A 55,777-nucleotide genomic window follows, 5' to 3' on the forward strand; every position below is an offset into this window, starting at 1 on the left:
CAGCAGCAGCTCGCCCTGCCCGGCCAGCCGGTCGGCGAGTGCGCGCACCGTGCCGGGATCACCCGGCAGCGGCCTCAGGATCGTCATCCCGGGCCACCGTCGAAGGCGGCGGCGCTCGTGCTCTCGACGTCGGCGTACAGCCGCCCGGCCAGCGCCGTCGCGGCCGCGAGGTCCTCGAGCGCGCGGCCGAGCACGTGACGTTGGTGCTCGAAGTCACCCAGCACCGACGCGAGGGCTCCGGCGCTGTCGCCGGGGCCCAGCGACCAGGTCTGCTCCGAGCTGCGCACCGCCTGCCACAGGAGGTCGTCGGCCACCTCCCGGAGGGAAGCGCCCAGCGCCACGATGGTGTCGGAGTTCACCTCGATCCGGGTCATGGGTCCGAGGGTAGGTCGGTCGTGGGACGCCTCCCGGAGTTGTCCACAGCCGCCTGTGCGCCGGATCGTCGGCGCCCGACAGGTCCCACCCAGCCGACCCGCCTGCTCGACCCCTCCACCCGAGATGTGCCGGTTCGTGTTGTGATGGACCCATGAGCATTGTTGGTGAGTACGTCGCCAGCCCCACCGGCTGGGTCCGAACGCAGGTCGAGCAGATCGAGGCCGCCGGGACGACCCGAGCGGTCGCCATCCAGGGTCGACGGGTCGTGATGCTGACCATGATCGGCCTCTCCGGCAAGGTGCGAAAGGTCCCGTTGATGCGCGTCGAGCACGACGGTGTGTATGCCGCGGTGGCGAGCAAGGGTGGCGCGCCGGAGCACCCCAAGTGGTACGCCAACATCCGCAAGAACCCGGTCCTCGACCTCCAGGACGACGACCGCACGTGGACGGTCCGGGCCCGGGAGCTCGAGGGCGCCGAGCGCGAGGAGTGGTGGCCGCGGTGCGTCGAGGCGTTCCCGCCCTACGCCGACTACCAGGTCAAGACCGACCGGCTGATCCCCGTGTTCGTCCTCGAGCCAGTCGACGAGCCAGTCGAAGAGCCAGTCGACGAGCCGGTGGACACAGCCACGGACTAGCGGTCGACGAAGGCCACCGACCAGCTCTCAGCTGGGACGGGTGCGCCGCAACCAGAGCAGGCCGAGCACCGGCAGCACCAGTGGCACGAAGCCGTAGCCGGACCCGAAGTGCGACCACACCGTCTTGTCGGGGAAGGCGTCCGTGGCCAGGTAGGACGCCAGACCCACGATGAGCACGCCTGCCAGCTCGACGCTGATCGCCACCAGCGCGACGCGGCGCGACGTGAGGTCGCCGCGCGCCAGCGCGACCGTCGCGACGACGTAGATGACCGCTGCGAGCGCCGACAGGACATAGGCCAGCGGCGCCCTCGAGAAGTACTCGGAGATCTGCAGCACCGAACGGCCGGTGGCCGCGAGAGCGAGCAGGCCGTAGACCGCGACGAGGACCACACCGGGTCCCGATCGGGTCGAGGGGGCGGACGGGGTCTCAGCCACGGAGGTTCCAGATCTGTTGGAGTCGGGCGGTCATGACCGCGACGCCGAACGCCCCGACGGCGACGACCCCCATCGCCCAGCGGGTCTTCTCCTTCAGCGCGAGGAACAGTGCCGCCGGCGGCACGAAGGGAAGCGTGATCGCATAGGCCGCGAACGTCGCCTGTTCGGCGCCGCCACCGGGTACCCGCCCGAGATGGACGAGGCAGACCACCAGCTGCACCAGGAGGCCCAGCTCGGTCACCCCGGCCACGAGCAGGAGGCGGTCGTCGACGAGGCGGCTGCGCGCGGCATACCAGGCGGCGACGGCCATCAGGCACACCGCCGCCACGAGCACGACGACGGTCAGCGGGAGGAGCACGGCGGGAAGCCTACGCGAGCGCCCCGTCGTGGTCCTTCGCCGGTCGGGGACCGTCAGCCGCCGGTCTTGACGCCCTTGCCGGACAACCGCGGGTTCGGCGCCTCTCTGTCGCCCGTCGTGGCCGGGTCACTCGGGGCGGACGCCGAGGTGCCGGCCTTGGCCGACTTGCCCTGGGCGGGCGGCGCCACGGACTTCGTCGAGTTGGGGGTGAGGTTGGGGGCATGCGTCGCGGGCGAGTGCGGAACCGGCGTCTTGGTGCTCGGCGCCTTGGTGGTCGACGGCTTCGACGGGTGCGTGGGCTTGGCCGAGGGGATGACGCGCGCCGTCGGTGCCGACGAACCCTTGGTGGGCTTGGCCGCGAGCACCCCTGCGCAGTACGCCTCCACCCGGTCCGCCCCACCGGCAGTGCCCGTCAGGTTGCGGAAGGCGACCGACCGGTCGCGAGCGGTGCCCTTGGCCTTGTCCGAGGCCCACGCCCTGCACAGGCCTGCGGCGGGGCTGCCCGCGGCATGGGGCCCCACGCCTGCATTCGGCGGGGTCGCCGGGTTGCTTCCGGGGTCCGGTGACGTGCCCTTGCCCGGGGCCTCGGGCGCCGGTGCCCCGACGGTGTCGTGCAGGACCTGCTGGACCGGGTCGGGCAGCACCCCGACGTAGGCGGCTGCCCCGAGACCGCCCAGCGACATCACCGACACGGACAGGGCCGTCGCGGTCAGGAGCGCGGCCCGCGACCGACCGGCTGCCGCCGCGGTCACGGCGCCCGCGGAGCCCAGGCCGATGGCGATGACCTTGACCCCCGGCGACCGGCGTGCCGAGGACGGGATCTTGCGGAAGGCACTCAACGCGATGTGTTCGTCTGCCAGTTCCGCCGGCGTGGGAGGGGCGGCCAACGACCACGCGAGCAGGTCGGCATCGGTGGCCAGCCGCTCCAGGGCCCGCGACTCGGCCCGTTCGATGTTCGCCTGGTCCACGCCGACGACGTCGGCCACCGCACTGGGCGGCAAGCCCGCCCCCAGGTGCAGCACGACGACTTCGCCCTGCCCGAGGGGCAGGGCGCGCAACGCGGTCAGGGTGTCGTTGATCCCGCGGTGCACCGGGTCGCCTCCTGCGTCGGACTCGATCAGCTCGTCGATGTCGAGCTCGCCATCGCCCTCGACCTGGAACCCCGGCAGCACGGTGACCGACCCCCAGGCCCGTCGGAGCGTGCTCTCCTCGGCGCGCTGGCGGGCACAGGCGAGCAACCACACGCGCCAGGCGAGCTCGTCCCCGACAAACCCGGGCAGACCGCGCACGACGGTGATCCAGCCCTCGCAGGCCTCGTCGTAGGGATCGTCGTGCCCGACGACCCGCAGGTAGCGGATCATGGCCGGGTTGGCATCACGCCAGAGCCGGGCGAAGGCATCCTCTTCGCCGGCTTGGGCAGCGCGCAGGGTGCGCGTGAATTCGGTCCCCAGCACGATCTCAGTATCGCGGTTCGGCCCGCGCCGTCCCCTCATCCGTTTGGCCCCAAAGTCAAGACTTGGTCAAGTCACCCGAGAGCAGTCCCGGCAGCCGCCGGCAGCCGCCGGCAGGCAGCGGGGCGGTGGTGCCGTGGCCAGGGCTTCGGTGAGCACCGAAGCCCTGGCACGGTATGCCGCCCGCCCGGGTCAGGGCGCGACTGCCAGCTCTTGGGCGGGCACCAGGACCGACTCGCGAGAAGCCGGCTCCTCACGGTGTCCGTGCCGCCCCCACCACCGCGCGAGTGGACCGGGTGCGTACCAGTTCGCCCTGCCCAGCAGTCGCATCGTGGCGGGCACCAGCAGGGCCCGAACGACGGTGGCGTCGAGCAGGACGGCCACGAGCATGCCCACCCCGATCATCTTGAGGAAGACGATCCCGCTCGTCGCGAAGCCACCGATGACGACGGCCAGCAGCAGGGCGGCGCTGGTGATGATGCGCCCGGAGCGCTGCACGCCGGCCGCGACCGCCCGGGTGTTGTCCCCGGTGCGGTCCCACTCCTCACGCACGCGGCTGAGCAGGAACACCTCGTAGTCCATCGAGAGGCCGAACAGGATCGCGAGCATCAGGATCGGCTGGGTCACGTCGAGGTAGCCGGGAGAGGTGAAGCCCAGCAGCCCCGACAGGTGACCTTCCTGGAAGATCCAGGTGACCACGCCGAAGGACGCGACGATGGACACGCCGTTCATCACGATGGCCTTGAGGGGCAGCACGACCGAACCGAAGGCGACGAACAGCAGGACGAGCATCACGGCCGCCACCATGAGCGCCATCCACGGCAGGTGGTCGCCGATCGAGTCGATCAGGTCCACGGCGTCGGCGGTCGGGCCGCCGACCAGCGCGGTGGTGCCAGTGGGCAGGTCGACGGCCCGGATGCCCTTGAGCACGTCCTGGCTGCTCGAGGTCTGGGAGTTCCCCTGCCAGGTCGCCTGCACCAGCGTCAGCTGCTGGCCGTCCACGGACCGGGTCGCCACGGCTTGCGCCTGGGTGACCCCGTCAACCGCCTTCAGGCTCGTGAGGTAAGCCGACCTGGCCACCTCATCCGCCCCGCGCACCATGATCGACGCGGTGGACGTCTCGCCACCGAACAGGTCCGCCTGCAGGTCCGCGGCCTGGCGGCTGGGCGAGCTGACCGGCAGGACACGCTCGTCGACGCTGCCCCACTGCGCCCCCAGGAACGGGCTGCCCAGCGCGAGCAGGCCGATGACGATGGCCACGAGGTAGGCGACGGGACGACGCATCACGCTGTGCGCGACCCTGGCCCAGGTGCCGTGCACCACCTCGTGGTCCGCGCCGTGCAACTCGTCCGGGGTGCGCGCGTCGGCGAGGTGGGCGCGCGAGCCGCGGCGCCACGGCATACGGCCGAACTCGATGCGGGACCCGAGCACTCCCAGCAGGGCGGGCAGCACCGTCAGGGCCGCCAGCATCGCGACCAGCACTGCGGCCATGCCGCCGTAGCCCATCGAGCGCAGGAAGTTCTGTGGGAAGAGCAGCAGCGACGCGAGCGAGGCGGCGACGATGAGGCCGGAGAACAGCACGGTGCGACCGGCGGTGGCCATCGTGCGTTCCACGGCCGCGCGGACGCTCTCGCGGGACGTGTCGGGTTGGTGCGCCAGCTCCTCGCGGAAGCGGCTCACGACGAAGAGTGCGTAGTCGATCGCCAGACCCATGCCGAGCAGGGTGATGACGTTGATCGAGAAGATCGAGACGTCGGTGACTCCCGTGATGAGGCGCACCACCGCGAACGCACCCATCACGGCGATCCCGCCGACCAGGGTGGGCATCAGGGCCGAGACGAGGCTGCCGAAGATCAGCAGGCTGAGCAGGAAGACGATCGGCAGCGAGATCGACTCGGCGCGCGCGATGTCCTTGGAGACCTGCTCGTTGACGTCGCCGAAGACCGCCCAGCGGCCACCCACACTCGTGCTCAGCCCGGGGGCGTCGAGGTCACCCTTGACGGCGTCCCAGTTGTCGCTCTTGGCGTCCTGGCTGGTGCCGGCGAGCGTGACGATGACGCGCGTGGCGTGTCCGTCGCTGCTGACCAGTCCCGGCGACCTGGTGTCGTAGTAGGTCACCGTCCCGGCCACATCGGTCCTGGGCAGTGCGGTCAGGGTGTCGGTGACCGCGCGCTGGAACGCCGGGTCCTCCACCCGCAGGGTCGGGCTGGAGTAGACGACCACGAGGTCGGTCTCCCGGCCGGGGAAGGTCGCCTGCTCGAGGACGAGCTCCTTCGCCGAGTCGGTGGCGGGGTCGTCGAACCCGCCGTTGGAGAGGTTGCCGAACACTCCTATCCCGTATGCCGCGGCGGCCAGGACCACCGCCATGCCCCCGAGCAGGACCAACCAGGACCTTCGTGCGACAAGCTGACCCCACCTGTGCATCCGAACCACTCCCTCGCAACCCTGCATCACTGATGTTTACAGCAGTAACAGTGATGGGTGTAAACTAAGTTGTCAAGGCTTCATGGTTAACTCTGCAGGACAAACCAGGGCACAGGGCATCCAGACCGTTCGCCGACGAGGAAGCAGGGCGAGATGACCGCGGTTCCGACGCGGCGAGAGCGTCAGCGGCAGGCGACGTTCGACGAGATCGTCGACGTGGCGCGACAGCTGCTCCGCGACGGCGAGGACGTCTCGGTGCGCGCCGTCGCCCAGGAGATGGGGCTGACTCCCCCGGCGCTTTACCGCTACGTCGACAGCCACGCCGAGCTGATGGTGCGCGTCGCCCGGTCGATCTTCGAGGACGTGGTGGCGGCCATGACGACCGCGAGGGACCAGCAGGAGCCGGACGACCCGGCCGCGCAGATCGTCGCGTCCGCCGCGGCCTTCCGGAAGTGGGCGCTGACCAACCGCAACGAGTTCCAGCTCGTCTTCGCCTCGGCGACCTCGGCCGCGATCGAGGAGGCCGCGGCGGCTCAGCCCGTGGTGATCACCTCCCTGGACGGATGCCTGCCCGAGGAGTCGGGCGTGAAGATGTTCGGGGCCTTCTTCAGCGAGATCTTCGGGCGGCTGTGGGTCAAGTACCACTTCCCCATCCCGGCCGACTCCGACCTCGACGCTGACCTGCTCGAGGTGCTGCGCAGCGAGATCAAGCCGGCCGAGGTGACCGACCCGCTGGGTGGACCGACCCCCGGCATGATCTGGATGTTCGAGCGGTCCTGGTCACGGCTCTACGGCACCGTGACCCTCGAGGTGTTCGGGCACGTGCACCCCGCGTTCATCTCCACGGGAGCGCTGTTCGGCGCGGCCATGCTCGACATCGGACGCGACCTCTGCATCGACGGCGAGTGGCCCCGGCTCCAGAAGGTCGCCCGCGCCCAGTACTGAGCTGCGCCTGATCGCGTCAGGTCAGGACGCCTGGCTCAGTGGCGGTGGCAGGGCTTCGACGCCGTCCGGCGACGCAAGGTAGAAGCCCAGGAGTCGGACCTTGTGGCGCGCGCAGGCCTCGATCGTCTCCTGGTGCCAGGCACGGTCGTTGTCGGTCGGCGTCACGCCACGACGGCGTCCGCGAGCGACCAGGATCGCCCCACCCGTCTCACCGACCATCGGAAGCAGCAGGTCGAGGAGGCTGCGCATGTCGGCGGTCGGCGCCTCGGGCGGCACATCGGACAGGACGACCGGCTGCACTCCCCGGTCCGCCTCGTCGCACACCAGCAGGGCCAGGGCGCCGTCTCGGCGTTCCTCGATGCCCAGGATCAGGTCGACCACGTCAGCCTGGATCGTGGTGTCAGTCAACGGAATCGTGCGCAGCTCGCGTGGAAGGTCTTCGTAGCTCATGTCCCGAATGCTGCCCGAACTCGCGACCTCCGCCCGAAGTTATCCCCAGCCCCAGCCCCGACCGCGGACGCGCGGATGGAGCTCGCGTCAGTGGCGAACCACTCGGCGCAGCAGCCGCAGGTCGTCGCGCAGCCGCGGGGGGATCGGCAGGTGGAGGGAGGTCAGCGCCTCCTCGTAGTCCGCCATCGCCGTCACGAGGCGCCCGCGCGCGATCGCGAGCACGTTGGGGTCCGACGGAGGACGTCGTTGCGCCGCGACCTCCGCCTGTGCCAAGGCCATCGCCGCGTGCAGCTCGGCGAGGAGCATGCGACCGGAGGACGACAGCCGCCCTTCGCGGAGCACTGGAAAAGCGGTCTTCGTCCCTGCCTGGATCATCACCGTGGTCATCCCCGTCGCGGACGGACTGGGCGCCACCCGGTCGGGCCACGCCACCATCGTCCCCTTCACAGTACGCCCCTTGGTTTCGCCGACTGACCCGCGGAAGGGGCGAGGGCGCACGTCAGCCTGCCCGTGGCGTACCGAAGGTCGGGGAGGTGGCGCCTCTTTCGGTCAGCTTCCCCTCGGACGAACGGAGGGGGTCGGGCTTGTTGCGTGACTTGCCGTGGCGGCCGGCTCCTAGCGTGCGGTCTCGTGAAGAACTCGCCTGTTGCCTCTGGTCGAAGCGCCACCGATGCGTATGCCGCGTGGTGCCGTTGCGGGGCAGCTGCTGCTGGCGAGGTCCACCCGTTGTGCACCGGTGCGGCGGCGGTCCACCACAGCGCACGGGTCGAGGTGCGGGCCGACCTGCTGCTCAGCCGGCTTCGGGCAATCCACCTCATGGGGACGATGGACAGCGAGCTCCGGCCGCTGTAGAGCGCGAGCTCACGCTCGGTCAGCCTCCGGTGACCGGGCCTCGTGGCGCGCCACTGGCCAGGATGGCCGACGTGAGCGCTGTGGCCGCCTCGGCGGGTGCCTGGCGGTTGGTCAGCAACATGAGGTCGAGGTGCGGCAGCTTGGGCAGCCCGCTGGAGGCCGGGAGCTCGACCAGGTCAGGCGGCATGAGCGTGCGCGCCATGACGGAGATGCCCAGGCCAGCTCGGACGGCGGCCAGCACCCCGTTGACGCCGCGGACCGTGCAGGTGATCCGGCTGCGGCGGCCGACGCGTTCGAGCGCCTGCACGCTGATGGCCCGGCTGAGGCTGGGCGCCTGGTAGACGACGAGCGGCACCGGCTGGTCGGGATCCACCCGGGTGCCGTCGACTCCGGCCCACACGAGCTGGTCGCGGCGGACGAGCTGTCCGCGCGCCAGGGTCGAGGTGCCCGCGTTGCGTTTGACGAAGGCGACGTCGAGGTGACCCGACTCGATGCGCCTGAGCAGCCCCTCGTTCTGCAGGACGGTCAGCTCGAGGTCGATCCGCGGATAGAGCTGGCGAAAGTCCCGCAGGATGCGCGGCAGGGGTGTCAGGGCGAGGTCGTCGGTCACCCCGAAGCGGAGCCGACCGGCAAGGTGGGAGCCGGTGAAGTAGCCGACGGCTCGTTCCTGTGCGGCCAGGATCTCGCGGGCGAAGCCGGCCATCGCCTCGCCGTCCGAGGTGAGCGCGACGCTGCGGGTGTCCCTGACGAACAGCGGGCGTCCGACCGCCTCCTCGAGCCTGCGCACGTGCTGGCTGACAGTGGGCTGACGGATCCCGAGGGCCTCCGCGGCCCGGGTGAAGCTCAGCGCCTGGGTCACGGCGAGGAAGGTGCGGAGCAGTTCCGGCTCGTACACGACCACTCCTTCGGGAGACGTGGCGATCATTGCGAATCGCAATGACACTTATATTACTCATTCTGTCTCAGAATGCAGCGAGGGGAACGTCGTCGCGCGCACACTGGAGGTGAACGCAACCAACCCACACGCGAAACCGTCCAGGACGACTCATGAGCTCCACCGCTGCCAACACAGTCCACCTCTCCGATCCCGCACTCCCCCAACATGTTTCACGCACCTTTCCCTCGCTCGCGAATCGCAACTTCAGGCTCTTGCTGTCCGGCCTGCTGATCTCCGGCACCGGCGGGTGGATCCAGCGAATCGCCCAGGACTGGCTGGTCCTGACGCTCACCGACAGCCCGACCGCAGTCGGGATCACGACCGCCTGCCAGTTCCTGCCGACCCTGGCGTTGGGCCTGCACGGCGGTCTGCTCGCGGACCGTTTCCCCAAGCGCGCCATCCTGCTGGCCACCCAGGTGTCGATGTCGCTGACCGCAGCCGTGCTGGCGCTGCTCACGCTGAGCGGGCACATCCGGGTCTGGCACGTCTTCCTCCTCGCGGCCGTCCTCGGAGTCGTCACAGCGGTCGACAACCCCGTGCGCCAGTCCTTCGTGCCGGAGGTCGTCGAGGGGCCGCAGCTGCGCAACGCGATCAGCCTGGTGTCCTGCACCTTCCAGATCGGCGCGATGGCAGGCCCCGTCATCGGTGGCCTCCTGATGAGCAGTGTGGGTGCGGGCTTTGCGTTCGCGGTCAACGCCCTCACGTTCGCGGCGCCGGTCACCGCGCTCCTGCTCATGCGCGGAGCAGGCCAGAGCCGTGCCGGGCTCGCCCACCCCGCTGGAGAGCCGGTCAAGGCCCCCTCCCCCGGGATCCGTGAGGGTCTGGAGTACGCCCTCCGTACGCCGACGGTCCTGTGGCCCGTCGTCATGGTCGGGGCGTTCGGCTTCTTCACCATCAGCCTGCCCGTCACGCTGGCCGCGTTCGCCAAGGACGAGTTCCACTCGGGCGCGAGCGGTCTCGGCCTGCTCAACGGGGTCGTCGCGGTCGGGGCCCTGGCCGGCGCCCTCACCACCRCACGGCGCAGCAAGCCGCTGCGCCTGCGGACAGTGGGGCTGGCCGCCTGGGCCCTGGCGATGGCCATGCTCCTCTCCGCGGCAGCGCCCGACCAGCTGTCCTTCACCCTCCTGCTCGTCCTCGTCGGCGCTGCAAACCTGGGCTTCCTCACGTCGGCCCAGTCGCTGGTCCAGCTCGCCACCGCCGACCACCTGCGCGGCCGGGTCGTCGGCCTCTACATGCTGGTGTTCATCGGCAGCGGGGCACTCGGCGGCCCCGTCGTCGGGTTGCTGGCCGAACACCTCGGTCCCCGCACCGGGCTGCTGATCTCCGGTGCGGTCCCGGCCGTGGTGACGATCCTCGTGTGCCGCCACCTGGCGCGCACCGCGTCGCTGCGGATCGGCCTCACCGCCTTCTCCGTCCGCGTCGTGCGACCCTCGGTGATGCCCCGCGGCTGAGGTGAGGCGCCCGCGTGGCGCGCACCCGGCATACCCGTCAGTGGGTGAATCGGGTCAGGGACCGCGTGGGGTGAATGGGCGTACCGCCCGACGAGGGACCTGGCCCGCGCTCCCTAGCGTCGAGGACATGAACAGCTCCCTTCCCCTGGTAGCGGGCACCATCGCCACGGTCGTCTTCGCGGCCAGCGCGCTGCCCATGCTGGGGAAGGCCGCCCGCAGCAAGGACCTCAGGTCCTACAGCCGCAGCAACCTCGTCCTGGCCAACGTCGGCAACCTCGTCTACTCGCTGTACGTCTTCCACCTGCCGCCGGGCCCGATCTGGATGCTGCACACCTTCTACATCGTCACCTCGGCCCTCATGCTCTTCTGGAGCCTGCGCTACCGAACGTCGGTGACGACCACGTCAGTGACACCCCCGGGGAGCGAGCAATGCGCACCGAACACATCGAGACCGTGATCATCGGGGCGGGGCAGGCCGGCCTCGCCACCGCCCACCACCTCCAACGGATGGGGCGCCCGTGCGTCGTCCTCGACTCGTCCGCGCGGGTGGGTGACGGCTGGCGCGAGCAGTGGGACAGCCTGCGGCTGTTCAGCCCTGCGTGGGCCGACGGCCTCCCGGGGATGGCCTTCCCCGCGCCGCGGTGGGCCTTCCCGACCAAGGACGAGTTCGCCGACTACCTCGAGGCGTATGCCGCGCGCTTCCGGCTGCCGGTGCGGCTCGGCACGCGCGTGGAGCGGGTGTCTCCGCTGCCCATCCCACCGGGCGGCTCCCGCGACGCGCAGGTCGGGTCGTCCGGCTACGTGGTCACGACCGCGGGAGGGCAGATCCACGCCGACCACGTCGTGGTGGCCACCGGTACCTTCGGGCGGACGCCCCACGTGCCGAGCTTCGCCGACCAGCTCGATCCGTCGATCCGGCAGCTGCACTCCAGCCAGTACCGCCGCGCGTCCCAGCTCCCCGAGGGTCAGGTGCTGGTCGTCGGCGCCGCTCACTCGGGGTGCGACATCGCCTTCGAGGTGGCGGCGACCCACGAGACCGTGCTGGCGGGACCGGACACGGGCCAGATCCCGGTGCCGTTCGGCTCGCCCCTGTTCAAGGTGGTCTTCCCGACGATGCTCTTCGTCTTCCGCAACGTGCTGACCCGGTCGAACCCGTTGGGCCGCAAGGCCAAGGAGCACTTCCGCCACGGAGGACCCCGCCTGCGGATCCAGCAGCGGGACCTTGCCGGGCGTGGGGTGGACTGGGTGACCGGTCGGCTGGTCGGCGCCAGGGAGGGCCTGCCCCTGCTCGACGACGGGCGCGTGGTCGACGCCCGAACCGTGGTGTGGTGCACGGGGTTCAGGCAGGCGTTCGACTGGGTCGAGCTGCCGGTCTTCGGCGAGGACGGGTGGCCGCGGGAGCTCCGCGGGGTGCCGGACGGGGTTACGGGGCTGTACTTCTGCGGCCTCCAGTTCCAGTACGCCGCCTCCTCGATGTTGATCTACGGCGCGGGGCGGGACGCCAAGCACGTCGCCACCCGGATTGCCGACCGCGCGGGCACCGTGAGCGCGCGGGACCGACGCCCCGCCCGCCCTGCGGGCCAGTCCGTGGCCTCCTGACCTGGGGCACCGTTCGCGCCGGAGGCTCAGGCAGGACGGCGCGCGTATTCTCCGAGGAGGAGGGTGCGATGGGCATCGACACAGGTGTCGTCGAGGGCCGCGAGGCCTATGCGCGCCGGGCCTGGGGCACGGCGTACGAACGGCTGCGCGCCTTCGACACCAGCCACCTCTCCCCCGCAGACCTGGGCCTCCTGGCCGTGGCCGCCTACATGGTGGGTGACCGCGACACCACCACCGCTGCCCTGGAGGGCTCGTTCCACCAGCACCTCGACGCAGGGGACTCTCTGGCCGCAGCCCGCGACGCGCACTGGCTCGGGTATGTGTTCAGCGCCAACGGCAACCCGTCGGTGGGCGGTGGCTGGGTGGCCCGGGGAGCCCGCCTGCTGGCCGACCAGCCCGACGACTGCGTGGAGCGGGGCTTCCTGCGCATCCACGACATGATTCCACTGGTCTACGCGGGTCGATTCGCCGAGGCGCTCGAGGTCGCGACCCAGCTACTGGAGATCGGGCAGCGTTGGGGTGACTCGGATCTCGTGACGTTCGGCCTGGCCAGCCGTGGTCGGTTGCTGCTCTATGCGGGACGCGTTCCCGAAGGTCTGACGCTGCTCGACGAGGCAATGCTGGGCCTCACCGGCGGGGAGGTATCGCCGATCCTCACCGGCGAGATCCTGTGCCTGATGATCGAGGCCTGCCAGGAGGTTGCCGACTACGGGAGGATCACCGAGTGGACGGGGGTGCTGTCGCGCTGGTGTGACGCGCAGCCGGACCTGGTGCCCTTCACCGGGCAGTGCGCGGTGCACCGAGCGCAGGTCCTGCGGGCAAGCGGGGACTTCCCGCTGGCGCTGACCGAGCTGGCCCGCGCGCGTGAGCGGTACGCCGCGAACGGGTCGCCGCCGGCGACCGGGCTGGCGCTGTACGAACAGGGAGAGATCCAGCGGGTCCAAGGTGAGTACGCGGCTGCCGAGGCTGCCTTCGCCCTGGCGCGCACCCATGGGCACGAGGCTCAACCGGGCCTGTCCCTGTTGTGGCTGGACCGTGGTCGCACTGCAGCAGCCGCGGCCTCGGTTCGACGCCTGTTGAACGAGGCATACGACCCCGTCACCCGCGCGCAGCTGTTGCCGTCGGCGGTCGAGGTGCTGCTCGCGGATGGCGACAAGGAGGCCGCCCGTGCGGCCGCCGAGGAGCTGCAGCAGACCGCTGACAACTTCGCGTGCGATGGCCTCTCCGCCCGTGCCGCGTACGCCGTGGGGCTCGTCGCGCTCGATGCGGGCGACGCCGCCGGGGCGCTGGCTCCGCTGCGCCGCGCCTGGAAGGTGTGGATCGACCGTGGGGGTCGGTTCGAGGCAGCACGGGCCAGGGTGAGGATCGGTCTGGCCTACCGCGCGCTGGGGGACGAGGACTCGGCACAGTCGGAGCTGACCGTGGCGCAGCGGACGTTCGTCGAGCTCGGGGCCAGGCCGTCCCAGCACGAGGTGGAGCGGCTGCTGGCCCGCGACCTGCCGGATGGGCTCACTGCTCGGGAGGTGGAGGTGCTGCGCCTGGTCGCGCGGGGGCAGAGCAACCCGCAGATCGCGTCGTCGCTGTTCCTCAGCCAGAAGACGGTGCAGCGCCACCTCAGCAACATCTTCACCAAGATCGGGGTCACGTCGCGCACGGCCGCAGGGGTGTATGCGTCGGAGCACGACCTCGCCTGAGGCCCAACGGACCTGAATCGGTGACGATCTGCCGTCTGCCGGCAACAGGTCCGGGAGTGCCGGGACTTGTTGCGTCCTGGTGGTCACGGGACCCCCGGGATCGGTTGTCGGTGACGATCTGCTGGCAACCAGTCGGGAGCGCCGGGACTTGTTGCGCCCTGGTGGTCACCGGACCCCTGAATTCGGGGACCGGTGACGATCTGCTGGCAATAAGTCGGGAGCGAGTCAGTTGGTGACGAGCCGGGCTTTGGCGGTCTTCACGGTCAAGGTCTCGGGGGTGCCCTGGATCGTCACGTCGCCGGGGATGACGATCCACTCACCGCCGTTGACCCGGTACTGACCTGCGTACGTGACGTCGGCTCGCACCCGGTAATTGCCGCTCTTGGCGTACTCATGGCGGATGTCGCCATCGGGGTAGGGGCCGCCGAGGGAGTTGGTGCGCTCGCTCGTACCGTCCCCGTAGTCGTAGCGAACCGACTTGAACCGTGGACGGATGTCGACTCGAAAGCCGGCCATCCGCGCCGGGTCGACGGCGTCCACCTCGTCCGGCTGGTAGCCCTTCGATGGCCAACGCAGCTCGAAGTAGGTCGGCAGCGTCACGAGGGTGACGTTGCCTTCGGGCTGGATGTTGACCGTTGCCAACGCAAAGTTGGTGTCATGGAACGCCGCCGTGATCTGGGCCATCGTGAGGCGAGGCCGCTCACCCGGAACCATCTCGGGCAGGCAGGTCACACCCAGTCTCTGCCATTGAGGAGCGGCGATGGGCTTGTCCTGGCCGTCGACCGGCGTGCCGTCCTTGTCGATCCGGGCTTCCCAGACGGCCAAAGGGGGTCCCTGCCCCTGGGCAGGGGTGTTCGCCTCGCAACGGGCGTCAGCGCCGCAGGCGTTGTCGGTGTCGTTGTCCGGCCGAGCGCCGCCACAAAGCCCCGTCGACGCGTACTTGAAGAACGGCCCCTTCAGCCCCGGCACGGATATTCGGGCGGCCTTCTGCTGCAGTTTGGCCATTTCAGAACGGTTCAACCCAAGGACCGAGGTTCCGGCTGAGGTATATCCACCATCGATTCCGCCGCCCTCACATGCGGGGCAGTCCGTGGCGTTGGCAGAGGGCACGCCGACACAGAGAAGGAAACCCGCCAACGCCGCCACCTTGGAACACCGCCTCATGCGCGATCGGCCCCGAAGAAACGCCAAACTCCGTCTCCCCAGACAAGGGCGATGGAGATCGGCTGGCGGACTTGCTTGTCCCTCGTCAACCTCGTGCCCGACTTGTCGACGATCCAAGCCCCGGTCTGGACCGAAGTCGCGCTGAAATACTGCTGATTCTTCGGCGCCCCCGACATGGGTGCAAGGTCGACAACGTGGATTGGGTCGGTGTCGTAGTGATCGACGCCGACCACGAGTTGTTCGACGAGCCTTTCGTTTCGCTGGCAGAAGACACACGAATCCACCGCGAGACCGGGCAGTACACCGATCTCGGGCTCGCGGAGAACCTTGTTGAGAGTCGTGTAGTAGTACTCCACGAACGCTTGGCCGCCCTCGACGGTTTGCGCTCGAGCAGCTGGTGGGTAGCCGTCGGCTGGACTGCTCGTCGTTGTCGGACTCAGGGGCGGAGAGCTTGTCGGCGAAACGCTCGACGTCGTCGAACGGCTGGCCGGAGGGTCGTCTCCCGCACCCGCGCACCCCACTAAGGCCAGCAAGGCGGCAAGGCCGCACACGGCATACGGACGCACAGAGCTCACGCTCGATCTCCCCTCAGTAGCCCCCCGCTACTCGATCGCACGCGAGTCTATGCAAACAGGCGCCAACGGGCGCAGAGCCATCCACAGCGCGGACATCCGGCGAGCCAAGCCCGCGGCAGCGCCGGCTCCAGAGGGCTCAGCCCTGGCTGGTCACCCCTCCAGCCAGCCGGCCGAGTGCGTCGTCCCAGTGCTGCAGGTCGGCACGGGGGTCACCGGCGATGCCGCGACCTTCGTGGAAGACCTCGACCCGCGTCGCGTCCCCCTCAGGTCGCAGCTGCACGTCGAGCATGCTCAACGGCCCGTCCTCATGAGGGTGCCAAGTGACCCGCACCTGCTCGACGGGATGGAAGCTGCGCACCACACCGTACGACCCGTCGGCCGCGTGCCACGGCTCGCCCTTGTTGCCGATCCGGGCGCCCTCGCCGAAGAGGGCTTCGGTGCCCGCGGCACTGATCAGGTGCTGCCAGACCTGCTCGACGGGTGCGGGGACCACAACCCCCGCGTGCACGCCTGCTTCCAGGTCGCCGGCGTCTGCGTCTGCGTCGTCCGGGACCGTTTCGACCACACTGCTCATGGAGAACCTCCGTCCGAGGGCCACTCCCCGGGTGGGCGTGACCCACGAGGTCCAGTCGACCAAGCCTTGGGCCCGCTGGCAACAGGAGCGGGCAAAATTCACTGGCGGCATCGGTGGGGACCAGCCTCGTGAAGCATGCGGTGAGGCGCGTGGTGAGGCGTGACGTGAGGTATGCCGCGTGGCGACCCGCTGCCACACCTCTCGTCGGGAGTCCCCGCGCCTAGTCCGTTCGGCTCGTGTGACGGCGGTCGAGGACATGGCGCCGCGGGGGTTGAGGACGATGGAAGCCGAGTTGTGGTGGGCGGATGTGCTGGGGGGATGCGCTGGGCGAAGGTGCCCGGCGAATGTGGGAAGGAACGGCGTGGAGCTCGACGAGGTGGAGCTGTGGCGGCTCGAGGTGTCGGCGCACTGCGGGTGCGGTGAGCCGCTGTCGCGCGGCATGCAGGCCGGCTTCGACCCGACGGCCAGGGAGCTGCTCTGCCTGCGGTGTCTGGACGACCTGCGGGCAGGACGACCGCGGACCCGTAGTGCATCCGCCGTGCCGAGCACGGACCTCAGCACCAGCGAGACTTCCACCAGCGAGACTTCCACCAGCGCCGGCAGGCCCACCAGCGCGGAGACTCCCACCAGCGTCGCGCCTCCGCCCGGTGCCGTGGCGGCGCCATCCCCCGTGGGTGACCACGAGACGGACTACGGCGTGGTCGGGTACAGCGTGACGCGACCACCGCGACGCAATGGTTCCAGCACCGCCACCAAGGTGTTGGTCGCGCTGCTCCTGGCTGCCCTGGCCGTCGTCGGGATCCCGCGCCTACTGCCGGGGAGCGCGGGAGCGGACGCCTTCGGCAAGGGCAGGGGCTCGTCGCTCGGTGACATCGCGATGGGGTCCCCGATCACGCCGGTCGCGCCGCCTGACTCAGACGGCGCGGCCCCACCCGTACCCTCCGACGCGGGCAAGTCCCGTCTGCGTCCGTCGCCCAGACAACGCTCCACGTCGACCGCCTACACGTTCCTCGCGACCACGACGTCGGGACGACCCGTCGGGTTCGACCCGTGCAGACCGATCCACCTCGTGGTGAACGGCGCCGAGTCCCCCCGGGGCGGCGACCAGCTGATCAGGGAGGCTGCCGCGCAGGTGAGCGCTGCGACCGGCCTGGTCATCACGGTCGACGGTCGCACCAGCGAGACGCCGACCATCCGTCGGCGCAGTGTCGATGTGCGGCTCTACGGGAACCGGTGGGCTCCGGTCCTCGTCGCCTGGACCCACGACAGCGCCAACTCCGAGCTGGCCGGCCGGGTCGTCGGCGTCGGGGGTCCGGTCATGGCGCCCTACCGCGACCGGGCCGACCAGCACTACGTGACCGGTGCCGTGCTGCTGGACGCCCCCGCGTTCGAACAGATCCTCGACGAGCCCGGCGGCCGGGTCGGCGCGCGCAGCATCGTCATGCACGAGCTCGGTCATCTCGTCGGCCTGGGGCACGTGACGGACCGTCGCCAGCTGATGTACGCGTCGATGGAAGGCCAGACCGGATTCGGAGCCGGCGACCTCGAAGGGCTGCGCCTGGTCGGCTCAGGCCCCTGCTTCTCCGGCTGAGGGTTCAGGCTTCTCCGGCCGAGGCTCTGACCTGTGGGAATGGCGTGTGCGAGTGCAGGGGGCCCGGCCTGCCAAGATGGCGCCATGAGATCTCCGTTCGACCCTTCCAACGCAGTCCGATACGCCGCACTCGCGCGGATGCTCGTCCGTCACGGCCGATCGGACCTGGTCAGCGGCGCGGGGTTCGACGAGTTCCTCGTCGAGGACGAGCGGCCGGCCGGCGACACGTCCGCCGCCGAGTCCCTTGCCGACGACCTCGAGGCCATGGGTCCGACGTACGTCAAGCTGGGCCAGCTGCTGTCGACGCGCGTCGACCTGCTGCCGCCGGCCTACACCGAGGCGCTGACCCGCTTGCAGGACAAGGTCGAGCCGTTCCCCTACGAGCAGGTCCAGCAGATCATCGAGGACGAGCTGGGTGTCTCGATCCGGCATGCGTTCGCCTCGTTCGACCAGGCTCCCCTGGCCGCTGCCTCCCTCGGTCAGGTGCACCGGGCGGTCCTGCCCAGCGGCAGGGAGGTCGTGGTCAAGGTGCAACGCCCAGGAGTGCGGGAGGTGGTGCGCGACGACATGGAGGCGCTCGGCAAGATCGCCGCCTTCGCCGACGACCACACCGACCTGGGACGTCGCTACGGCTTCGGTCAGCTGCTCACGCACTTCCGCCGCTCGCTCGCGGGTGAGCTGGACTACCAGCGGGAAGCGGCCAACCTGGTACGCCTGGGCGAGCTCACTGCGGACTACCCCCGGCTGGTGGTCCCTCAACCCGTGGCCGACTACACCAGCGGTCGGGTCCTGACGATGGACCTCGTGCCCGGTCGCAAGGTCACCGACATCGGCCCACTGGGCATGCTGGACATCGACGGTGAGCCGCTCGTGCGCGAGCTCTTCGCGGCATACCTGCGGATGATCCTCGTGGACGGCTTCCTGCACGCTGACCCGCACCCGGGCAACGTGCTGCTCACGCCGGACGGTCGGCTCGGCCTCATCGACCTCGGCATGGTCGCGAACGTCCCGCCGCGTGTCCAGGACAAGATCGTCAAGCTGCTGCTGGCGATTGGCGACGCCGACGGCGAAGACGTGGCAACGGTGCTCGCCTCCATGGGGGAACCGCTCGAGGGCTATGACGCGGGGCAGTTCCGCGACGAGGTGGCGGCGCTCGTGTCGCGTGCGGTGTCACTGGGCGACCAGGTGCAGGCGGGTGCCGTCCTGATGGAGCTGAGCCGGCTGTCGGGCGTCCACGGTCTGCGCCCACCACCGGAGATGACCATGGTGGCCAAGGCCCTGCTCAACCTCGACCAGGTGACCAAGCACCTCGACCCGAGCTTCGCACCCGCCGCGGCCATCCGCGAGAACGTCGCCGACATCATGGGTAGCGGCCTGAACGTCTCGGCGTCTGGGCTGATGGCTGCCGCCATCGATGCCAAGGAGTTCACGGCGAACTTTCCCAGCCGCGCCAACGCGATCATGGAGAACCTCGCCGAGGGCAAGTTCTCGCTGCGGGTGGACGCCCTCGACGAGGCCCGCTTCCTGCACGTCCTCCAGCGGCTCGCGAACCGCCTGACCATGGGCATCGTGATGGCGGCCCTCGTGGTCGGCGCGGCGCTTATGATGCAGGTGCCCACCGAGAACCGCATCCTCGGCTATCCCGCCATCGCCATGGTGTTCTTCCTGCTGGCCGCCCTGGGTGGCGCCGCGCTCGTCGTGTCGATCGTGCGCACGGACAGCCGAATCGCCAGGCAGGCGGCCACCGACCGCGACCCCAGGCCTTGAGGGGCGCTGCTCAGAACCACTGGTGCGGACGAGGGCGCGACTCGCGCCGCCCGGCCAGCAGGCCCCGGCCGAACCGGACGACGGTCCAGCACCACCAACGGTCGATGTCGCGGGTCGCGAGGTCCGCCCGCCACTCCCAGTAGTCGCACAGGTGCACGAGCTCGGCCTCGTTGAGCGAGAGGCACACGTCGACGAACGTGCCCTGGTGCCCGACGGTAGGGTCGACGAAGGGAGCCCCGTCGTACACCACCCAGGTGGTCCCCGCGTCGATCCGGTCACCATCACCCATGAGGTGATGGTGACCCCGATCGAGCGGTTGCGCCTCCGTCGATCGAGGGAGGCCGAATGGTGTAGCGAAGGGGATCTCAGGCGATGCGCTTCTGCGGCGCGGTCTCCTTCGTCTTGCCCGGGTCGCGCTCCACGATGTCACCGAGGACGTCGTCGATCTGCTTCATGACGGCCGGCTCGAGCTTCACACCGGCAGCCTTGACGTTCTCGTGCACCTGCTCCGGACGCGATGCCCCGACCAGCGCGGCCGCGACGTTGGGGTTCTGCAGCACCCAGGCCACCGCGAGCTGCGCCATCGACAGGCCGGCTTCGTCCGCGATCGGCTTGAGCCCCTGGACGCGGGTGAGGACGTCGTCGTTCATGAACCGCTTGATCATGTCGGCACCGCCCTTCTCGTCGGCGGCGCGCGAGCCCGCCGGCGGCTGCTGCCCCGGCTGGTACTTCCCGGTGAGCACGCCCTGGGCGATGGGGCTCCAGACGATCTGGCTGACGCCGAGCTCCTCGCACGTCGGCACGACCTCGCCCTCGATGACCCGCCACAGCATCGAGTACTGCGGCTGGCTCGAGATGAGCTGGAAGCCGAGCTCCTTCGACAGCGCGACGCCCTCGCGGATCTGGTCGGCCGTCCACTCGCTGACGCCGATGTAGAGCGCCTTGCCCTGGCGGACGACGTCGGCGAAGGCCTGCATCGTCTCCTCGAGCGGGGTCTCGGTGTCGTAGCGGTGCGCCTGGTACAGGTCGACGTAATCCGTCTGGAGGCGCTGCAGCGAGCCGTTGATCGACTCCATGATGTGCTTGCGCGACAGGCCGGTGTCGTTCTTCCCACCCGGGCCGGTCGGCCAGTAGACCTTCGTGAAGATCTCCAGGCTCTCGCGTCGCTCACCCTTCAGCGCCTCGCCGAGGACGGTCTCCGCCTTGGTGTTGGCGTAGACGTCCGCGGTGTCGAACGTGCTGATGCCCGCGTCGAGGGCGGCAGCCACGCATTGCGCTGCGACGTCGTTCTCGACCTGGGAGCCGTGGGTGAGCCAGTTTCCGTAGGTGATCTCGGAGATCTTGAGTCCGCTGTTGCCGAGGTATCGGTAGTCCATGCTTCAACCGTATGCCGCGGCGTGGCATCGTGCGCAATCGACCACCCCCTGCCCACGCCCCGCCCAGCCCCCTGCCCCGCCCCCTCCCCCGCCCGCAGGCAGGTATGCCGGGTGGTCACCACCCGGCGTACCCTCCTCGGCAGCCTGCGTGCCTGTTTCTGGATGTCTCAGTGCTGGGCGATGACGGTCCGCCAGCCGTAGTTGTAGGCGAACCCGGTCGGGAAGTTGTCGTCCGTCGCGCTGGAGTCGAACACGCAGAACTGCACCCACGCGGCGCCCTTGGCGAGCTCACCCGAGACGTAGCCGGTGCCGAACGGGTGGTCGACGAGCTTGACCGTGAACCGGTTGACGTGCCACTTCCCATCGCACTGGATCGTCTGACCGGCGGGGTTGTTGGCGTACTGGTAGTTCGTGTCGTACCAGGCGTCCGAGGTCATCCCCGAACCCTCAGCGGTTGGGTCGGGGCCGCCCTGCTTGATCGAGGCCCACAGGTGCGTTCCGGTCTCCCCACCAAAGCAGCGGAACTTGGCCTGGATGTAGGCGTTGCTCCCGTTGGCCACCACGTGGTCCCCCACCCAGGCGATCTCCGGGGGGGCCAGCTCCTCGGCGGAGGCGGAGCCGGCGGGCAGCGCCGTGACGGCGGCCAGCGCTGCACCAGCAGCGATGCGGGCAAGTCTCATCGGGTTCTCCTCATCCTCGTGGGAATCTCTCGCGCGGGCCGGATGTCGGCCGCAGCGCCCCTCGACGCTAGGTGGACGCATCCACGGCCGGATCCCGCCGAAGGGTGACGGAGCCCGTACGCCGGATGCGGTAGCAGCCCAGCGAGAGAGGTCGGGACCTAGGGCCCGGGTGTGGTGCGGTCGCGCACCGTACTTTCGGTATGCCGTCCACCCCGGCGGCCGGGCGACGTGCGCCTCTTCCACGCCTCACCGCGCACGCCACCCCCGAGTCCCGGCCCACCTCGAGTCCCCTGGAGAATTGCCACATGGTCTCCGTCCTGGCCCTGCCCGCGATGGTCCTTCCCACCCATGAACGCTGGTTCGTGGACTCGGCGCCCGCCGACTGGGGCTTCTTCCTGCGGCCCCTGCCGCTGGCGCTGACGGCCGCGGTGGTCGTGGTGACCGTGGTGTGGCGCAGGGTGGCGCTGCGTCTCGACCGCCCCGAGCTGCCCGTGCTGCGTGGTGTCGGACGGCTGGTGCCCTGGGTGCCGCGGCTGCTCGGGATTCACCTCGGCGTGGCCCTACTCGCTCTTGCTGCCTCGGGCGCGTTCGTCACGCCCGCCGTGGACGACCTGGACGCGACCGGCGGAGGCATCCTCCTGCTGCTCGAGTCCGCCCTCGGCATGTGGCTGATCACCGGGTTCCAGCAGCGTCCGGCAGCCGCGCTGACCCTGGCGCTCGGGCCGATCATGGCGGCATTGACCGGGCCGATGGCGCTCCTGGAGTGCGCCAACATCGCGGCCGTTGCGGCCTTCCTCGTCATCGCCCCGGCGGGGGTGAACCGTCACGGCGCCACGACACTGTCCGACGCCCAGCTGCGGTGGGCGCTGCTCGCGCTGCGGGCCGGCGTGGGTGTCGCGCTGATCGCGCTGGCGTTCACCGAGAAGTTCACCAACCCGACGATGGCGCGCGAGACCCTGGAGCACTATCCGGCGCTCAACRTGTTCAGCCTCGTCGGGCTGCACGTGCCCACTGACGTGTTCATCGTCATCGCCGGGAGCATCGAGCTGCTGTTCGGTCTGCTGGTGCTGTCCGGGGCGCTGCCACAGGTCGCTGTGCTGGTCGCGATGGTGCCGTTCAACGCCACCCTGATCCTGTTCGGCCAGACCGAGCTGGTGGGCCACCTGCCGGTCTACGGCGTCTTCCTGGCCATGCTCGCGTACGGCTCCAACCCGACGACGGCCGCCGCAGTGCGGTGGCTGCCCCGTCGGTCCGACGTGGTGCTGCCGGCGGGCCGCCCGGTCGCATCGGTCGCCCAGCGCTGACGAGCCCAGCGCTGAGGGGCCCAGCGCTGAGCGCAGTGGGGTCCCCGCCGACCGTGCGGTCGGCGGGGACAACCCGTCGCGGGTCGGAACCTCAGGCGGAGATCGCGTGCTGGCGCCGCTCGCCCGAGCTGATCTCGATCTTGCGGGGCTTGGCCTGCTCGGCGACCGGGATCGTCAGCCGGAGCACGCCGTCCCTGTAGGCCGCCTCGACGCGGTCGACATCGAGGCTGTCGCCCAGGAAGAGCTGTCGGCTGAACACGCCGCGCGGCCGCTCGGTGGCGATCGTCTCGGCTTCGTCGGAGAGCCGACCGCGCTCGGCCTTGACGGTGAGCACGTTGCGCTCCACGTCGAGGTCGATCGAGTCCGGTTCGACGCCGGGAAGGTCGAACTCCACGACGAACACGTCGCCCTGCCGCCACGCATCCATCGGCATCACCGTGGGACGAGCCATCGTCCCGAAGACTTGCTGTGCCAGCTGGTCCAGCTCGCGGAACTGGTCAGTCCGCATGAGCATCTCAACCACCTCCAGTGTTGTGAGGGTCCTGTTCTGCCGAACCCGACTTCGATCCACTAGAATCTCAGTCATGTTCTGTAGATTTTGTAAATCTCTGGCACGGGATTTGTCAAGCCCTCGATCGAGGGTCGTATGACCGCTGCGACGGGCCCTTCCGACCGCCCGGTCTACACGATCTCTGTGGCAGCCGACCTCGCCGGCGTGCCCATCCCGACGCTGCGCCTGTACGAGGAGAGAGGCCTGGTCCGCCCGGAACGCACGGCCGGCGGCACGCGCCGGTACAGCGACGCCGACCTCGCCCGGATCGCCCGCGTCAGCGAGCTGTCCGAGTCCGGGATCCCCCTCACGGCTGTGGCCATGGTGCTGGAGCTCCAGGACGACAACGCGGACCTCGCCACGCGCAACCGCAGGCTGCGGGCGCGCAACTCCGACCTCCTGCGGGACAACGAGCGCCTGCGCGGCGATGGGGACACTCCCGCCCAGGACACCTGACCAGCTGTCACAGCTCCGAAGGCTGTCCTGTCTTGATGGGTACAGCGATCGTTTTCATGGGACAAGGGAGTGAATGATGAAGGTCTTCGTCGCAGGAGCCACCGGAGCCATCGGCCGCCAGCTCGTGCCACGGCTGGTCGAGGCGGGTCACGAGGTGTACGGCATGACGCACCACGCCTCCCACCAGCAGCTGGTGCGCGAACTGGGCGCCGTCCCGGTGCTGGCCGACGCGCTCGACGCCGACCAGGTCGCCGAGGCCGTGGCCCGGGTGCAGCCGGACGTGATCGTCCACCAGCTGACCTCCATCGGCCCGATGGACCTGCGGCACTTCGACCGCGCCTTCGCGATGACCAACCGGCTGCGGACCGAGGGCACGGACCACCTGCTGTCGGCCGGCCAGGCAGTCGGCGTGAAGCGGTTCGTCGCGCAGAGCTTCTTCGCGGCATACGAACGCACGGGAAGTCTGGTGAAGACCGAGGAGGACTCCTTCGGACCGGGCCCGGCCAAGGAGATGCGCGAGACGGTTGCGGCGATCCGCCACGTCGAGGACGCCGTCCTCGCGGCCACCTGGACCGAGGGAGTCGTCCTCCGCTACGGCGGCTTCTACGGGCCGGGCACCTCGCTCGGACCGGACGGCGAACAGACCGAGGCCGTCCGCCGGCGCAAGTTCCCCGTAGTGGGCGACGGCGCGGGCGTGTGGTCGTTCATCCACATCGAGGACGCTGCCGAGGCGACGGTCGCGGCGATCAACCACGGTCGTCGGGGGGTCTACAACGTCGTCGACGACGAGCCCGCGCCGGTGGCCGAGTGGTTGCCGGTCCTGGCGCGTACGTTGGGTGCCAAGGAGCCGATGCGCGTGCCTCGTTTCGTGGGGCGGTTGCTCACCGGTGAGATCGGAGCGGTGATGATGACCGAGCTGCGCGGGGCGTCCAACGCCAAGGCGAAGCGCGAGCTCGGCTGGAGTCCGTCGCACCCGAGCTGGCGCGAAGGCTTCGGTGACCTGCGCACGGCACCGGGCACCAGGAGCCAGGTGACGACGTGAGTGCAGGAGACCCCGTGAGCGATCGGGAGGCACTGCTCGACGAGCTGCGTCCCACTGCGTTCGCCATCGCCTACCGGATGCTCGGCAGCGTGTCCGAGGCCGAGGACGTGGTCCAGGAGGCGCTGTTGCGGGTGCACCAGTCCCTCGAGGCGGGTGAGGAGATCGCCTCGCCTCGCGCCTTCGTCGCCACCATCACCACCCGGCTCGCGATCAACGAGCTGCGTTCCGCCCGGGCCCGTCGCGAGCGCTATGTCGGTGAGTGGCTCCCCGAGCCGATCGTCACCGACGCCGCAGACGACCCGGCCGCGCACGCCGAGACCGCCGACTCGTTGTCGCTGGCGATGCTGGTGCTGCTCGAGAGCCTGTCCCCCGAACAGCGGGCAGTGCTGCTGTTGCACGACGTGTTCGGCTACGGCTACCCCGAGATCACGGACATCGTGGGCAAGACCGAGGACAACGTGCGCCAGCTCGCCACGCGCGCCCGACAGCACGTCAAGGCACGCCGACCGCGGTTCGAGACCACCCGTGAACGGCAGCGCGAGCTCGCGACGAAGTTCTTCGCGGCCGCCGAACACGGTGACCTCGCCGGGCTCGAGGCGCTGCTCGCCCACGACGTCGAGCTCACCGGCGACGGCGGCGGCAAGGTCCCGGCACTGGCCCGGTCGCTGCGCGGTCGTAGCCGGGTCGCGCACACCTTGACCAACTGGCTGCGCGCGCTGGCGCGGTTCCCCCAGGTGTCGATGCGGCCCGTCGAGATCAACGGTGACCCCGGAGCCATCTACGTCGACGACCAGGAGCGGATCCTGGGTGTCTGGGCCCTCGAGATCGTCGACGGCGAGATCATCGGCATCCGCTCGATCGTCAACCCCGACAAGCTCGGCCACCTCGGCCCGGTCGGCGACGCGGTCGCCATCCTCCGCTCCGCCCGCTGACGGCCAGTCCATACATCGCCATCCCCAGCCAGTCGGAGCAACCCGGATCAAGCCGGGTATGCCGCGCGCAAAGGGCCGCGGGTCAAGGCGACCCTACGCACTTGGTAGGAGGCGTGGGCCGCCCCTGCCGGCGTACGGTCGGGGCGGCGGCAGGGCCCGAGGAACCTGCCCTCGCCGGTGTCGCCGGAGGAGGAGGCAGCCATGAAGCGTCCCACCGCCCTGGTCACCGCCAGCGCCACCTTGGGCGCCGTGCTCTGCGCCGGTCTCGGCCTGGCTGCCTCCCCCGCGGCGGCGATCGTCAACGGCACCCTCGACACCACCCATCGCAGCACCGGTGCCCTGGTCCAGGTGGACGGCCTCGGGCACCTGCAGGCGCGCTGCAGTGGCTTCCTGGCGGCTCCGACGGTGTTCGTCACCGCACAGCACTGCTTCGCGATCTTCAAGATCCCGGACGGCGACCCCGCGATGGTCAGCTTCGACCCTGTCATCACCGACGCCTCGCCGACGCTGGCGGGGATTGCCCACCACAACACCGCTGTCGGCTCGACCCCGAGCAGTGACCCGCACGACGTCGGCGTGATCGTCCTGACGAGTCCGGTGACCGACCGCTCCCCCATGAACCTGCCCAAGCTCGACGAGCTCGTCACCTTCCAGAAGGGTGGCCAGCTCGAGGCGCACGACCCCATCCGCATCGTCGGCTACGGCGCCACCACCGTGGAACGACCGCGGATCTTCACCTTCACCAACGAGCGCCGCACGACTCTCCTGGAGTTCCAGACGCTGCAGCCGGGCTTCATGGTGTCGCAGCAGAAGAACGGCGGCGCCTGCTACGGCGACTCGGGTGGGCCCAACATCGTGACCGTGGGCGGCCGTGAGGTGGTCGGCGCCATCACCCGCCACCTCAACGCCGGCTTCGACTGCGAGACGACCTTGTGGAGCTATCGGCTCGACACCCCGGCGGCACGGGCCTTCCTCAGCCAGTTCCTGACCCCTCCCTGACCCCTGCAACCCCACGGGAGAGGTATGCCGCGTGGTCGCCGCGCGGCATACCTCTCCTTCGACCGCCCGCGCAGGTTCGGGCTGTCCCAGCGGATCCCAGCCGTCACGGGCTGGACAGAATGCGTTAGTCACGACTAACGTATTGCGTGTTGTGAATGATCCTCTCTCCGCCGCCGCCGAGCCGACTCGCCGCCGCATCCTGCAGCTCCTGGCCCGCGGGCCACGGGGCGTCACGGACCTGGCCGGCGAGTTCCCGGTGACCAGGTCCGCGATCAGCCAGCACCTGCTGGTGCTCGCCGACGCTGGGCTGGTGGAGGCCGAGAAGGTCGGACGCACGCGGACCTACCGGGTCGTGCCGAGCGGGCTGCAGCGGTTGCAGGCCGAGATCGACCGGTTCTGGACGTCCGAACTCGACCTGCTCGTCGCTGACGCGCACCAGATGAAGGGAACCCCATGAGCTTCACCAAGACCGCCGTCCTGCCCGTCTCCCCCGACGAGGCGTTCGCGCTGATCACCGAGCCTGAGCGGCTGCGTCGGTGGCAGACCGTGTCGGCGACCGTCGACCTGCGCGCCGGGGGCTCCTACCGGTGGACGGTGACGCCCGGCCACATCGCCGAGGGCACCTACCACGAGGTCGATCCGGGCCGCCGGGTCGTGTTCGGCTGGGGCTGGGAGGGCAACCCCGACCTGCCCAAGGACGCGTCGACCGTCACGGTGACCATCGAGCCGGCGGCCGAGGGTTCCCTGGTCACGCTGGTGCACGAGGGACTCACCGAGGAGCAGGCCGTCATGCACGCCGAGGGCTGGAACCACTTCTTCGAGCGGCTCGAGCGGCTCACCGCGACGGGCGACGCCGGTGCGGACGAGTGGGCGTGGGCACCCGAGAACCTCACTCCCCTCGTGGCGGCCGAGGCGGCCCTGGCTGTCATCCAGCCCGTCCTGCGCAACCTCACGCCGGCCGACCGCCCCAAGCCCACGCCGTGCGCGGACTTCACTGCGCACGAGCTCGCGGATCACCTCCTCGGCTCCCTCGTGCAGCTCGGGGGAATGGCGGGCGCGAACCTGACCGTCCCCGCCGACGGCTCGCTCGAGGACAAGGTCTCGGTGCTCGCCGGTCAGGCGATCGACGCCTGGCGCGGGATCGACCTCGACGGAACCGTCGCCGGCCCCGGAGGCGCGGATGTGCCCGCGATGTTCCTGGCCAGCATCTTGCCGCTCGAGCTGCTGCTGCACGGGTGGGACCTCGCCCAGGCCTCCGGTCAGGACCTGCGCGTCTCCGACGAGGTCGCCGGTTACATCCACGACCTCACGCGGGACGTCATCGCGCAGGGCCGGGGCAGCTCGTTCGCCGACGAGATCACCCCAGCCGCGGATGCCGACGCGGTGGAGCGGTTCGCCGCCTACGCCGGCCGCACGCGCATCCCCGCCTGACGGCCTGTCACCTTCCGGCGCTTCACCAGTCCCCACAACCGCACACCGTCAGACTCGCCACCCCCCGCGGCAAGCACGCAACTCAAGGAGAACCAGTCATGAGCAAGTTCCTGTTCCTCTACCACGCACCCACCACCCCTGCCGAGAACACTCCCTCCGACCCCGCCGAGATGGAAGCCGTCATGGGCCAGTGGATGGAGTGGGCCGGCCGCGTCGGCGACGGCATGGTCGACTTCGGCACCCCGCTCGCAGGCGGCGTCCAGGTCACGCCCGAAGGCACCTCGCCCAGCACCCGCGAGGTCGTGGGCTACAGCATCATCGAAGCCGCCGACCTGGATGCCGCCCTCGCCCTCGCCCAGGGCCACCCGCACCTGAACATGCCCGGCGGTTGCACCATCGAGGTGCACGAGGCCCAGCCCGTCCCCGGTATGTGACCGATCGGGCACTCCCGCAGGCATGCTTCGCACCCCGCACGAGCCGTGCGAGGTGCGAAGCGGGTTCATGGTCGGGGCGGCGTCTCGCTCCGGCCGGGATCGAGCTCTGACGCGCGGCTGGCGCGCCATTCCTCGAGGTAGGTGTCGTAGGAGCCGGGCGTCAGGTCCCACCGCACGAACGGACCGTTCGGGCCGGAGACGACCTCGCCGGCGTAGCGGTGGTTGTGCACGACCGTGTGATGTCGCTGGCACAGCAGCGCCCCGTGCTCGACGTCGGACGGACCGCCATCTGCCCAGTGAATGAGGTGGTGAGCGTCAGACCAGGTCGGCGGCTTGGTGCAGCCGGGGAACGTGCAGTGCCGGTCTCGTAGCCACAGGTGGCGGATCTGGGCCTGGGTGAACAGCCGCACGGCCCGGCCCTGCTCGAGAGTCTCACCCTTGGAACCGAGCACCGCCGGAACGATCTCGGCGTCGCAGGCCAGCCGACGCATCGTCTCGATGGACAGGGGTTCTCCCTCCACTGTGAGGCCAGCCCCGCGGCAGGTCTGTTGCAGCTCGTCCAGGCCGATGGTCACGACCACGCTGGTCTTGGCTTGGCGGGGCACACCTTCCGGGGCGCTCACGGCCCGCTGGACCAGCTCGACCAACGCGTCCGCCCGTCGCGCGCCGGGCGTGCGCGGGTCGCGCTCCTTCGTCTCGGGGTCGGTCTGCGGCTTGGCCAGCGCATCGACCGCCGCGTCGACGATCGCGGCGCCCTCGGTGTCCAGCAGCATCGTGTAGCGCCACATCCCCATCGGGCCCTTGCCCTTCACCAGGGACCGATGCGCGCGCTTCACCTCCGCGTCGTGCTCGATCAGCCGGTCCGGTCGCATCATGTCGGCAGTCCGGCGCACCCCGATGGCGAGCGACTTCTCTGACATCCCGTCGTGGCCGCGCGACCCCGTCAGCAGGTGCTGGGTTGCGTCCTCCAGCTCGACGGGGTCGGCCATGCCGCGGACACCCTCGTGGAACCGCACCAGCATGGCCGCCTTGCCCACCGGCAGCGCATCGGTCGCCTCCGGGTCCAGTCCCTCGGCAAGGGCTTCCTGCACCCCCGCCAACCGAGGCTCACCGTAGGAGCCCGCGACAGTGTCCAGGTCGGACAGCAGCCGCGGGCTCAACCCCGGCGCCCTCAGCCGCGCCCAGTCGTGAGCCCCCCACCCCTCGCCCACCCCGAGCCCACGCGACTTCGCCTCCACCAGCACCGCCGCCAAGTGGGCCTCGGTGCTTGCATGGAGCTGCCCGAKGGTGGCCATGGCGTCCTCGACCTCGCCGTCCGACAACGCCCACAACTGACCCGCCCCGGCGCCAGCCAACGCATCGCGCGACTCCCGGGCAGCATCCAGCACCGGTCGAGCGTGGGGTGCCCGTCCTCGCGTCGTGCCATCGGGTGCGATTGCCATGACCCCAACGCTAGACCGACCTACCGACAACCCAAGCGAATCCACCCGTCGCGAATTCGCTTGCTGTTCAATACCTTTCGATCTTTCAGCCAGGCATGCCGTCACGGCGCCGATACGGCGCCGTATCTCCACAACGACGCCGATACGGCGCCGTTGTGGCGCCGTATCGGCGTTGCCCGTCCACAGGTCCGCGGCATCAAGGCTGTCGCCGGCGCCCAACCCGGCGATCTGTGGACAACCTTCCGCTCAGAGCGAACCTTCAGCGGGACCGGACAACAGCGCCGTATCGGAACCAGCCGGCTCAGCCCTTCTGGAGCTGGGCCACGTGCAGGGTCACCATCCGTCCACCGACGCTGTCGGAGTCGAGCGTGTCGGGGTCGGAGACGGCGTAGTTGCCGACGACGTCGAACGTGTAGGTCCCCGCCGAGGTGACAGGCACCTGGACGGTCGCCGTCCCAGCCCCTTCGGTGAACGACTCGGTCGACGTGCCGATGACAGCCCCGGACGGGTCCTTCAACGTGACCGTGTAGCTCGTGCCGTTGATGCCCACCGCTGCGAGCGACGGGTGCGACAGCGAGACCTTGAGCGAACTCACGCCAGAGCCGACCGGCACCGTGTAGGTGTGGCTGTCGGTGCCGCCCACGGTGGCGCGCGGGCTGTCGTACGTCCAGAAGTCACCGCGCGCGACCTTCCAGCCGTCCTCGGCCAGGACGCGGGCGTCGGCCTGGGCGCTGGCCCGGGCGAGGTCCTTGGCCCAGCTGCGACCACTCACCAGGGCGACGGCCTTGTCGAGGTTCGCATAGCCGTAGCCGATCTGCCAGAACGGCAGCGTGCCGGTGTTGTCGTCGTTCGTGACCGGGCTGGCCGTAGCCTGCAGCGCGAGCCGCACCTGGTCGGGCGTGAGGGCCGGGTTCGCCTGCTTCAGCACCGCCGCCGCGCCCGCGATGTGAGGCGAGGCCATGGACGTGCCCGAGGCGGTGGTGTTCTCCCCCGGCGGGCACGGGCCGACGACGGTGCCGGTCGTGTCGCACGTCGATGAGATGTCGACACCAGGTGCAGTCACGTCCGGGTGCACGAGACCGATGCGGTCGCCGGTGTACGTGGTGTGGCCACCGGCCGTGATCCCGGTCGGCTGCGAGTTGTCGTGCGTGAGGCCGTTCGACGAGAAGTCGCCGCGGTGCCGGTCCACCGAGCCAGCCGCGACCGAGATCACCCAGGGCGACTGGCTGAACGGGTTGAGACTCAGCTCGACGTTCTCGGAGCCCGAGTTCCCGGCGGCGAAGACGACCGTGACGCCTTGGTCCACCACGGCTTTCGTCGCCACGGCCACCGGGTCGCGCGGGTCGAACTGGCGGTAGGAGTTGCCCCAGCTGTTGTTGACGACGTCGATGCCCAGCAGGTCGGGCTGGTCGAGCATGTAGTCGTAGGCGGTCACGACGGCCGTGGTGAACAGGACCGCGCCGATCGCGAAACAGTCCAGCTCAGCCTCGGGGGCCACGCCGTAGCGTGAACCGTCCGTCACCGAGCTCGAGTCGGCAGCGATGATCCCGGCCACGTGGGTGCCGTGCCCCGACCCGAGATCCGTGTTCGAGTACGGCCCCTGGTCAGCCGGCACGACGAGCGTGGTCGACGAGTCTGCGGGGAGGTTGGCGTACTCACCACTGACCAGCGAGACGTTGTGCTTCACGCGGTGCGCGAGGTCGGGATGCGTTGCGTCGCAACCGGAGTCGACCACCCCGACAGTGACACCCTTGCCCGTGAGTCCCTTGGCCCGCAGCGCGGCGCCACCCATCGCATCAGACGACGTGGTGTCGAGCAGTTGGATGTTCTCGTCGGGATAGACGTCGTTCGCCACGCCCGTGGTCACCGCCGACCGGAACTGCGCCACCGTGCCACTCACCAGCGCGAGCGGCAGCCGCTTCATGGGCTGCACGGTGAGGCCGAGGGCCTTGAGAGCGGTCACCTGGGTGGCCGTGGGTATGCCGTCGAACGTCGCGATCGCGCGTCCGCTCGGCGTGCCGTTGTCGAGCAGCCTGGCCAAGCCCGGGGTGTCTCCCCCAACGACCCCAGCAGGGAGGGTGACGGTGGTCGCGGAAGCCGCCCCCGCGGCATACCCGCCAGTCACGATCAGGGCGAGGGCGGTCGCGCCGGTGAGCGCGGCCTTGGTGGCGCGGTGGGACGTGCGAAGCATGGTTCCTCCACGGAGCAGTAGGTGCACCGTTAACGCGACGCGCAGGCTCGGGGTTACGCGAGTCCCAGTCGCGGGTTCCTGACCTCGGCTCCCAGGCCAAGGCAGGGGTATGCCGCGGGGCCCGGCCCCGCGGCATACCTCACCTTGCTCAGTGGGTGGGCTGGAGCGTGGCCTCGGTCTCCTCCGGGGCCGTCGGCGTCGTAGCGTCGAGCGAGGCGTCACGCGAGGAGAGGCTGCTCGGCCACCACATGCGCCCGCGCACGTCGAGGTTGAGCGCCGTGACGAGGACGGACCGGACCACGAGCGTGTCGAGCAGGACGCCGAGCGCTACGGCGAACCCGATCTCCGCGAAGGTGACCACCGGCAGGGTGGCGAGCACCGCGAACGTCCCCGCGAGGACGAGACCGGCGGAAGTGATGACGCCACCGGTCGCGGCGAGCCCGACGAGGGCGCCACGTCTCGTGCCGATGTCCTTGGCCTCCTCGTGGACGCGGGTCATGAGGAAGATGTTGTAGTCGATCCCGAGCGCGACGAGGAAGACGAAGACGAACAGCGGCAACGACGAGTCCGCCCCGGCGAAGCCCAGCACGTGTCGGAAGATCAACGCCGACAAGCCCATTGCCGCGCCGTAGGACAGGACCACGGTGCCGATGAGGATGAGCGGTGCGGTGATGGCGCGCAGCAGCAGGATCAGGATCAGCAGCACGACGCCGAGGATGAGCGGGATGATCCGCAGGTTGTCGTCGGCCGACGCGCGCAGGGTGTCGGCTCGAGTGGCGGTGTCACCACCCGCGATCGCCTTGGCCCCCGGGACTTCGGCGATGGCGGTGCGGATCCGGTCGACGCTCTGGGTGGCCGCGTCGGAGTCAGGGGCGTCGGTGAGGGTCGCCTGGATCAGCGAGAGGTTGCCCTTGGTCACCGGGTCACCGACCGTGGCGACGCCCTTGACCGACTTGAGGGTGGTCACGACGGCGGCGGCCTGGTCGGCGTTGGACAGCACCATGACGGGCGACCCTGCGCCGGCCGGGAAGTGGCGGGCCAGGACCTGTTCTCCCACTACGGATTCCGGCGTGCCGTAGAAGGCGTCCTTGTTCTGCAACCCGACCGCGTTCAGCTGGAGGATGCCGAGCGAGGCGATGGCCAGGAGCAGGGACGTGACGACCCAGGTGCGCCGCGGGGCGCGGGCGATCCGGGCGCCGATCCGCGCCCAGAAGCCGTCACGGGTGTGGTCGACGGAGCCGTACGACGGACGCACCGGCCAGAAGATCCAGCGCCCGCAGACCACGAGCAGCGCCGGCAGCAGCGTCAGCATGACCAGCAGCCCGACCGCGACGCCGATGGCCGCGACCGGCCCCAGGCCCTTGGTGGAGTTCATCGTCGCGAACAGCAGGCACAGCATGCCGGCGATGACGGTGGCGCCGGAGGCGAAGATGGCGGGCCCTGCGCGGTGCAGCGCAAAGGCCATCGCCTCGTGCCGGTCCTCGTGACGACGCAGCTCTTCGCGATAGCGGGCAACGAGCAGCAGGGCGTAGTCGGTCCCCGCCCCGAACACGATGACCGTGAGGATGCCCGAGCTCTGCGCGTTCACCGTCAGGGTGTCGTCCTTGGCGAGGAAGTAGATGACGGCCTGGGCGACGAAGAGCGCGGTGCCCGCCGAGATCACCGGGATGAGCCACAGGACCGGGCTGCGGTAGGTCAGCAGCAGGATGATGATGACGACGGTCATCGCCGAGTAGAGCAGCTTGCCGTCGATGCCGGAGAACGCCTCCGACGAGTCCGCCGAGAAGCCGACCGGGCCGGTGACCAGCATCGACAGTCCGTCCGGTCGGTCCTGGGCGATGGCGCGCAGGTCCTTCACGGTCGCGCCGAGCGAGTCCCACCCGGCATCGCCGGCGTCGATCGGCACGATCACCTGCAGGGCCTTGCCGTCCTGCGAGGGGATCGGGCCCACGGAGTCGTTGCGGACCGGCTCGAGGGCGTTGAACTTCGCGACCTGGGCGGTGACCGACTGGGTGTCCGCCGGTGTCAGCCCGCCGGGCCGCTCGTAGACGATGACAGCCGGGAACTCGTTCTTGCTCTGGAACGCCTCGATCTGCTTGACCACCTGGGTCGACTGCGCATCCGCTGGCAGCCACGCGACCGCCTCGTTGTTGAGGGCGCCCTGCAGCTTTCCCGCGGGTCCGAACGCCGCGGCCAGCACCGCCAGCCAGAAGACGAGGACGAACCACTTGGTCACCTTCGATGACGGGAACCACGCCAACCGCCCGACGTCCCCGATCCGTGTCTGTGCCATCGCTGTCGCCTCTCCCCTACCCGGTGTCGCACCTCCCAGCTCGGCGCAGTTTCGCTCCACCGTAAGCCGCGTTCGTGGTGTCGTACAACGGCTTTCGCGCGCAGTGAGGTTGGTCTCAGGGAACGGTCAGGGCTGACCCTGAGACGCTTTCGGGCATTTCGGGTCGTATGCCGCGCGGCTACGACCAATGGCCGACCCGGGCGTGGGCCTGCTGCACCTACCGTGGAGGAAGCAGCACGGAGAGGGGACACCATGGCCAGCACCCTCGCCGTCGACGGGCGGTGGGACGACCAGCACCCACCGACATACCTCCACGAGCTGCTCGAGATCCTCCGGGTTGTCGGGGTGGTGGGAATCGGGTGGGGATTGGTGTGCCTGGGGCTGGGCGGCCGGCTCGCGATGTTCCTGTTGCGCTTCACCTCCCCCGACTACGTGCGGGGCGTGCTGAGCGACGACGGCTTCATCATCGGGCGGTTCACGTTGTCGGGCACCTACAACCTTGCCGTTCTCGGGGCCGCCTTCGGGGTGATCGGGACGGCCGCCTACATCGCGGTGGCGCCGTGGCTGATCGGTTCGCCGGGTTTTCGCCGGTTCACGGTCGCCCTCACCAGCGCCGCGATCGGCGGCTCGGGGACCATCCACTACGACGGCATCGACTTCCACGCGCTCAAGCCGCAGGCCTTCGCCCTCGCGCTCTTCATCGCCCTGCCGTTCCTCTTCGGCTACGGCGTCGCGCTGCTGGTCGACAAGGTCGCGGAGCGGGACTCGTGGACCCGTCGAGGCAGGACGGCGTGGGTCCTGTCGCTTGTGCTCCTGGTGCTGATCGCGGCCAACCCGCTCGTGGCCGTGGTCCCGACGGTCGCGGCGATCATCGCCGTCCTGCTCGTCGCGCGCCGACTGTTCCACCGGCCGATCGCGTCCTCGCCAGTGGGGACCTTCGCAGCCCGGACGTTCTACTTCGCGATCGCCGCCTACAGCTTCTCGCAGTTGGGGATGGACCTGGTCGACTTCGCCTGACCGACGCTGGGCGCCCCCTACTCATCCGCCAAGGACCCGGCCGACCGCGCGCGAGAGCGTTCGTGTCGACCACGACTCCCCTGACGACCCGGGTCCCGCACTGCTGACACGATTGAGGCCGCGAACAGCCCGACGAAGCCCACTGCCATCACCCAGGTCAGCGGACGGTCGGTGAAGAACTCGTCCCTCGCCCGCACGGCGGCCACCAGGATCAGGGCGAACATCACGAGCTGCACCCGTCGCATCAGCCGCACCGACTCCCAGCGGTCGTCGACCAGCACCCCCAGCCCCGCAGCACCCAGGCAGAACGTCGCGCCCACCACCCGACTCGTCAGCGGGGTGAGCGGCCACGGCCAGACGGTGATCGCCCAGGCCGGCGCGACAAAAAGCACCAGCCCGGTCACGACCGCGAGCCCTCCCATGTCGGCCACGAACCGTCGTGCCACGCGGCCGAGGCGAGGTGCGTCAGGAGCTGGCTCCGCGGCATACCTCTGGTTGGTGAGCCAGGCCGCCGCGACCAGGAAGGGAGCGGTGAAGTAGAGCCCCGCCCACAGCCAGAACGCGACCGTGTCGTGGGAGAACTTGTCCCAGTGCATGATCGTGGCGACGCCGAGCAGCGTCGCGAACAGGGCGACCGAGACGAAGCCCGCGCGCACCGCCGCCCAATGGGCCTCGAGGAGGACCACGCGGAGGAAGAAGTAGCAGCCGCCGAGGTAAGCCGATGCCAGCAACATCGAGGTCATGTGTGCCTGGATGGTCCACGACCAGAGGCGGGCGGTGTCGCCGGGGAAGCCGTAGAGCAGGATGAAAGCCACGAGCAGGAACGGCGCGATGAAGGCCGCCAGGCCCCGGGTGGTGGTGAGCACCCGGTCGTCGCGGGTCATGCCGGCACCCGTGAGACCGAGTCGAGCAGGGCTGCGTAGGAGGCCACCAGGGCGCGCCGTTCGGCGGCGAGTCGCGGGTCGGCGAGGTCGCACCCTGCGGCCACCCACGCGTCCGACAGGTCCATCGCCTCGGCCCGCCATCGAGCGGCTTCGCGCATCGTCGACCGGGGCGCCGAGTAGACGTGGGCGTACAGCTCAACCAGGGCATGCTCGAGCTCGCCCCGGGTCGCGGAGTCCGCACGCTGGTGGGCCCGGTGGATCCGCCACCACTCGACCTCCAGCTCCGATGCCCGCTGCGGGTCGAAGGTCAGGTCCGAGTGCGCGAGGACGAGCTCGTAGAACCGCCGCATCGACGCCCGCGCGGCGTCAGGATCGTTGTGGGGCACCGGTGCCCACGCCTTGTTGGCGCGCAGGACGTGCCACGCCGCGACGAACGTCAGCCGCGGTCCGAGGCCGAATCCCTGGTCGACCATGCCGACGAACGCCCGCAGGGCCGGGCCCCACTCGCGTCGGTAGTAGCTCGCCCACGCCTGGGTCTCCAGGCGCCCGAGGGCGACGGGGTCGAAGTCACGAGGACTGTGGCGACTGAGACTGTGTCGACTTGCCACGCCGCACCTGCTTCCCGGCGGGAGGCGTCCGTCCCCAGCCGCTGACGTCCCCCCACGCGAGCCGCTGACCAACCACCAACACGAGCGCTGGCGACCGCCGGCCCCACGGCTCGATAATAGTCGCGCACGCCCGTCCGGTCAGGGGGTTCAGATGCCCGAACGCGACATCGAAACAGTCGTTGCCGCCATGGATGCCCGGCTCGTCCGGATGCCTCCCGAAAGGACCGCGCAGCGACTGTTCCTCGAGACCTACCGCCGGACCACACTGGCCGTGGGCAAGGCGATCGCGGACGCGCAGTTCGAGGACCCGGAGTGGGTCGAGCGGTGGGACGTGGTGTTCGCCGACCTCTACCTGGACGCGCTCGACCTCGACCTTGCGGGGAGTCCTTCCGTGCCACGGCCCTGGCGCTTGGCCTTCTCCGCGCCTGAGTCCCTGCCTGCGCTCCGGCACGTTCTGCTCGGCATCAACGCGCACATCAACTACGACCTGCCGCAGGCGTTGCTGGCCGTGATCAGCGACGCGGAGTTCGCCGACCCGCGGGTCGTCGCGCGGCGCGCGCGTGACCACGAGCGGATCGATGGGGTGCTGTCCGGACGCGTCGCCGCCGAGGACGACGAGCTCGGGGTGGTGTCCACGCGCACTCTCGTCGACCGGGTGCTACAACCGCTGAACCGCTTGAGCTCCAAGCGATTCCTGCGCGAGGCGCGCCAGAAGGTCTGGCACAACACCGTCGAACTCCAGCACGCGCGCGTGGCCGGCCCGGAGGCGTATGCCGCGCGGCTGGCAGAGCTCGAAGTGCTGAGCGCCGCGCGCATCGCCGACTTGTTGGCGCCGGGTCAGGTGTTGCTGCGGTTGGCCGTGGCTGGGTTCGGGGTGACCCTCCCGCCGCCGTCCCTCACCTGACGTTGCGCGGGATGTGGGTCAGCGTGGGTCCTCGTCGTAGGTGATCGTGACGGTCGTGTAGCCGAGCGAGCCGAGCAGGCCGCGAAGCATCTTGCTCGTGTTCTCCTTGGCCTGGTTGGTCAGCAGGTCCTCGCCTGTGGCAGCTGCGGTCATCTGGCTGATCGCCTTGAGCTGGGCCTGCCGCTCGAGGTCCGACCCCTGGAACCGGTTGATGAGCCCCTTCTCGTGGCTGACCACATAGCTCGACTGCAGGTCGAGCACGGGCTTGCCGGCGGTGGGTGCAGGCAGCTTGATCGTTACCGACTTCGTCTCTTCGGAAACGACGACTCGGCTCTTGTCGAGCCCGCCGAAGTCCACGACCGCGTCCACGTCGCCCTTGCCGACGTAGAGCACCCGCTCGCCACTGACCCAGGCGGGCAGGTGGTTGGTGTCCTTGTCGAGGTCGACGACGGTCTCGTAGTGCCCTGTCACCGCGTGGTACTCGCTGATGTCAGTGAGCGACCTGAGCACCGGCGACCCGCTGCGGTCGGTCGTCTTGTCGCCGAACGGGTTGAGCGAGGGCCGCCAGCCGGCGAGCAGGCCCACCGCAGCGGCGACCAACGCCACGATGACGACCGCCCCCACGACTGACGTGATCACCGCAAGGGTGGGCAGCAATCGGAAGCGGCGGTCAAGGAGGGCCGACTTGTCGGACAAATCGCGCATGCTGCGAACGGTAGCCGAGCAAGGGCACCACGTCAGTGCAGCGCGACCCTCGGCCGTGTTTTGGTTCCCTAGTCGGGAGTGTTGGCGGCACGAGCGATCGCCAGGGCCATGGCCCGTCCGCGATCGTCGCTCACGCCCAGGTCAGTCCTCGCAACCGACACGTAGGTGTCGGCGCGGGCCTTGATTGCGTGCGCGCCCGTCCTGATGGGCTGCCCCGCCGCGATCCACACTGCGGTGGCCATGTCATAGCTGGCGTCATAGGCGGTGCCATACACGGCACGTCGCTGCTTGACTGACGTCTCCAGCTGAGTGTCGTAGCGCGCGTGTCCGTCGCTCATCCTGATGGTCACCAAAACCGTTGAGGCATCATCAAGCCTCGTCCCCCAAGCGCATCCAGTCGACACGACGACAGGCTTGACGGATCTCCCAATGATCTTGGCGATCTCCGCCCCAGTGGCATCAGCGCAGTCTGGCGGACCCACAGGTTTCGCGACGGCCTTGGGCACTGTCTTCGCGGGTGTTGGGCTCGGCTGCTTCTTCGAGCCGGCTGATGGTTTCGACATCGCAGTCGGCGCACCCGATCGAGTCGCAGTCGCCGAAGGCGTGCTCCCAGCCTGCGGCTCGGCCATGCGTTCGACGCCGGACGTGAGCAGCGAGGGTAAGACCTTCAGGAGGACCAGGAAGGTGCCCACCATCAGCCCGGTGACGACAATGCGACCCAACACGGAGACGACGCGTCTGCCCGAGGATTGCCTCGGCCCGGAGCCCCCGCTGATCCGTGGAACGCCCTGAGCCCCAGCCCCATTTCGCGGCCTTCGCGTGCGCATTGCACCTCGCCCTTCCTTGCTCGTGGCCAGCGTGGCGCGCCCGATCGCCGCAAGGAGCTCGGGATCGGTGGTGGTCGACGGAAACTCCGTCATGAGTCGCGTAGAGAGCTTCGAGACCGTCTCCGCATCCATGCGAGCAGTCCGCGATGTCAGCCAGCCCGCAAGTTGTCCGATGGGAACCACCCACACACCGCGAACCTGCTGTGGCTCGCCAAAGCGCTGTGCTTCGGCGCCCGCCAGACAGATAACCGGAGTGACCGGTGCCCCGAGAATCTCGGACATGCGGGCTCCCATGCCGTGCACCTTCGCCAGCTGCTCGTGCATGGACTGGTGCTGCCTCGTGCCATCAGCACCGAAGGTGTGACGGTAGAGGCCGCCCTCCCACTCGGTGACGTGTCCGGACCAGTTCTTCGCGTCAATCAGTAGCACGCCTGCAGGGCCAGCCACGAGATGGTCGAGATTCGCCTCGGACAACCCCGGACGAAGCAGCCGATCATGCAGGACAGTCCAGCCCCCACCAAGGCCAGCCAGAGCCTCGGCAACGCGTCGCTCGCCCTCAGCACCAGCCGCCCAGGCCCTTGCGGAATCGTCACCCTGTGCCGCGAGTTCGCGAGCACGACGATCCGCGCTTCCTCCCTCAAGCCCCACGCTAGTTCTCGCAGCCCACGCCATCGCCGTCGCGGTCCAGCTTCCGGCTGTAGCCAGGATCCCCAACGTGCACGGGAGCCGCTCCAGCAGCTCGGGCGGCGTCGCAGTTCTCGTAGTAGACCGAGGCCGACGCTTCGGCGGCGGCCGCAGCCTTCGCTGCCGCGGCTGCCTTGGCCGCCGCAGCCGCCTTGGCCTTCGCAAGAGCAGCAGCTTTGGCCTTCGCGATTGCCGCTGCCTTGGCCTTCGCGATCGCGTCGGCCTTGGCCTTCGCGATCGCGTCGGACTTGGCCTTCGCTATGGCGGCTGCCTTGGCCTCCGCCTCAGCCTGCGCTTTGGCCGCAGCCGCTGCCGCTAGGAGCTGTGCGTCGGGCGTCGGCGATGCCGCGGAACTCGTGCTCGGCGCGGGCGTCTTCGACGACCGTGCGTCCACCAGGGCGACCGGACGTCGATCCTCGCTCCCTGCGCCATCCTGACCTGCAGCACAGGAGCCAAGTGTGGCAGCGGCAAGCAGGGCGGCAAGCATCATCGGGGCAGTGCGGGCAAACTTCATGGGATCCCCCTCAGGAACGACCGGTTGGAGGGAAGTTAGCGCCCGGCGTAGGACATATCTGGAGATTCGGGTGTTTCCGGCCCAACGGACGATGACTGGGCCACGGGCGAACGGGACTGGTGGCACGCGGCGCGTCGCGACGACACGCCGGTGTCGGATCGTCCTAACGGACAGCTTTCCGGGAGGAATGCGACAGCACGCCGCACCGGGTGGCACTCTTCACTGTCGTCACACCAGCCTCCTGTCCCCCACGATCCCCCCGGACTCCAACGTGCGCCTTCTGCCTGCCTCCCTCGCTGTCTTGGCCATCACCCCCGTCTTCGTGACCCTCCCCACGGTGTCCTTCGCCTCCACGGACACGCCCCATCCCGTCGCGCCACATGTGCAGTCGACTGCGGTCCGCGGAATCGACGCCGCGGCGAACGGCCAGCTGCGAAACCGCCGCGTCCTTCGTGCCGGCCACGCCACCAGCACTCTCACGCCGGTGCAGGAGCGGTCCCGGTTCACCGTCGCGGGAGTGTCGTGGGCGCGCACTACAGGGCTCAGCGGCGACGACGTGATCGTGCAGGTGCGCGTGCGAGAGGACTCAGGCTGGAGCGACTGGGAGACGCCCGGGGTGACCGACGAGGGTCCGCAGGGCGGGACCACCGAGTCGAGCACGGCCCGCCTCGGCACGAACCCGCTCGTCACTGACGGAGCGACCGCGATCCAGGTGCGGGTGGACACGACGAACGGGCAGCCGCTGCCCGACGTCAGGGTCACCACCATCAACCCCGGGTCGTCGTCCGCGGATGACGACCTCGTGCCCCACACGCCCGCCGCCTCAGCCTCCGCCGCGGCGACGATGCCGACGATCATCACTCGCAAACAGTGGGGCGCCGACGAGTCGCTGCGCGGGTCGACGACCTACAACACCACCGTCAAGGCGATCACGATCCACCACACGGCCAGCTCCAACGACTACACCGAAGCCACCGCCGCCGCCCAGATCCGCGGCATCTACGCCTACGACACCAAGGGCCTCGGCTGGTCGGACATCGCCTACAACTTCCTCGTCGACAAGTTCGGCCGGATCTACGAGGGCCGCGCCGGATCCATCACGCAGGCAGTGCGGGGGGCCCACGCCATGGGCTTCAACACCAACACGATGGGCGTCGCCGCGCTCGGCAACTACGAGACCACTGCTGCGCCCGCCGTCATGGTCGACTCGATCGCGAAGGTCGCTGGTTGGAAGCTGTCGCAGTACGGCGTCGACCCGACCGCCACGACGAAGCTGACCTCGGCCGGCGGGACGGGCACCAAGTTCGCTGCCGGCGTCGTGGCGACCCTTTCGACCGTCAACGCGCACCAGAACACGTCGTACACCGCCTGCCCCGGCAAGAACCTGTACCCGATGATGGCGACCATCCGCAGCAAGGCCGCCCTCTACGCGAAGTACTCGTCAACCGCCGGTCCGGCGCCGGTCACGACGGCGAACCTGTTCGCGGCCTACGGCACGCTCACCCTTGCCACGGGTTCGACCGGATGGCCAGTCCGAGATCTCCAGCTCGAGCTCAACAAGCGCGGGTATGCCGCGGGCACGGCAGACGGCTCGTTCGGCGCCTCCTCGCTTGGTGCGGTGCAGCGCTTCCAGAAGGCTGCTCTGCTCACGGTCACTGGCAAGGTCGCGGCCAACGACTGGCGGGCGCTGTCGGGGATCAGCTACGTGAAGACAGGGGCTCCCCCGCCGCCAGCTGCCCCCGTGCCCGCGAAGGCGATCGTGGGCTTCAACGCCGACGGACGCGGCGACGTCATCGGCCGGACCACGTCCGGCGATCTGTACTTCTACCCCGCCAAGGTCGGCGGCATCGGGACGCCGGTACGGATCAGCAGCGGCTGGAACGCCTACCGCCAGGCCATCTCCCCCGGCGACCTCTCCGGCGACCGGTTCGCCGACGTGCTCGCCACCACCTCCACGGGCGCGGCCTACCTGTTCAAGGGCAACGGCAGGGGCGGCCTCCTTCCTGGGAGCACCCTGCTTTCGCGCTCCTGGTCGGCCTACACCGACATCCTGACGCCTGGCGACTGGACCGGCGACGGCAAGCCAGACCTGTTGGCGCGCAAGGCGAATGGCGAGCTGTGGATGGTCGCCGGCAACGGCAAGACCGGCTTCCCCGGCACCTGGCGGCGGATCGGCACCGGCTGGCAGATGTTCAGCCAGATGATCACCCCGGGGGACGTCACCGGCGACGGCCGCGTCGACCTCCTGGGCCGCACCCCCGCGGGCAAGCTCTACCTCTACAAGGGCACCGGAGTGGCCACCGCCACCGCGACCGGTTACTTGCCTGGAGTCCCAGTTTCGTCCGGCTGGCAGGTCTTTAACACGGTGCTCTCGACCGGTGACCTCACTGGCGACGGCAAGGCCGACCTGATCGCGCGCACCCCAGCCAACGTCGACTACGTGTATGCCGGGACCGGCAAGGGCGCCTTCGCATCACCCAAGCGCTTCACCGCCCCCTGGGGCGCCACCACCAGAATCACCGGAGTGCGCTGACCCAACACCCCCGAGGTATGCCGCGTGATCACCGCGGCGGTGAGCGCGAGGCTCTCCCCTCGAGCCAGCGCATTTCGGGATTGACCGGACATTGCCGCACCCGCCTGGCAAGCTGCCCCCGTGACGGGGAACGACGAGAGCCTGCTGGAAGGCTTGTATGAAAGCCTTATCACTCGCGGCCTCGACGCCAGACTGAGCAGCACTGACGACCGAACAGTCGACCGCGCATCGATAGACGAAGCAGATGAGCCTGAGGTCCTGGCTCGGCACGTGCGGGCGGTTGCCCTGCGCGCATTCCGGAGTGAACGAAACCCTGAACGCCGGCTGGAACTGGTCAACTCGATCATCGAACGCTTCGGCGACTCCGAGGATCTCTTGTCCGGCGGCCCTCGCCACCTGATGTCTGTCAGCCGTCATGCCAGGCCCGGCGTGCCTGCTCAGTCCTCTATGGAGCGGCCATCCACTCCGCTGTCCGATGCCGCCCTGCTGACGAACGCGCAAGGCGAACCCGGAATGGGACACGAGGTCCGCGCAGAGCTCGCGAGCGCCGACCGCGTGGACGTCATCATGGCGTTCGTCAAGTGGTACGGACTAAGGCTGTTCGACGACAGGCTCAAAGCTCTTCACGACCGCGGCGTGCCGGTTCGCATCATCACCACGACATACATGGGTGCGACGGAACGGGAGGCGCTCGATCGACTGGTGCGTGATTTCGGTGCGCAGGTCAAGGTCCAGTACGACGCTCAGCGAACCCGACTCCACGCCAAAGCGTGGCTATTCCGCCGCAACACCGGCTTCGACACGGGATACGTCGGCAGCAGCAACCTGTCCCGCGCAGCCATGCTCGACGGCGTGGAATGGAACGTTCGGCTGTCGTCGATCGCCACCCCCGCCTTGCTCCAAAAATTTGGCGCCACGTTCGACAGCTACTGGAACGACAGCACTTTCGAGACCTACGACCCGGATACCGACCGCGACCGGCTCGACGACGCATTGGCGGAGGCGTCAGGCCACAAGACCCATGACAGGGTGACGCTCACGCTGTCCGGGCTGGAGGTGCGGCCCTACCCCTACCAGCAAGAGATGCTCGACCAGCTCGAAGTCGAACGCGTCGTGCACGGGCGACACCGCAACCTGCTGGTCGCCGCCACTGGCACCGGCAAGACCGTCGTGGCAGCGCTGGACTATCGACGCCTGGCCGAGGTCGCGCCTGCCCTCCCACGGCTCCTCTTCGTCGCTCACCGACGCGAGATTCTCCAGCAGTCCATGCGGACCTATCGCGAGGTTCTCAACAACCCAGACTTCGGCGAGCTATACGTCGGCGGCGCGCGGCCAGAGCGCTGGGAACACGTCTTTGCGTCGGTCCAATCGCTGACCTCGTACGACGTCCAGAACATTCCGCCCGGTTCCTTTCAGGTCGTGGTGGTTGACGAGTTCCATCACGCCCAGACGACGACCTACCGCCGGATCCTGAACCACCTCAACCCGCGCGAGCTGCTGGGCTTGACCGCGACTCCGGAACGCGGGGATGGGCTGGATGTGCGCACCTTCTTCGATGGTCGCGTCGCTGCGGAGCTTCGGTTGTGGGACGCCCTCAAGGCTGACCTACTCACCCCCTTTCACTACTTCGCAGTCGCAGATGGCGTGGACCTCACCCGCGTCGACTGGAGGGCCGGTGCCTACGACGCGATGGAGCTCTCTAACGTCTTCACCGGAAATGACGCTCGCGCTCGCGTCGTCCTGAAGACCGTGCAGGACAAGGTCGCCGACCTGACATCCATGAAGGCCCTTGGGTTCTGTGTGTCGCGGGACCACGCCCACTACATGACCCAGGTCTTCAACGACGCCGGCATTCGGGCAGCGACAGTGCTCGGGGATACCTCGACGGATGACCGCGACGGAGCCATCGCGAATCTTCGGAATGGATCTGTCCAGGTCGTCTTCACCGTTGATGTATTCAATGAGGGCGTCGATATCCCTGCCATCAATACGGTGTTGTTCCTCCGACCGACTGAGAGCTCGACGGTCTTCCTCCAGCAGCTCGGACGCGGGCTTCGTCGGGCGAAGGACAAGGCAGTGCTGACGGCGCTGGACTTCGTAGGTCACCACCGCAAGGAGTTCAGATTCGACCAGCGCTTCCGTGCGATGACCGGCAGCACTCGAGCGCAGCTCGTCCGCGATATCGAGCATGGCTTCCCCTTCCTGCCTGCGGGGACGGAGATTGTGCTCGATCGCCAGAGCCAGGAGCTGGTTCTCGAGAACGTGCGCAGTCAAGTGGCTAAGCGTTGGACAACGCTCACCTCCGAGTTGCGCGCTCACTCCACGGACAGTTTGAGCGACTTCCTCGCGGAGTCTGGCGTTGAGCTATCTGACGTGGTCCGAGGCGACAGGTCATGGACGAGGCTGCGAAGGGACGCTGGGCTCTCCGTCGCCGCCGGCGGCCAGTGGGAGTCGGCCCTCCTCAAACGCGTTCGCGCCCTTACCCACGTCGACGACCCGGACCGTGCCTCCGCATACCTCCGATGGCTGGCTGATGACGCGCCGCAATACGAAAGCGCCGATGCGGCCCTTCAAGCCTTTGGGCGGATGCTGTTCTTTTCACTGTGGCCCGACGGTGGCGGCTTCGAGTCATACTCCGAAGGCCTAGCGGCCTTGCGCGCGGAACCTGCTGTGCGAGACGACCTGCGGGAGGTCGTTGCCCTCGGGCTAGCAAATGCGGAGCGTGTAAGCCTGCGTCCGGGAGGGGGACTCGCCCTCCGCCCACTGCGAGTCCACGCGCGGTACACCCGAGAGGAACTCGTCGCCGCCCTCGACTACGTCTCGATCGATGGTCGCAAGCCGAACAGCTTCCGCGAGGGCGTTCTGTTCGCGCCCGCCGCCAATGCGGACGCGTTCCTGGTGACGCTTCACAAGTCTGAGGCCGACTACTCCCCCACGACGATGTACCAGGACTACGCCCTCAGTCCCGAACTGTTCCACTGGGAATCGCAGTCGGGCACCACAGTCGGCTCAAAGACCGGTCAGCGCTACCTACATCATCACTCGCAGGGCAGCCATGTCCTCCTCTTCACACGGCCAAACAAGGTGACGGAGTTCGGCTCCGGAGCGCCGTACCTCTTCCTGGGCGAGGCCGACTACGTCGAGCACCGAGGCGAGCGTCCAATAGGCATCACTTGGCGCCTGCGAACTCCTATGCCCGCCGCCGACTTCGCTGCCGCCAGCGTCGTCGCATGATTCGCGACCTCACATTTAGGACCTACACATGCTTGCAGGCTCCGAGCCACGTTTAGCAGGGTCAGCTCGTCCCCACGGGGCCCTCCGGCGGCCGCTGCTTACCGCCCACAATGGGCGGGTCCCGCGCCGCTGCCTACCGCCCACAAAGACGCGCCCGCGGCAGACAGCGCTGTGCCGCAAGAATCGTCCAGCAAGGGATGCGATGCGGCCCTGACCAGTCGCGGCCCAGGGGTGGTCACTTGGTCGTAGCCCAATTGACGAGTCGTCCATCCAAGGTGTTGACGAGAGGTACATCCCAGGTGCATTCTCCTAACTATGTTAGGAGAACCGAACAGCGATAGACTGTCGCGGCGTCGTCAAGCCACGCGAAACGAGATCCTCGAGGCCGCGTGGGCGGTGGTTCGGCAGTCGGGCTGGTCCGGGCTTACGCAGCGCAGTGTTGCGGAGCGGGTGGGTATGCGCGCTCCCTCGCTGTACGGCCACTTCGACTCCAAGCTCACGATCATTGATGCGATGTTTGGCCAGGCGTGGGCGGAATTCGACGCGACCGCCGCGGCGCAGGAGCCCAATCTCCCTGATGACCCTCGAGCAGCGTTGCTGGCTGCGGCGACGACTTGGCTCGACGCGATGGCGGCGGACCCGGAGCGGAACGCGCTGATGAATCAGCGACCCGTCCCCGGCTTCACGCCGAGCGCCGAATCCTACGCGTTCGCAGTCCAGGCGATCGAGCGCTTGTACCGTCTCCTGAACCGCTTGGGCATCACCGACCCAGACGCCGCCGACCTGTGGACGGCGACCCTCGCCGGTCTGGCCAGTCAGCAGAACGCCAACGATCCCGGGGGCGAGCGTTGGCGGCGCCTTCTGCCCCGGGCTGTCGACATGTTTCTCACCGAAGTCAGACCTGGTGCACCACGGAGGAGGAAGACCCCATGAACGTGACAGACCATCAACAGGCCGGAACTGGGCCGCGTTATCCACGAATGGATCGCGATGCGGCGATGCGGCTCGCGACGACGGAGTACGAGCGTTTCCTTGACCTGCTGCGCTCACTGTCCCAAGACGACTGGACCAAGGCCACCGACTGCCCGCAATGGGATGTCAGGGCGATAGCGGGCCATACAACCGGGATGGCCCTCATGGCGACAGGCCTGAAAGAGACGCTGAGGCAGTCCCTGGTGTCCAAGCGTCGCGGCGGCCCAGCACTGGACGCCCTCACTGCCCTGCAGGTCGAGGAGCATGCCGACCTCACCACGGATGAGCTGGTTGATCGGTTTGCGGTGATCGGTCCCCGTGCCGCACGTGGGCGGCGACGAACCCCGGCCCTGGTGCGTCGAATGAAGTTGCCGGATCCCCAAGACGTCGCCGGCAAGACCGAGCGCTGGACGAACGGATACCTCATCGACACGATCTTGACCCGGGACCCATGGATGCACCGAATGGACATCTGCCGAGCGACAGGGACCGCACCGGTACTCACACCCGACCACGACGGTGTGCTGGTTGCCGACGTCGTCGAGGAGTGGGCCGACCGGCACGGCCGTCCCTACCGGCTACACCTCACGGGCCCGGCCGGTGGCAGATTCTCCAAGGGCGAGGACGGGCTCGAGCTGACTCTCGACGCCGTCGACTTCTGTCGAGTCCTGTCCGGACGCACCGCCGGGCACCTCATGACGAGCCACCTGCTCAAGGTGATGGTGCCCTTCTAGGACACCCCTGAGCGAACCAAATCAGACAACGACACACACCTGCACGGGACAGATCAACCACGGAAGTGTCCTCAACAGCATTGACGGATATTCCCAGCACGACGTCCTCCCTGCCGGTGCCCCCCCTTTTCACTGACCGCAGTTCCGCCTAATGACCAGCAAGGAGACACGAATGAGCCTCACGGAGCCTCCGGCAACACTCACGCAAGCAACTGCGGGAGGACGGGCACTGCCCCTGACCGTGCTACCCACCCCGCATGGGCCAGACCGATCCATCGGGTCCATCGGAGTCGGGTTTCGGCTGACAGGTGACCAGACGGGGGGGCAGATGGCCATCGTCGAGCACCCGTTCCCCGTCGGAGCCCTTGTCCCGCCTCACGTGCACACCAGAGAGGACGAGTTCTCGATCGTCACCGCCGGTGAGATCGGCTTCAGGTCGGGACCGGACGAGGTGGTCCTGCAAGCCGGCGGCTACATCAGCAAGCCGCGAGGTGAGGTGCACACCATGTGGAACGCCGGTACGACTGAGGCACGGATGATTGAAGTGATCACGCCAGCCGGTTTCGAACGCTTCTTCCTCGAGCTCGCCGAGATCTTCGAGACGGGCGACCCGGATCCGGCGACGCTTGCGCCCTTGGCCGCATCCTACGGACTCTTCTTTGACCCCACCTGGGTCCCGGAACTGATGGAAAGGCACCACCTGAAGTCACCCTTCGGATAGAGGCGGAGCGCGGCGGTGCAGCCACTGCGCGCAGCCGGCACAGACCCCGACTTCCATATGGGACCAGAACCGGATCAGATCCCGCTCCTAGACGCATTCCCGCAGCACCAGCAGAACAGTCGGTCGACCTGTTCATGCTCCTGCCACGTTGGTCCAAATAGACAAGCTCCTGCGAAAGTCGTTGAGCGCGGACGCCACCACCACGTGCTCGTGATCGAGGGCGACGTGCAGTGGGGCAGGTCCTCCAAGTCTTCCTCACCGACCACGGGTCCATGACCGCGTTGCCCGCACCGGCACGAAGGCCCTGGTCGTGAGCCGAGAGGCGCCGCCCGACTTGCTCGTGCTCGACCTCGGCTTCTGACGTCGGCGGGCATGAACGTCGTGGAGCAGCTGCGTCACGATCAGCGGCTGCGGTCGCTTCCGCTGGTCGTCAACGCCGGCAGGGAACTCGACGAGATTGATTGGCTCCGGCTCCGTCTGGACGAGACCCGGTTCGTCATCAACGGACGTGAGCACTGGCCGATTTCGTACGCCAAGGTGATCGGCCTCTTCGCACCCCCTCACCACGCCTGTGTGAGAGGGTGCGTGACCTCGTGACCGAGTCTGGTTGCGGCCTGGGGTCGGTGCGGACGGTCGAGAGACAGAATGCATTGGGTCAGTAGTACGCAGCGCGAGCACTCGCCGCGTCCCCTCGGATTGCTCGAAGTCGCGCGAAGTGGGAAACCAGCAGCGGCCTTCGCCGAGCAGGGCTCACAGCCTTGCGGCTCCTTCGTCGCAAGGCTGTGAGCCTGGGCGGGACACCGTCCCATGTCGCAGTTCTTCGACTCGCTTGGTCAGAGTTGCTCGAAAGCTAGCGGTCATGCTGTGAAGTGGCGCACGTTTCGTACATGCGTTTGGCGACGACGAGCCCCGATGCGGCGGTCAGGGCGGCAATCGCCCAGATCGCCGGGCGGATACCGAAGGTGTCGGCCAGTACGCCGGTCAGCAGCGCGCCGACGGCGAACCCTAGGTCCCGCCAGAGTCGGTAGACGCCAACGGCGCGTGCTCTCCAGCCGGGGTGGGCGACGTCGCCGATGCTGGCCAGCAGGGTGGGATAGACCATGGCGGTGCCGATGCCGAGCAGCACGGACGCTAGGGCCCACGGGACCGGCGAGTTGGCTGTCGCGATGGCCATCAGAGCAGCCGCTTGAAGGAGCATGCCCCCGGCGATGAAGCGCTTGCGGCCCCAACGGTCTGACAGTGCCCCGGTGACGAGCTGTCCCACCCCCCAGACAGCGGGATAGAGGGAGACGAGCAAGCCGGCCTGAGTGAGGCCGATTCCGGCTGAGATGAACAGAACGGGGAACAGGCCCCAGGCGAGCCCGTCGTTGAGGTTGTTGACCAAGCCGGCTTGGCTGGCCGAGGAGAGGGCGGGCTCACGGAAGCTGGTCAGGCCCAACACCTGCCGGTTGGTGAGGTCGCTGGTGGTGGGGTCCTCGGCGGCCTCGTAGGCGGCATGCGGACGAGTCTCCCGGACCCAGAGCGTGGAAAGGCCCAGGCCGAGCGCGGTGTAGGCGACGCCGAGCAGGAACGGCTCGGGCCGAAGTCCGTGGTGTGCCGCCATGTTGCCGGTGAGCAGGGCCGTCACGGCGACGGCGAGGTAGCCCGCCGACTCGTTGAGGCCCATGGCCAGGCCCCGGTTTCGGGGACCGACGAGGTCGATCTTCATGATCACCGTGGTGGACCAGGTCAGCCCCTGGCTGATGCCCAGCAGAACGTTTGCGCCGACAACGATCCACCACTCGGGGGCCCAGATGAGCAGCAGGGGGACGGGGAGGGCGACCAGCCACCCGGCGACCAGGACGGGCTTTCGCCCGTATCGCTCAGACCAGGTCCCGGCGAAGTAGTTGGTGCACGCCTTGGCCAGGCCGAACGCGAGGATGTAGGTCAGCGCCGCAGTGTAGGAGTCGAGCCCAAACTCCTGAGTCGCAAGGAGCGGCAGGACGGTGCGTTCCTGGCCCAGCGTTCCGCCGACCAGAGCGTTTACGGCAACCAGCAGAGCAAACTGGGCAGCGTTCGCTCGCACACCGAAGACGGGAGACGCCGACCCCCCTGCCCGTCTCACGGGCCGCTGGCCAGGTCCTCGCCGTGGGCGGTGGCCCATTGCTGAGGGCTGCCGACAAAAACGGCGACCTGGGTGAATCCCGCCCTTGACAGCAGAGACGCTGCTCCCATCGCACGTTCGCCGTGCCCGCACATGACCACGGTTGGCACGTTGGCGAGGTGGCCGAGCACAGGGGGGAGGTCGCCGAGCTCGATGTTGAGGGCACCAGGGACGTGTCCGGCTCGGTACTCGGCCTCCTGACGGATGTCCAAGACCCGCACGGTGGCCGCGGCGCTCATCCCGGCGCTTGCCTCGACCAGCGGCACTGAATGGGTCGGCAGGAATGCGGCGGACCAGGCCTCTTGGCCGCCGGCCAGTTCGCCGATGATGTTGTCGTAGCCGATCTTGGCGGCCTGCCAAAGCACCTCCTCGACGTTCTGGTCGGGTTCGCGGAGCACGACGAGTGGTGTGTCGTTGGGTGCGAGCCAGCCGAGCCAGCTCGCGAACGCGGGCCGTAGCGGGATCGAGAGGGCGCCCGAGGGGTGTCCGGCGGCGAAGGCGGTCACTGGGCGGACGTCGACGATCATGGCGCCCGCGGCCTGCGCCGCGACGGCCGCCCGTGGTGTGAGCTGCTCCAGCCCGAGCCGACGGGGCAGGATCGCTGGTCCGCGCCGGTTGATCTCGGCCAACCGCAGGAAGTAGGGCGGGAACGAGCCGAGCCCGGCGAGCAGCCGAGCGACGAACGCGTTCTCGTCTGCGGCGGACAGCAGCGGGTTGTTGGCCCGTTCGGCGCCGATGGTGCTGGTGCGGGCGGAGCCGCCGGGTGCGGCGCAGAAGGAACCAGCGCCATGAGTTGGCCACACCTCGACGTGGTCGGGAAGCTCCAGGAGTCGGTGCACCGACCGGTACTGAGCCCGGGCGAGCTCAATCGTGCGGTCAGGGTCGACAAGATCGGTTCGTGCAACTGCTCCGACCAGCAATGAGCCCCCGGTGAAGACCGCGACAGGGTGGTCGCCATCCAGCAGAAGGTAGGACAGGTGCTCGTCGGTGTGCCCTGGCGTTCCGAGGGCGCGCAGCCGCAGCCCCCCGAGGTCGAAGTCGTCACCGTCGCTCAATCCGTGGTGGTCGTACCTGCGGTTCCCGGCGGCCGAGGCCAGCACCGTCGCGCCCGTAGTCGCAGCGAGCTGACGGGAACCGGAAAGGAAGTCCGCGTGCAGATGGGTGTCCGCGGCGACGGTGACGCGAAGACCCCGGGCGTCAGCGGCCGCCTGCAACGCACGCAGGTCACGACTGGGGTCGACGGCCAGGGCGCAGCCGTCGCCGAGGTCGACCAGGTATGCCGTGTTGCCCAGTCCCTGGTCGGCCATCGGGAGCGTAAGGGTTTGCGTCATGTGCTGTCCGGCTCCATCTGCATGTCAACCCCTCAGCTGGGCTTGGCATAGGCCTTGATTCCGGTGTCGAGCAGGACACAGGGCTCGTCGCCGTCGGTCCACGCGTCGTGCCCGGGGTCAAGGTCTACGACGTCGCCGGGGCCGATGGAGACCTCGCTGCCGTCGTCGAACCGGACGGTCATCTTTCCCGAAAGGCAGATTCCCGTGTGGTGGGTCTGGCAGGAGTCGGTGCCCGCGATGGGCTTGACGTCGTTTGACCAGCGCCAACCTGGTTCGAACACGCCGCGACCGAGAGTGAAGTCGCCGAGGGTGACCACATCCAGGTGGCCGTGAGCCTTGAAGGGGCGCTGCTCGTGCGGGGTGTCGATGTTCTGCTTGTCGGACATGGGTTCCTCCGGTGGTGTGGGTTAATCGGTGGTCAGGGTGGCGAGGATGGAGATGCTCTTGACGCCGTACCTGGCGCTGGCATTGCGGGCCTGGTCGGATATGAACGCGTACGCGTTCTCGCGGTGACGGGTGATGGTGAAGCCGGCCGACTCGATGGCCTCCAGGTACCGGTCCTGCTGGGCCGCGCCGCCGATGCAGGATGCCCACAGGTCGGCGTTGCAGATGATGGAGTCCTTGAGCTGTTGCTCGCTGATGATGTCCGCGATCACGAGCCGCCCGCCAGGCTTCAGGACTCGCGCGGCTTCGGCGAACACCGCCTTCTTGTCCGGACAGAGGTTGATCACCCCGTTGGAGATCACGCAGTCCACGGTGCCATCTCCAAGTGGGATCTCCTCGATGTGGCCGTCCCGGAACTCGACCTGAGCGAAACCGGCTCGTTGGCCAGCCGGCGTGCCTTGTCCAGCTGCTCGGCGGTGAAGTCGACCCCGTACACGAGCCCGGCGGGGCCCACCAGCCGCGCTGCGTAGAAGGCGTCCATCCCGGACCCGCTACCCAGGTCGACCACGGTCTCACCGACCTTGAGGTCGGCCAAGTCGAAGAAGAAACCCACACCGGCGAATGACTCGACGGCGCCAGCCGGTAGCTCCGGGAGCCGGTCCGCGTCGTACCCAGCGCGCAGAGCGACCGGTTCGCCGAGCTCGAAGTGGAAGCGGTCGTGGGGCTGCTGCGCCACGTGCCGGTACATGTCCTTGACCTTGGCCTCGAGCGTCTTCGTGTCCACGGTGGTGATCATCGTCTCGCAACCTCCCCGGGCATTCAATGGTTATCTTGAATAGAACTCCGCTAGAGTAGCGATTGTCAAGAGGCTTGTTGAATACGCTGGTGCGCAGAAAGGGACAAGATGCCGGAGCCTGGTGCAAAGGCCGCTCTTTACGACGCCCTGGCGGAGTCAGCCAAGGCGCTGGCCAACGGGCGGCGCGCGGAGCTGGTCGATGTCCTGTCTCAGGGCGAACGGTCCGTCGAGGAGCTCGCCGAAGAGATCGACCAGAGTGTGGCGAACACCTCCCAGCACCTCCAGCGGCTGTTGCGCGCGGGACTGGTCCGGTCCCGCCGTGAAGGCACCCGGATCTACTACTCGCTGTCCACTGAGCTGGTCGGTGAGCTATGGCGCACCATGCGGCGATCCGCCGAGGAGCACGTCGCGGGCCTCGAGCAGCTGGCCGCGGACTATCTCGGCGATCGGACCAAACTCCGCACGATCAGCCGTGACGACCTGCGCGCACGGCTGCGCGACGGCGACATCATCGTGCTCGACGTGCGCCCCGAGCCCGAGTACGCCAGCGGCCATATCCGTGGCGCTATCTCAATCCCGATCCACGACCTGCGGGCACGCCTCGGGGAGATCCCCGACGGCGCCCAAGTTGTCGCTTACTGCCGTGGCCCGTACTGCGTCTATGCGGACGAGGCAGTCCGGCTGCTCAGCAGGCAGGGCTTGACCGCCGCGCGACTCGAAGACGGCTTCCCCGAGTGGAACGCGGCCCGCCTCCCGGTCGCCCGCCCCTAGGAACCACGGTTCACCGACCAGGCCGCGAAGCAGAAGTCCACGCCCAATAGGCACAAAGATTCTGAGCAACTCACACCCTCGTCACCCAGTCCACCCAATACGCGAAGCCGTCCCTGCGGACCACGGATGTGGTACATCGTCACGGCTGGAGTCGGTCAGATGCGGTTCTCGGGCTGGAATCCCGAGCACAGGAGGTCGATCGACGCGATGCGCTCGCCAGCTTGCAGGTAGGCCTGCTGCTCGATGACGTGCCAGGCATCGTCGCCCCAAGGCGTCGGATGCATGCGAAGGCGCCACGTCACGTGTGGCCTGCCAGCGACCTCGCTGACGGCACCGTCCAGCACCTCGAACTCGAGGGCGCCTCCGAACCAGATCCGAAGGTTCTCGACGATCTGGGCGGCGCCGCGAAACTCGGTGGGTCCGCTGGGAAGCATCGCTCGCATGTTTGCGCCGGCCTCGAAGCAGTCAGGCATGCGGTCGAAGTCCCGCGCGGCCAGAGCCTCCAGAAGCTGGCCGCCGGGCGACCTTCGATCCACCGGGTTCGGCATGACGCGAGTTGCCTTGGTCTCAGTCATGATCAGTACCTCCGACATATTCAAGTGATCCTTTGAATATGATCCATGAACACGGAGTTGTCAAGGAAACCCTTGAATAGCCCCCCTTGGCCATCCGGGCCAGCGGATGCCTTGCGCCGACCAGCCCCACCCGATGAATCTGGCCCGGGCGCGAGGGGCTCGCATGCTGTGCCTGCACACGCCTGGGGGCGGTGAGGGGTCGGTCCTATCGGACCGCCAGCGAGCCAGCGGCGTCCGAGGAACTGGCCCCCAGCTCCCCGAGGGCAGGCTTCGACTGAGCCCGGACACCGCGTCGACGCATACGCTACTTATCGGTTTCCGAGGTGGTTTCGTGGAGGACCCTTGGTGGCATGAACATCCTTACCATCGTGACCGCGAATGTGCACGAGGGCCGCGCCCAGGACTTGATCGCCGCCTACAAGATGTTGCTGGCAGGAAACCTGCCCGACGGACTGCTCGAGACACAGTTGCTTGGCGACGGTAAGGGACACTGGGCGATTCATTCGCGGTGGCGGGACCTCGCCGCGCTTGATGCCATGCGCGCAGCGACCGACCCGCCTGCCGCTCCGATGCTGTTCCGCCGATTCTCGGCCCAGCCGTCCCTGGCAATCATGAATGTCCTGGTCGACAGCCGTCGACTGTCCTGACCAACGCCGTCAGGTCCCGGTACGAGCCAATGGCCCGAAGCCAAGGCGCCTCTTGGCGCCGGGCGTAGGCCTTGCCTACCCTCTCCGATCACACTGACTCCGTCAGACCACCCCGATGAGCGGCATGTTTCAAAGCGCTGCCCAGTCACTAAGCCTGGCGCCCGGAGGTCCGTGGTGGACCACAAGACCTTTCCTCGTGCGGTCCGCGCCGGCGCGAGACGACGATGCCTCAGGAGATCGCGAGCGCCTTCCAGTCCAGGATTCGCTCGGCGATCAGAGTCGCACGAGCCTGATTGTCGCGTCCGTCAAGGACCTTGAGATCATCGATGTCTGCCCTCAGGTAGACGCCGGATGTCCGAGCGTTGAGCGTGAGCTCGTCGTCCGACC

The 55,777-nt window shown here is 68.8% G+C and carries 56 protein-coding genes and 1 pseudogene (2 of these 57 cut by a window edge); 27 read left to right on the forward strand and 30 right to left on the reverse strand.

The window, feature by feature from the left end; all coding sequences use genetic code 11:
• On the reverse strand, positions 1-87 hold the start of the coding sequence (locus tag AC1DXJ_RS10645; RefSeq protein ID WP_477613341.1) for a hypothetical protein. Its footprint begins 1,167 nt before the window's first position; 87 of the gene's 1,254 nt are visible here — the first part of the coding sequence; its start codon is at positions 85-87; its stop codon lies off the left edge, out of view.
• Positions 84-374 carry a hypothetical protein gene (locus tag AC1DXJ_RS10650; RefSeq protein WP_477613342.1) on the reverse strand — a complete coding sequence of 97 codons (291 nt, stop codon included), beginning with the start codon at positions 372-374 and terminating at the stop codon, positions 84-86. The genes AC1DXJ_RS10645 and AC1DXJ_RS10650 overlap by 4 nt, the downstream gene beginning before the upstream one ends.
• Positions 375-526: 152 nt before the next feature.
• On the opposite strand from AC1DXJ_RS10650, the gene AC1DXJ_RS10655 reads away from it, so the two are divergent.
• Positions 527-1,009 carry a nitroreductase family deazaflavin-dependent oxidoreductase gene (locus tag AC1DXJ_RS10655; protein WP_477613343.1) on the forward strand — a complete coding sequence of 161 codons (483 nt, stop codon included), beginning with the start codon at positions 527-529 and terminating at the stop codon, positions 1,007-1,009.
• A 27-nt stretch (positions 1,010-1,036) separates the two neighbouring features.
• On the opposite strand, the gene AC1DXJ_RS10660 is transcribed toward AC1DXJ_RS10655, so the two are convergent.
• The 4 genes from AC1DXJ_RS10660 to AC1DXJ_RS10675 form a co-directional block, all read right to left on the reverse strand.
• On the reverse strand, positions 1,037-1,444 hold the full coding sequence (locus AC1DXJ_RS10660) for a hypothetical protein (protein WP_477613344.1): 408 nt from the start codon (positions 1,442-1,444) through the stop codon (positions 1,037-1,039).
• A complete protein-coding gene (locus AC1DXJ_RS10665; protein ID WP_477633338.1) occupies positions 1,437-1,802 on the reverse strand; it encodes a hypothetical protein in 366 nt (121 codons plus the stop codon). The genes AC1DXJ_RS10660 and AC1DXJ_RS10665 overlap by 8 nt, the downstream gene beginning before the upstream one ends.
• 53 nt (positions 1,803-1,855) lie before the next feature.
• Positions 1,856-3,256: an RNA polymerase sigma factor gene (locus AC1DXJ_RS10670; protein WP_477613346.1), complete on the reverse strand. Its 1,401-nt coding sequence runs from the start codon at positions 3,254-3,256 to the stop codon at positions 1,856-1,858.
• A 189-nt stretch (positions 3,257-3,445) separates the two neighbouring features.
• Positions 3,446-5,620 (reverse strand): MMPL family transporter, encoded by a 2,175-nt coding sequence (locus AC1DXJ_RS10675; RefSeq protein WP_477636917.1) that lies wholly within the window; start codon positions 5,618-5,620, stop codon positions 3,446-3,448.
• Between the two features lie 210 nt (positions 5,621-5,830).
• Here AC1DXJ_RS10675 and AC1DXJ_RS10680 point away from each other — a divergent pair, with 210 nt between their 5' ends.
• The gene (locus AC1DXJ_RS10680) at positions 5,831-6,622 is read left to right on the forward strand and encodes a TetR/AcrR family transcriptional regulator (RefSeq protein WP_477613348.1); all 792 of its coding nucleotides are present in this window, start codon (positions 5,831-5,833) and stop codon (positions 6,620-6,622) included.
• A gap of 21 nt (positions 6,623-6,643) precedes the next feature.
• On the opposite strand, the gene AC1DXJ_RS10685 is transcribed toward AC1DXJ_RS10680, so the two are convergent.
• Entirely contained in the window at positions 6,644-7,072 is a 429-nt protein-coding gene (locus AC1DXJ_RS10685; RefSeq protein WP_477613349.1) for a hypothetical protein, read from the reverse strand.
• 87 nt (positions 7,073-7,159) lie between these two features.
• Positions 7,160-7,519: a hypothetical protein gene (locus AC1DXJ_RS10690; RefSeq protein WP_477613350.1), complete on the reverse strand. Its 360-nt coding sequence runs from the start codon at positions 7,517-7,519 to the stop codon at positions 7,160-7,162.
• A gap of 183 nt (positions 7,520-7,702) precedes the next feature.
• Between AC1DXJ_RS10690 and AC1DXJ_RS10695 the strand changes: the two genes are divergently transcribed.
• A complete protein-coding gene (locus AC1DXJ_RS10695; RefSeq protein WP_477613351.1) occupies positions 7,703-7,924 on the forward strand; it encodes a hypothetical protein in 222 nt (73 codons plus the stop codon).
• A gap of 19 nt (positions 7,925-7,943) precedes the next feature.
• Here the strand turns inward: AC1DXJ_RS10695 and AC1DXJ_RS10700 are convergent, their stop codons facing one another.
• Positions 7,944-8,819 carry a LysR substrate-binding domain-containing protein gene (locus AC1DXJ_RS10700; RefSeq protein ID WP_477613352.1) on the reverse strand — a complete coding sequence of 292 codons (876 nt, stop codon included), beginning with the start codon at positions 8,817-8,819 and terminating at the stop codon, positions 7,944-7,946.
• Between the two features lie 152 nt (positions 8,820-8,971).
• On the opposite strand from AC1DXJ_RS10700, the gene AC1DXJ_RS10705 reads away from it, so the two are divergent.
• From AC1DXJ_RS10705 to AC1DXJ_RS10720, 4 genes are all read left to right on the forward strand, one after another.
• Positions 8,972-10,312 (forward strand): MFS transporter, encoded by a 1,341-nt coding sequence (locus AC1DXJ_RS10705; protein WP_477636918.1) that lies wholly within the window; start codon positions 8,972-8,974, stop codon positions 10,310-10,312.
• Positions 10,313-10,439: 127 nt separating this feature from the next.
• Entirely contained in the window at positions 10,440-10,769 is a 330-nt protein-coding gene (locus AC1DXJ_RS10710; RefSeq protein WP_477613354.1) for a hypothetical protein, read from the forward strand.
• Positions 10,742-11,911 carry a flavin-containing monooxygenase gene (locus tag AC1DXJ_RS10715; protein ID WP_477613355.1) on the forward strand — a complete coding sequence of 390 codons (1,170 nt, stop codon included), beginning with the start codon at positions 10,742-10,744 and terminating at the stop codon, positions 11,909-11,911. The genes AC1DXJ_RS10710 and AC1DXJ_RS10715 overlap by 28 nt, the downstream gene beginning before the upstream one ends.
• 68 nt (positions 11,912-11,979) lie before the next feature.
• Positions 11,980-13,605, forward strand: a complete 1,626-nt coding sequence (locus AC1DXJ_RS10720) for a LuxR C-terminal-related transcriptional regulator (protein ID WP_477613356.1) — start codon at positions 11,980-11,982, stop codon at positions 13,603-13,605.
• Between the two features lie 225 nt (positions 13,606-13,830).
• Here the strand turns inward: AC1DXJ_RS10720 and AC1DXJ_RS10725 are convergent, their stop codons facing one another.
• From AC1DXJ_RS10725 to AC1DXJ_RS10735, 3 genes are all read right to left on the reverse strand, one after another.
• Positions 13,831-14,610 (reverse strand): hypothetical protein, encoded by a 780-nt coding sequence (locus tag AC1DXJ_RS10725; RefSeq protein WP_477613357.1) that lies wholly within the window; start codon positions 14,608-14,610, stop codon positions 13,831-13,833.
• A gap of 155 nt (positions 14,611-14,765) precedes the next feature.
• Positions 14,766-15,125, reverse strand: a complete 360-nt coding sequence (locus tag AC1DXJ_RS10730; protein WP_477613358.1) for a hypothetical protein — start codon at positions 15,123-15,125, stop codon at positions 14,766-14,768.
• 355 nt (positions 15,126-15,480) lie between these two features.
• Complete coding sequence (locus AC1DXJ_RS10735; protein ID WP_477613359.1) at positions 15,481-15,918, reverse strand: SRPBCC family protein; 438 nt, start codon at positions 15,916-15,918, stop codon at positions 15,481-15,483.
• Positions 15,919-16,279: 361 nt separating this feature from the next.
• Here AC1DXJ_RS10735 and AC1DXJ_RS10740 point away from each other — a divergent pair, with 361 nt between their 5' ends.
• Together AC1DXJ_RS10740 and AC1DXJ_RS10745 are read left to right on the forward strand one after the other, a co-directional pair.
• Complete coding sequence (locus tag AC1DXJ_RS10740) at positions 16,280-17,509, forward strand: matrixin family metalloprotease (protein WP_477613360.1); 1,230 nt, start codon at positions 16,280-16,282, stop codon at positions 17,507-17,509.
• Positions 17,510-17,593: 84 nt separating this feature from the next.
• Positions 17,594-19,276 (forward strand): ABC1 kinase family protein, encoded by a 1,683-nt coding sequence (locus AC1DXJ_RS10745; protein WP_477613361.1) that lies wholly within the window; start codon positions 17,594-17,596, stop codon positions 19,274-19,276.
• 10 nt (positions 19,277-19,286) lie between these two features.
• Here the strand turns inward: AC1DXJ_RS10745 and AC1DXJ_RS10750 are convergent, their stop codons facing one another.
• The 3 genes from AC1DXJ_RS10750 to AC1DXJ_RS10760 form a co-directional block, all read right to left on the reverse strand.
• Positions 19,287-19,565 carry a hypothetical protein gene (locus AC1DXJ_RS10750; protein WP_477613362.1) on the reverse strand — a complete coding sequence of 93 codons (279 nt, stop codon included), beginning with the start codon at positions 19,563-19,565 and terminating at the stop codon, positions 19,287-19,289.
• Positions 19,566-19,641: 76 nt separating this feature from the next.
• The gene (locus AC1DXJ_RS10755; RefSeq protein WP_477613363.1) at positions 19,642-20,652 is read right to left on the reverse strand and encodes an aldo/keto reductase family protein; all 1,011 of its coding nucleotides are present in this window, start codon (positions 20,650-20,652) and stop codon (positions 19,642-19,644) included.
• 167 nt (positions 20,653-20,819) lie between these two features.
• Entirely contained in the window at positions 20,820-21,332 is a 513-nt protein-coding gene (locus AC1DXJ_RS10760; RefSeq protein ID WP_477613364.1) for a hypothetical protein, read from the reverse strand.
• A gap of 305 nt (positions 21,333-21,637) precedes the next feature.
• On the opposite strand from AC1DXJ_RS10760, the gene AC1DXJ_RS10765 reads away from it, so the two are divergent.
• The gene (locus AC1DXJ_RS10765; RefSeq protein WP_477636919.1) at positions 21,638-22,636 is read left to right on the forward strand and encodes a hypothetical protein; all 999 of its coding nucleotides are present in this window, start codon (positions 21,638-21,640) and stop codon (positions 22,634-22,636) included.
• A gap of 91 nt (positions 22,637-22,727) precedes the next feature.
• Here AC1DXJ_RS10765 and AC1DXJ_RS10770 read toward each other — a convergent pair whose 3' ends face one another.
• Positions 22,728-23,150, reverse strand: a complete 423-nt coding sequence (locus tag AC1DXJ_RS10770) for an Hsp20/alpha crystallin family protein (RefSeq protein ID WP_477613366.1) — start codon at positions 23,148-23,150, stop codon at positions 22,728-22,730.
• A gap of 132 nt (positions 23,151-23,282) precedes the next feature.
• Here AC1DXJ_RS10770 and AC1DXJ_RS10775 point away from each other — a divergent pair, with 132 nt between their 5' ends.
• From AC1DXJ_RS10775 to AC1DXJ_RS10805, 7 genes are all read left to right on the forward strand, one after another.
• Positions 23,283-23,642, forward strand: a complete 360-nt coding sequence (locus AC1DXJ_RS10775) for a MerR family transcriptional regulator (RefSeq protein ID WP_477613367.1) — start codon at positions 23,283-23,285, stop codon at positions 23,640-23,642.
• A gap of 76 nt (positions 23,643-23,718) precedes the next feature.
• Complete coding sequence (locus AC1DXJ_RS10780; protein ID WP_477613368.1) at positions 23,719-24,684, forward strand: NAD-dependent epimerase/dehydratase family protein; 966 nt, start codon at positions 23,719-23,721, stop codon at positions 24,682-24,684.
• A gap of 14 nt (positions 24,685-24,698) precedes the next feature.
• Positions 24,699-25,616 carry an RNA polymerase sigma-70 factor gene (locus tag AC1DXJ_RS10785; protein ID WP_477613369.1) on the forward strand — a complete coding sequence of 306 codons (918 nt, stop codon included), beginning with the start codon at positions 24,699-24,701 and terminating at the stop codon, positions 25,614-25,616.
• Positions 25,617-25,817: 201 nt separating this feature from the next.
• Entirely contained in the window at positions 25,818-26,615 is a 798-nt protein-coding gene (locus AC1DXJ_RS10790) for a trypsin-like serine protease (RefSeq protein WP_477636920.1), read from the forward strand.
• A gap of 151 nt (positions 26,616-26,766) precedes the next feature.
• A complete protein-coding gene (locus AC1DXJ_RS10795; RefSeq protein WP_477613371.1) occupies positions 26,767-27,072 on the forward strand; it encodes an ArsR/SmtB family transcription factor in 306 nt (101 codons plus the stop codon).
• Complete coding sequence (locus AC1DXJ_RS10800; protein WP_477613372.1) at positions 27,069-28,046, forward strand: TIGR03086 family metal-binding protein; 978 nt, start codon at positions 27,069-27,071, stop codon at positions 28,044-28,046. Before AC1DXJ_RS10795 ends, AC1DXJ_RS10800 begins: the two co-directional genes overlap by 4 nt.
• 98 nt (positions 28,047-28,144) lie before the next feature.
• On the forward strand, positions 28,145-28,480 hold the full coding sequence (locus tag AC1DXJ_RS10805) for a YciI family protein (RefSeq protein ID WP_477613373.1): 336 nt from the start codon (positions 28,145-28,147) through the stop codon (positions 28,478-28,480).
• Positions 28,481-28,545: 65 nt separating this feature from the next.
• On the opposite strand, the gene AC1DXJ_RS10810 is transcribed toward AC1DXJ_RS10805, so the two are convergent.
• From AC1DXJ_RS10810 to AC1DXJ_RS10820, 3 genes are all read right to left on the reverse strand, one after another.
• Positions 28,546-29,922, reverse strand: a complete 1,377-nt coding sequence (locus AC1DXJ_RS10810; protein ID WP_477636921.1) for an HNH endonuclease signature motif containing protein — start codon at positions 29,920-29,922, stop codon at positions 28,546-28,548.
• 301 nt (positions 29,923-30,223) lie between these two features.
• Positions 30,224-32,113: a S8 family peptidase gene (locus AC1DXJ_RS10815; RefSeq protein ID WP_477613375.1), complete on the reverse strand. Its 1,890-nt coding sequence runs from the start codon at positions 32,111-32,113 to the stop codon at positions 30,224-30,226.
• A 148-nt stretch (positions 32,114-32,261) separates the two neighbouring features.
• Positions 32,262-34,406 (reverse strand): MMPL family transporter, encoded by a 2,145-nt coding sequence (locus tag AC1DXJ_RS10820; RefSeq protein ID WP_477613376.1) that lies wholly within the window; start codon positions 34,404-34,406, stop codon positions 32,262-32,264.
• 252 nt (positions 34,407-34,658) lie between these two features.
• Here AC1DXJ_RS10820 and AC1DXJ_RS10825 point away from each other — a divergent pair, with 252 nt between their 5' ends.
• Positions 34,659-35,423, forward strand: a complete 765-nt coding sequence (locus AC1DXJ_RS10825) for a hypothetical protein (protein WP_477636922.1) — start codon at positions 34,659-34,661, stop codon at positions 35,421-35,423.
• Positions 35,424-35,440: 17 nt separating this feature from the next.
• Here AC1DXJ_RS10825 and AC1DXJ_RS10830 read toward each other — a convergent pair whose 3' ends face one another.
• A complete protein-coding gene (locus tag AC1DXJ_RS10830; RefSeq protein ID WP_477613378.1) occupies positions 35,441-36,307 on the reverse strand; it encodes a hypothetical protein in 867 nt (288 codons plus the stop codon).
• Positions 36,304-36,915 carry a hypothetical protein gene (locus AC1DXJ_RS10835; protein WP_477613379.1) on the reverse strand — a complete coding sequence of 204 codons (612 nt, stop codon included), beginning with the start codon at positions 36,913-36,915 and terminating at the stop codon, positions 36,304-36,306. Before AC1DXJ_RS10835 ends, AC1DXJ_RS10830 begins: the two co-directional genes overlap by 4 nt.
• 151 nt (positions 36,916-37,066) lie before the next feature.
• Between AC1DXJ_RS10835 and AC1DXJ_RS10840 the strand changes: the two genes are divergently transcribed.
• Positions 37,067-37,819 (forward strand): DUF5995 family protein, encoded by a 753-nt coding sequence (locus tag AC1DXJ_RS10840; RefSeq protein WP_477613380.1) that lies wholly within the window; start codon positions 37,067-37,069, stop codon positions 37,817-37,819.
• Positions 37,820-37,837: 18 nt separating this feature from the next.
• On the opposite strand, the gene AC1DXJ_RS10845 is transcribed toward AC1DXJ_RS10840, so the two are convergent.
• The 3 genes from AC1DXJ_RS10845 to AC1DXJ_RS10855 form a co-directional block, all read right to left on the reverse strand.
• Complete coding sequence (locus AC1DXJ_RS10845) at positions 37,838-38,524, reverse strand: DUF4230 domain-containing protein (protein ID WP_477613381.1); 687 nt, start codon at positions 38,522-38,524, stop codon at positions 37,838-37,840.
• Between the two features lie 68 nt (positions 38,525-38,592).
• Positions 38,593-40,023 carry a nuclease-related domain-containing protein gene (locus AC1DXJ_RS10850; protein WP_477613382.1) on the reverse strand — a complete coding sequence of 477 codons (1,431 nt, stop codon included), beginning with the start codon at positions 40,021-40,023 and terminating at the stop codon, positions 38,593-38,595.
• On the reverse strand, positions 40,001-40,549 hold the full coding sequence (locus AC1DXJ_RS10855) for an excalibur calcium-binding domain-containing protein (RefSeq protein ID WP_477613383.1): 549 nt from the start codon (positions 40,547-40,549) through the stop codon (positions 40,001-40,003). Before AC1DXJ_RS10855 ends, AC1DXJ_RS10850 begins: the two co-directional genes overlap by 23 nt.
• A 301-nt stretch (positions 40,550-40,850) precedes the next feature.
• On the opposite strand from AC1DXJ_RS10855, the gene AC1DXJ_RS10860 reads away from it, so the two are divergent.
• From AC1DXJ_RS10860 to AC1DXJ_RS10885, 6 genes are all read left to right on the forward strand, one after another.
• Positions 40,851-43,082: an FG-GAP-like repeat-containing protein gene (locus AC1DXJ_RS10860; protein ID WP_477613384.1), complete on the forward strand. Its 2,232-nt coding sequence runs from the start codon at positions 40,851-40,853 to the stop codon at positions 43,080-43,082.
• A 141-nt stretch (positions 43,083-43,223) separates the two neighbouring features.
• Positions 43,224-46,316 (forward strand): DEAD/DEAH box helicase, encoded by a 3,093-nt coding sequence (locus tag AC1DXJ_RS10865; RefSeq protein ID WP_477613440.1) that lies wholly within the window; start codon positions 43,224-43,226, stop codon positions 46,314-46,316.
• Between the two features lie 315 nt (positions 46,317-46,631).
• The gene (locus AC1DXJ_RS10870) at positions 46,632-47,249 is read left to right on the forward strand and encodes a TetR/AcrR family transcriptional regulator (protein ID WP_477613385.1); all 618 of its coding nucleotides are present in this window, start codon (positions 46,632-46,634) and stop codon (positions 47,247-47,249) included.
• A 47-nt stretch (positions 47,250-47,296) separates the two neighbouring features.
• Positions 47,297-48,022, forward strand: coding sequence for a maleylpyruvate isomerase family mycothiol-dependent enzyme (locus AC1DXJ_RS10875; RefSeq protein ID WP_477613386.1), 726 nt, complete (start codon positions 47,297-47,299; stop codon positions 48,020-48,022).
• A 328-nt stretch (positions 48,023-48,350) separates the two neighbouring features.
• Positions 48,351-48,743 carry a cupin domain-containing protein gene (locus AC1DXJ_RS10880; protein WP_477613387.1) on the forward strand — a complete coding sequence of 131 codons (393 nt, stop codon included), beginning with the start codon at positions 48,351-48,353 and terminating at the stop codon, positions 48,741-48,743.
• Between the two features lie 372 nt (positions 48,744-49,115).
• Positions 49,116-49,340 carry a hypothetical protein gene (locus AC1DXJ_RS10885; protein WP_477613388.1) on the forward strand — a complete coding sequence of 75 codons (225 nt, stop codon included), beginning with the start codon at positions 49,116-49,118 and terminating at the stop codon, positions 49,338-49,340.
• Between the two features lie 253 nt (positions 49,341-49,593).
• On the opposite strand, the gene AC1DXJ_RS10890 is transcribed toward AC1DXJ_RS10885, so the two are convergent.
• From AC1DXJ_RS10890 to AC1DXJ_RS10905, 4 genes and pseudogenes are all read right to left on the reverse strand, one after another.
• A complete protein-coding gene (locus AC1DXJ_RS10890; protein ID WP_477613389.1) occupies positions 49,594-50,886 on the reverse strand; it encodes an MFS transporter in 1,293 nt (430 codons plus the stop codon).
• Complete coding sequence (locus tag AC1DXJ_RS10895) at positions 50,844-52,217, reverse strand: MBL fold metallo-hydrolase (RefSeq protein ID WP_477613390.1); 1,374 nt, start codon at positions 52,215-52,217, stop codon at positions 50,844-50,846. Before AC1DXJ_RS10895 ends, AC1DXJ_RS10890 begins: the two co-directional genes overlap by 43 nt.
• A gap of 32 nt (positions 52,218-52,249) precedes the next feature.
• A complete protein-coding gene (locus AC1DXJ_RS10900; protein ID WP_057378039.1) occupies positions 52,250-52,603 on the reverse strand; it encodes a cupin domain-containing protein in 354 nt (117 codons plus the stop codon).
• 21 nt (positions 52,604-52,624) lie between these two features.
• A pseudogene (locus AC1DXJ_RS10905) lies at positions 52,625-53,397 on the reverse strand (methyltransferase domain-containing protein).
• 108 nt (positions 53,398-53,505) lie between these two features.
• Between AC1DXJ_RS10905 and AC1DXJ_RS10910 the strand changes: the two are divergent.
• Positions 53,506-54,168, forward strand: coding sequence for an ArsR/SmtB family transcription factor (locus tag AC1DXJ_RS10910; protein ID WP_477613391.1), 663 nt, complete (start codon positions 53,506-53,508; stop codon positions 54,166-54,168).
• A gap of 155 nt (positions 54,169-54,323) precedes the next feature.
• Here the strand turns inward: AC1DXJ_RS10910 and AC1DXJ_RS10915 are convergent, their stop codons facing one another.
• Positions 54,324-54,743 (reverse strand): Cif family virulence factor, encoded by a 420-nt coding sequence (locus tag AC1DXJ_RS10915; RefSeq protein WP_477613392.1) that lies wholly within the window; start codon positions 54,741-54,743, stop codon positions 54,324-54,326.
• A gap of 350 nt (positions 54,744-55,093) precedes the next feature.
• On the opposite strand from AC1DXJ_RS10915, the gene AC1DXJ_RS10920 reads away from it, so the two are divergent.
• Positions 55,094-55,390 carry an antibiotic biosynthesis monooxygenase gene (locus AC1DXJ_RS10920; RefSeq protein ID WP_477613393.1) on the forward strand — a complete coding sequence of 99 codons (297 nt, stop codon included), beginning with the start codon at positions 55,094-55,096 and terminating at the stop codon, positions 55,388-55,390.
• Between the two features lie 229 nt (positions 55,391-55,619).
• On the opposite strand, the gene AC1DXJ_RS10925 is transcribed toward AC1DXJ_RS10920, so the two are convergent.
• Positions 55,620-55,777, reverse strand: the end of a protein-coding gene (locus AC1DXJ_RS10925; RefSeq protein ID WP_477613394.1) for a TIR domain-containing protein. Its footprint extends 955 nt past the window's final position; only the last 158 of its 1,113 coding nucleotides appear in the window; its start codon lies off the right edge, out of view; its stop codon occupies positions 55,620-55,622.

This window comes from Pedococcus sp. P2_D9, from assembly GCF_056404275.1.

Bases quoted from the DNA above. Each gene is read 5' to 3' on its own strand.
- AC1DXJ_RS10915 (WP_477613392.1), bottom strand. From the start codon at position 54,743: ATGACTGAGACCAAGGCAACTCGCGTCATGCCGAACCCGGTGGATCGA.
- AC1DXJ_RS10890 (WP_477613389.1), bottom strand. From the start codon at position 50,886: ATGGGCCACCGCCCACGGCGAGGACCTGGCCAGCGGCCCGTGAGACGG.
- AC1DXJ_RS10780 (WP_477613368.1), top strand. From the start codon at position 23,719: ATGAAGGTCTTCGTCGCAGGAGCCACCGGAGCCATCGGCCGCCAGCTC.
- AC1DXJ_RS10720 (WP_477613356.1), top strand. From the start codon at position 11,980: ATGGGCATCGACACAGGTGTCGTCGAGGGCCGCGAGGCCTATGCGCGC.
- AC1DXJ_RS10840 (WP_477613380.1), top strand. From the start codon at position 37,067: ATGCCCGAACGCGACATCGAAACAGTCGTTGCCGCCATGGATGCCCGG.
- AC1DXJ_RS10775 (WP_477613367.1), top strand. From the start codon at position 23,283: ATGACCGCTGCGACGGGCCCTTCCGACCGCCCGGTCTACACGATCTCT.
- AC1DXJ_RS10815 (WP_477613375.1), bottom strand. From the start codon at position 32,113: ATGCTTCGCACGTCCCACCGCGCCACCAAGGCCGCGCTCACCGGCGCG.
- AC1DXJ_RS10870 (WP_477613385.1), top strand. From the start codon at position 46,632: ATGTTAGGAGAACCGAACAGCGATAGACTGTCGCGGCGTCGTCAAGCC.
- AC1DXJ_RS10820 (WP_477613376.1), bottom strand. From the start codon at position 34,406: ATGGCACAGACACGGATCGGGGACGTCGGGCGGTTGGCGTGGTTCCCG.
- AC1DXJ_RS10900 (WP_057378039.1), bottom strand. From the start codon at position 52,603: ATGTCCGACAAGCAGAACATCGACACCCCGCACGAGCAGCGCCCCTTC.
- AC1DXJ_RS10755 (WP_477613363.1), bottom strand. From the start codon at position 20,652: ATGGACTACCGATACCTCGGCAACAGCGGACTCAAGATCTCCGAGATC.
- AC1DXJ_RS10715 (WP_477613355.1), top strand. From the start codon at position 10,742: ATGCGCACCGAACACATCGAGACCGTGATCATCGGGGCGGGGCAGGCC.
- AC1DXJ_RS10790 (WP_477636920.1), top strand. From the start codon at position 25,818: ATGAAGCGTCCCACCGCCCTGGTCACCGCCAGCGCCACCTTGGGCGCC.
- AC1DXJ_RS10735 (WP_477613359.1), bottom strand. From the start codon at position 15,918: ATGAGCAGTGTGGTCGAAACGGTCCCGGACGACGCAGACGCAGACGCC.
- AC1DXJ_RS10845 (WP_477613381.1), bottom strand. From the start codon at position 38,524: ATGCGCGATTTGTCCGACAAGTCGGCCCTCCTTGACCGCCGCTTCCGA.
- AC1DXJ_RS10760 (WP_477613364.1), bottom strand. From the start codon at position 21,332: ATGAGACTTGCCCGCATCGCTGCTGGTGCAGCGCTGGCCGCCGTCACG.
- AC1DXJ_RS10805 (WP_477613373.1), top strand. From the start codon at position 28,145: ATGAGCAAGTTCCTGTTCCTCTACCACGCACCCACCACCCCTGCCGAG.
- AC1DXJ_RS10745 (WP_477613361.1), top strand. From the start codon at position 17,594: ATGAGATCTCCGTTCGACCCTTCCAACGCAGTCCGATACGCCGCACTC.
- AC1DXJ_RS10680 (WP_477613348.1), top strand. From the start codon at position 5,831: ATGACCGCGGTTCCGACGCGGCGAGAGCGTCAGCGGCAGGCGACGTTC.
- AC1DXJ_RS10710 (WP_477613354.1), top strand. From the start codon at position 10,440: ATGAACAGCTCCCTTCCCCTGGTAGCGGGCACCATCGCCACGGTCGTC.
- AC1DXJ_RS10800 (WP_477613372.1), top strand. From the start codon at position 27,069: ATGAGCTTCACCAAGACCGCCGTCCTGCCCGTCTCCCCCGACGAGGCG.
- AC1DXJ_RS10910 (WP_477613391.1), top strand. From the start codon at position 53,506: ATGCCGGAGCCTGGTGCAAAGGCCGCTCTTTACGACGCCCTGGCGGAG.
- AC1DXJ_RS10650 (WP_477613342.1), bottom strand. From the start codon at position 374: ATGACCCGGATCGAGGTGAACTCCGACACCATCGTGGCGCTGGGCGCT.
- AC1DXJ_RS10750 (WP_477613362.1), bottom strand. From the start codon at position 19,565: ATGGGTGATGGTGACCGGATCGACGCGGGGACCACCTGGGTGGTGTAC.
- AC1DXJ_RS10855 (WP_477613383.1), bottom strand. From the start codon at position 40,549: ATGAAGTTTGCCCGCACTGCCCCGATGATGCTTGCCGCCCTGCTTGCC.
- AC1DXJ_RS10655 (WP_477613343.1), top strand. From the start codon at position 527: ATGAGCATTGTTGGTGAGTACGTCGCCAGCCCCACCGGCTGGGTCCGA.
- AC1DXJ_RS10770 (WP_477613366.1), bottom strand. From the start codon at position 23,150: ATGCTCATGCGGACTGACCAGTTCCGCGAGCTGGACCAGCTGGCACAG.
- AC1DXJ_RS10875 (WP_477613386.1), top strand. From the start codon at position 47,297: ATGGATCGCGATGCGGCGATGCGGCTCGCGACGACGGAGTACGAGCGT.
- AC1DXJ_RS10825 (WP_477636922.1), top strand. From the start codon at position 34,659: ATGGCCAGCACCCTCGCCGTCGACGGGCGGTGGGACGACCAGCACCCA.
- AC1DXJ_RS10675 (WP_477636917.1), bottom strand. From the start codon at position 5,620: ATGGCGGTGGTCCTGGCCGCCGCGGCATACGGGATAGGAGTGTTCGGC.
- AC1DXJ_RS10895 (WP_477613390.1), bottom strand. From the start codon at position 52,217: ATGACGCAAACCCTTACGCTCCCGATGGCCGACCAGGGACTGGGCAAC.
- AC1DXJ_RS10880 (WP_477613387.1), top strand. From the start codon at position 48,351: ATGGCCATCGTCGAGCACCCGTTCCCCGTCGGAGCCCTTGTCCCGCCT.
- AC1DXJ_RS10850 (WP_477613382.1), bottom strand. From the start codon at position 40,023: ATGGCGTGGGCTGCGAGAACTAGCGTGGGGCTTGAGGGAGGAAGCGCG.
- AC1DXJ_RS10685 (WP_477613349.1), bottom strand. From the start codon at position 7,072: ATGAGCTACGAAGACCTTCCACGCGAGCTGCGCACGATTCCGTTGACT.
- AC1DXJ_RS10725 (WP_477613357.1), bottom strand. From the start codon at position 14,610: ATGGCCAAACTGCAGCAGAAGGCCGCCCGAATATCCGTGCCGGGGCTG.
- AC1DXJ_RS10830 (WP_477613378.1), bottom strand. From the start codon at position 36,307: ATGACCCGCGACGACCGGGTGCTCACCACCACCCGGGGCCTGGCGGCC.
- AC1DXJ_RS10885 (WP_477613388.1), top strand. From the start codon at position 49,116: ATGAACGTCGTGGAGCAGCTGCGTCACGATCAGCGGCTGCGGTCGCTT.
- AC1DXJ_RS10920 (WP_477613393.1), top strand. From the start codon at position 55,094: ATGAACATCCTTACCATCGTGACCGCGAATGTGCACGAGGGCCGCGCC.